Here is a 56,949-nt window from a genome sequence, read left to right on the forward strand (position 1 = left end):
AACCCCGGCCCCCGCCCCCGGCCCCCCCCCCCCCCGCCCCCCCCCCCCCCCGGGGGGGGGGGGGGGCCCCCCCCCCCCCCACGGACCCGCGCTCTCTCACCCGTCCACCGACCAGCGCGTCGGCGTGCCCTCATACATGCCGCGCCGAACCGTGAAGGTGTCATGCATCCCGCCGCGCCCGAACAGGCCCCGCCGTCCCGCCCCCAGCGCACCTCAGGACCGGCCCCGGGAGGTGGAGCCCGGCGCCGCGCCCCGAGCGGTGCCTTCGAACCCGCCCAGCTCGTCAGCTCCTTCCCCGAGGCGCCGCGCAAGCTGCACCCGAGGGTCCTGGTCAAGAAGCCCGTGCTCTTCGTGGTGTCCGTGGGAGCCGCGCTGACCACCCTGTCCGCGCTGCTGCACCCGGCCGTGTTCACCTGGGTCATCAGCGTCTGGCTGTGGCTGACGGTGGTCTTCGCCAACCTCGCCGAGGCCGTCGCGGAGGGCCGGGGCAAGGCGCAGGCCGAGTCGCTGCGCAAGGCACGTACGGACACGGTGGCGCTTCGACTGCTGGACTGGCGATGGGGCACCAACCTGCGCAACGCCCGCACGGAGGCCGTCGCCGCCACCGACCTCAAGCCGCTCGATGTCGTGCTGGTCGAGGCGGGCGAGATGATCCCGACCGACGGCGACGTCATCGACGGCGTGGCGGCCGTGGACGAGTCTGCGGTCACCGGTGAATCCGCGCCGGTCATCCGGGAGTCGGGCGGCGACCGCAGCGGTGTCACCGACGGCACCACGGTTCTGTCCGACCGCATCGTCGTCCGGGTCAGCGCCCGCTCCGGCCACAGCTTCCTGGACCGCATGATCGCCCTCGTGGAGGGCGCGAACCGGCAGAAGACCCCGAACGAGATCGCGCTCAACATCCTGCTGGCCTCGCTGACCATCATCTTCATCCTGGTCGTGGTCAGCCTCCAGCCGATGGCCGAATACGCAGACTCGGCCCAGTCCACGACCGTGCTGGTCGCCCTCCTCGTCACGCTCATCCCGACCACGATCGGCGCCCTGCTGTCCGCGATCGGCATCGCCGGCATGGACCGCCTGGTGCAGCGCAACGTGCTGGCCATGTCCGGCCGAGCGGTCGAAGCGGCCGGCGACGTGGGCACCCTGCTGCTCGACAAGACCGGCACCATCACCCTCGGCAACCGCGAGGCCGCCACCTTCGTCCCAATGCCCGGCATCGACGAGGGACAGTTGGCGGACGCCGCCCAGCTCTCCTCACTGGCCGACGAGACACCCGAGGGCCGCTCCGTCGTCGTCCTCGCCAAGAACCGGTACGGCCTGCGAGTACCCGCCGAGGGCGAGTTGGCGAATGCACGCTGGGTCGCCTTCAGCGCACAGACCCGCATGAGCGGCGTCGACCTGCACTGGGACAACGGAGCGCGCTGCGCGATCCGCAAGGGGGCCGCCCAGCAGGTGATCGAGTGGGTGCAGATGTACGGCGATCAAGTCCCTCCCGAAGCACGGCACTTCGCCGACTCGGTCGCCGCGTCCGGCGGTACACCGCTGCTGGTGGCCGTGCACGACTGGGACGGACCGCGGGTCCTCGGTCTGATTCACCTCAAGGACGTGGTCAAGGACGGCATCCGCGAACGTTTCGCGGAACTGCGCCGGATGGGCATCCGCACCGTGATGATCACCGGCGACAACCCGCTCACCGCCCGCGCCATCGCCCAGGAGGCAGGGGTGGACGACTACTTGGCCGAGGCCACCCCCGAGGACAAGCTGGCGCTGATCACGCGGGAGCAGGTGGGCGGCAAGCTCGTCGCCATGACCGGAGACGGCACGAACGACGCCCCGGCCCTCGCCCAGGCGGACGTCGGCGTCGCGATGAACACCGGCACTTCGGCCGCCAAGGAGGCCGGCAACATGGTCGACCTCGACTCCAACCCGACCAAACTCATCGAGATCGTCGAGATCGGCAAGCAACTCCTCATCACACGAGGTGCGCTGACCACGTTCTCCATCACGAACGACGTCGCGAAGTACTTCGCCATCATCCCGGTGATGTTCGCGGGCGCATACCCGGGGTTGGAGTCCCTGAACGTCATGGGCCTGCACAGCCCGACCTCCGCCATCACCTCGGCGATCATCTTCAACGCCCTGATCATCGTGGCGCTGATCCCACTCGCGTTGCGCGGCGTGCGCTATACGCCCGCGTCGGCACACGACCTGCTGCGCCGCAACCTGCTGTTGTACGGCCTGGGCGGGCTGATCCTGCCGTTCGTGGGCATCAAGCTGATCGACCTGCTGGTCGCGCAGGTGCCCGGCCTCGGCTGAGCCACGGCCGCCCGCCTGGCTCGCTCGTCAAGGACCCGTATGCGCACGTCAGAGCCCCGTCAGAGAAGGCGGTCCAGTCTTGCCCCGGCTGTGCGGTACGGCTTCCATGGAGGACGTGAACAGCGCCTGGCTCCTCTCCGACCGGCCGCCGAGTCCCGTTCGGCCGCCCCGTCGTGCGCCGCGCTGTGCGGAAGCGCCCGCGTCCGTGTCCCGCTGACGCGTTCCGCATCCCCCGGGGCGCCGTGATGCCACACCGCGCCCCGTCTCTTCTCATCACCGCACGTTCGCCGCCGCCCCGTCACCGGGGCCGCTCGACGTGCCCGCACCCTCCGGATTGGATCATGTCTTCCAGCCTTTCTTCCCGTACCGTCCTGGTCACCGGCGCCACCGCCGGCATCGGCTACGAGACCGCCCGGCAGCTCGCCGAGCGCGGCGCCACCGTGCTGCTGCACGGCCGTACCGCCGAGGAGGCCCGCGCCGCCGCCGACAGTCTCATCGCCACCGCCGGCGTCGACGGCGGCCAACTGTGCACGTATGCCGCCGACTTCGCCCGCCTGGACGAAGTCGAGGCCCTCGCCCGCAAGGTGACCACCGAGCACCCGCACCTCGACGTCCTCGTCAACAACGCCGGCATGGCCGCCCCCGAGCGCCACACCGTCACCGCCGACGGCAACGAGATCGCCTTCCAGGTCAACTTCCTCGCCCACTACCTGCTCACCTGCCTGCTCGAGTCGGCGCTGACGAGCGCCCCGGGCGGCCGGGTCGTCAACGTCTCCTCGGCCCTGCACCGCACAGGCTCCATCCAGTGGTCCGACCCCAACCGCGCCCGCCGCTACTCCCGGCTCGCCGCCTACGCCCAGTCCCAGCTGGCACTCACGGTGTTCGCCGCCGATCCGCGCGTCACCGCGGTCTCCGTACACCCGGGGGTATGTGACACAGCACTGCTCCCCCTGTACGGCCACGAGGGCATCTCGCCCGCCGCGGGCGCGGCGAACGTGGTCCGGCTGTGCGACCCGACCGTCGAGATCGTCAACGGCGCCTACTACGACCGCGACACGCGCGTCGAACCCGCCCCGGCCGCGACGGAGGACCGCACCGTCAGGCGCCTGAACAAGCTGGCAGACCTGCTGGTTGGCCACAGCGCTTGAACGCCCTGCACCAGCAGAGGAGTTGACGTACGTGTCGAAGCGCGCCCGGAAGAAGAAGGCCCGCCGCAACAAGAAGGCCAACCACGGCCGCAAGGCCGGCCAGAGCTGATCGAGCACGCCGGCGGCGATCTGCACGGTGGTCTCGTACCGGACAGTGAGTTTTCGTCTGGTGGCCACCGTGCGGTGCCGCTAGCGTGGCTGCCATGTCGAACGACCTGCCCGACCTGCGGGCCTCGCACCAGGACCGCGACCGCGTCGTGGATGTGCTGCGGGTCGCAGCCGGTGACGGCCGACTCGACGCCGAGGAACTCGACATGCGGCTGGAGAGCGCGCTTTCCGCCCGCACACTCGGCGAGTTGGCCGAGCTCACCGCCGACCTGCCGGACGTGCCCTCAGCACAGGGCAAGGACGTACTCCTGGTCGACCAGCACGGCGGCAAGTACGTACGGGAGGGGCGCTGGTCGGTACCCTCGCGCATCGAACTGCGCACGCGAGAGTGCCGTGTCACCTTCGACTTCACCCACGCTCTGGTCACTTCGGAGGTCCTGCGCATCGAGGCGGACATGGTGCACGGCAAACTGTTCTTCGTCGGCGCGAAAGACATCGTGTTCGACACCGACGGGCTCAACCGCACCTACTCCAAGCTCAAGTTCCGCTCCAAGAACACCACCGCCGATCCCCGTCTGCGGGTCGAACTCGTCGGCACACTCCTGCACGCGAAGGTCATCGAGCGGCGGTCGTAGCGTCTGCCGCGGAACGTCGCTCGCGTCAACCCGGCGTCAGAAAACGCTCTCTGCTAGTCAATAAGGCGTCAGCGCGCCCCTGGTCCGCGTGCCCGGCGTCGTAGCGTCGCAACAGGCCCACCGCCCCGGCGAAACCCGCCCGGACGGCGAGGACCTGCACCTCCCCCACCACAGGAGAAGACGCAGAACATGACGACCACTGTGCCCGCCACCCCCATCCTGGCCGGGCCGGACGGCGGTCGGCAGGCCGATGCCCGGGAGAAGGACATCATGCGCAGCGGTTTCCACTCGCCTGCGCGAGGGGCTCATGGCACGCGGCCTCGAGGTCATGGGCGACGTCGTCTGCCCGGTCGTCCCGGTCCTCATCGGGGACACCCCCACCGGCCGCACCGCCTCTGGCCTCATCGCCCGTGCCGGACTCATCGCCCACCTCGTCGAACAGCCGGCCGTCGCCTCCGACGCGGCCCGCTTCCGCCTGCAGGCCATGGCCGACCACGCCGACGATGATGTGGACACGGCGATCGACATCCTCGACACCTGCATACGCGCAGCCCGGCAACCCATCGCCACGACCCGCTGAGCCCTCACACGCACCGGCCGGCGGACGAAGCCCTTCAGCGGTGCTCCGCCTCGCCGCTCTTAACGGAGTCTTGACGCCTCCGGAGCACGCTCCCGGGGGCCCACGCGTCACTCTCTGCTTACGCTGGTGCCGCCGTCCGTGTGATGGCCGGAGCCCCACGCTGAGCCGCACATCAGGAGAGCAAGTCGATGGTCGCCACCGAACACCCGCCTCAGAGCCGACTGCGGACGTGGATGCTGGAGGGCCTGTCCGACATGGGCAAGCAGGGCGGCCACACCGGGCCGCACGCCGAGCCCGAGCCCCCTCACAAAGGCCAGCGCTGGTACCGCGTGATGTGCCTGACGGGCGTCGACTACTTCTCCACCCTCGGCTACCAGCCCGGCATCGCGGCCCTGGCAGCCGGACTGCTCTCCCCGATCGCGACCCTCGTCCTCGTCGTCGTCACCCTGGCGGGCGCCCTTCCGGTGTACCGCCGCGTGGCGGAGGAGAGCCCCCACGGCGAGGGTTCCATCGCGATGCTGGAACGGCTGCTCTCCTTCTGGCAGGGCAAACTCTTCGTCCTGACGCTCCTGGGTTTCGCCGCCACCGACTTCCTGATCACCATCACCCTGTCGGCCGCCGACGCCTCCACCCACCTGATCGAGAACCCGCATCTGGAGAGCACACTCCACGGCCAGCAGATGATCATCACCCTGCTGCTGGTGGCCCTGCTGGGCGCGGTGTTCCTCAAGGGTTTCCTGGAGGCGATCGGCGTCGCGGTGGCCCTGGTCGTGGTCTATCTCGTCCTGAACGCCGTCGTCGTGGCCGTCGGCATGTACCACGTGCTCACCGCCGGGCACGTGGTAACCGACTGGACCAGCGCGCTGACCACCGAGCACGGAAACGTCTTCGCCATGGTCGGCGTGTCCCTGCTGGTCTTCCCGAAGCTGGCCCTGGGTCTGTCCGGCTTCGAGACGGGCGTCGCCGTCATGCCGCACGTGCAGGGCGATCCGGGCGACACGGAGGAGAACCCGCAGGGCCGCATCCGGGACACCAAGAAGCTCCTCACGGCCGCCGCCCTGATCATGAGCGTGTTCCTGATCGCGACCAGCTTCATCACGACGGTGCTCATCCCGGAGAACGAGTTCAAGGACGGTGGCAAGGCCAACGGCCGAGCGCTGGCGTATCTGGCGCACGAGTATCTCGGCGGGGCCTTCGGCACCGTCTACGACGTCTCGACCATCGCCATCCTCTGGTTCGCCGGCGCCTCCGCGATGGCCGGCCTGCTCAACCTGATGCCCCGCTATCTGCCCCGCTACGGCATGGCCCCGCACTGGGCGCGTGCCGTTCGCCCGATGGTGATCGTCTTCACCCTGGTCGGCTTCCTGGTCACCTGGATCTTCGACGCCGACGTCGACGCGCAGGGCGGTGCGTACGCGACCGGCGTACTGGTGCTGATGTCCTCGGCGGCCATCGCGGTGACCATCGCGGCCCGGCGCGCTCAGCAGCGGAACTGGACCATCGGCTTCGCGGCGGTGTCCGCGGTGCTTCTCTATGTCACCGTCGCCAATGTCATCGAGCGCCCGGACGGCGTGAAGATCGGTGCCTGCTTCATCGTCGGCATCATGCTCGTCTCGCTGCTGTCCCGGCTCGCTCGCGCCTTCGAACTGCGCGTCACGCACATCGAGCTGGACGACATGGCGGAACGATTCGTCCGCGACATGTCCCACCGGCGCATCCGCTTCCTCGCGAACGAACCCGGCCGACGCGACAAGGCCGAGTACCGCGACAAGATCGAGCAGATCCGTGCCGACAACGATCTGCCGGAGCAGGAGGACTTCGTCTTCGTCGAGGTCACGGTCACCGACCCGTCCGAGTTCGAGGCGGGCCTGACGGTGCGCGGCGAGGTCCTGCACAACCGCTATCGCGTCCTGACCGTGGAGTCCTCCTCCATCCCCAACGCCCTGGCCGCACTTCTGCTGCACGTCCGCGACAGCACGGGCTGCATCCCGCACATCTACTTCGAGTGGACCGAGGGCGGGCCCTTCGCGAACTTCCTGCGCTTCTTCCTCTTCGGTCAGGGCGAGGTCGCCCCGGTCACCCGAGAGGTCCTGCGCGAAGCGGAACCGGACCGTGCCCGCAGGCCCCGCGTCCACACGGGCTGAGCACGGGGCGACCGCGTCAGGATCCCGTCAAGATTCGCCCGTTTGCGCTAAGGCCCCGTTAGCGACGCTCGTCGCATCGCGCCTCGGCGCCTAGCGTCAGCGCCATGCGACGGAGCGGACCGGCGGGCTCGGCCGGCGACCGCCACTGGCGTGGCAGCGCCCGCCTCGCGCTGTGCTGCGCCTTGGCGTTCGGCGCCATGAGCCTCCTGGTCGACTGGGACGCGGGAAGTCTGACACCCCTGCGGGCCCTGCTCTGGGTCACCCTGTCCGCCGCCGTATGCGCCGTCCTGCTCCCGCCGCGGGTAAGTGCGGGCCCCGGCTGGCTGGCGGTCCGCACCCCCTGGCACCGGCGAGTGATCCACACGGACGCACTGAGCGCCGTACGGCAGTACGACGGCGTCTCCTCCCACCTGGTCCTGCGAGATGTCCACGGACACGCCCTCGAACTCGACCCCCGGGTGCTCGCCGCCAATCCTCTGCTCTGGCACGAGCTCGACACGGGCATACGCCGCTCCCTGGAGCGCGGAACACTGCGCTCCGGAGCGGACGTCATGGAGCGACTGGGACAGCACATCGACGACGACACGGTCCAGGCAGTGCTTCGGGCATCGGGACTTTCCTGACCGTAGAGCAGCACCTCCGGCCATCCCTGCGGCGGCCCTCTCCGCGACCAAGATGACAGAAATAAGTGTCATCTCAGCGATAGGTGCTAGATTGCTGATGTGCCGCAGGACGCCCAGCTGATCTTCGCCGACCACGTCGGCCGCTTCTATGCCCGCCATTACGGCTTCCCGCCGATGGCCGGACGCCTGCTCGGCTATCTGCTCGTCTGCGATCCGGCCCAGCAGACGATCGACGAACTGAGCGACGCGCTGCTGGCGAGCCGAAGCGCGATCACGGGTGCAGTCAAGATGCTGGAAAGCTACGACCTGGCACGACGCACCAGATCGGCCGGCGAACGAATGGACCGGGTGAGCCTGAACCCGACCGGCCGACAGCCGCAGAACTTCGACGCGACCCTCCATCTGGAGCACGCGGCGCTGTTCCGGGAGGGCCTGGACCTGCTCACGGACGCGACGCCTGCGCGCCGGGCCCCGCTCGAAGAGATGGTCGCGCTGGCGGAGTTCCTCGCCGAGCGCCTGCCCGCGCTGCGGGACGAGTGGCACGCGCACCGCGAGGAACTGCGCGCGTCCGGAAAGCTGCCCCGCTCCGACTCATAGCCCCGAAGGCCACGGAGAGTTCCATGACGCCCGAGTCCGACCAGTCCAGCCAGCCCTACCAGTCCGATGTGGCCGCTCTGCGCGAACGCATCGACCGCGGAGAAGCGGACGCCGCCGACGAGTTGATCGAACTGGCCGCGGAATACGGCGACATGGAGGAACTACGGCGCCTCGCGGAGACAGGCAACCCCACCGCGACCGACCAGCTCATCGAACTCGCCGCCGAACAGGAAGACCTCACCGAACTACGACGTCTGGCAGACCAGGGGAACACGACTGCCGCCGAGGTTCTCGACGAACTCGTCGACGAATGACCCGAGTTCCCAGTGTCCCCGAGTCACGCCACGGCCATGAGGTCACGTGCCGGGCAAAGGGCTTGAGCCACGGGAAAGCCTGCGCTCGACGGAGCACTACTGGGCAGCGTCCGCAGGCTGAGCCAGGATCTGTACCGCGGTTCGGACGGGAGGGCCGAAGGGGCTCCGACCGTGGCCGCTCTGCAGCAAGTCCTGTACGTGGCGGAGGCCGCCGCACACGAGCTGACGACCCGCCTCTGGACGAGGCAGGCGCGTCGGGCACGGTTCAGTTGGACGACGATGACGACGTTGGCCGCGAGGACGTGCAGTTCGCATCGGTTATCGGTCGGGCTTCAGTGCTCTGCGCGGTCGAGGGCCACGATCTCGCGTGCGGCCTCGGCGACGGCCCGGAAGTCCTTCTTCAGGATCGCATCGTGGTTGCTGGCGACCTTCGCACCGAGCCGGAGGTTCGGATTGCGCTCGAAGACCTCGTCGAGGCTGGCGCGGATGCGTTCCTGCTCGTCCCCCTTGCTTCCGAGAGACGCACCCGAAGCAAGCACATACCGCACCGGGACGGTGATGTCGTCCAGCACGGGAGCCAGATCGCGTTCGCGGGAGATCTTGCCGAGTTCGATGTTGCACTCCGCCATCTCTTCGGCGGTCATCCGCGGGATGAGGCCGGTCGGACGCACCAGCGGCGCGAACCAGCTCACCCGCCTGAACAGCTTGCGGATCCGCTGCTCCATGGCCTCGTCCAGCCAGTCGTACGGCGCCGCGCCGTCGACCAGGACCGCGCCCAAAGCCCGCTCCGGATTCCGGCTCGCCCAGTGCGCCGCGACGTACGCCCCGTAGGACCAGCCCACCAACAGCGCCCGCTGCACACCCCGAGCGGCGAGAACGGCATCCACGTCCCGGACGGCCGCCTCGAAGGAGTAGTCCGCCGATCGCTTGGACTTCTTGCCGCGGGCCCGTTCGTCGTAGGTGATGTGCCGCCATTGCGGCCCCAGTTCGGCGAGGACTCGCCGCCAGTATCCCTGGGTGGCGAACTGGCCGTTGAGGTAGAGCACGGGGATGCCGGGGCCGCCGGTGTCGGTGACTGCCAGGGCGGTGTCGTCGACCGGCACCATGCCGCTCCACTGCGATCCGGTCGGGGAACCAGCCGGGAAGGTGCTGCTCTTCATGTTCCTGCTCCTTCGGATCAGAGGCTGCGGGCGGTGATGTCGCCGCGGGAGGTGGTGGCGCGGATGTTGAGTTCGGCGGTGCCGTCGTTCTTGAGGGCGTTGCTGACGCGGCCGTGGTCAGTGCCGGCGTCCAGGGCGGCCGAGACACCCTCGGCGGCGGTGACCGAGATGTCGCCTGCCTGGGTGCTGAGCACGACGGTGCCGCGCACGGCCTCGGCGATACGGATGTCGCCCCTTGCGGTGCTGATCTCCGCGCGGCCGTTGAGGCGGCCGACTTCGACGTCGCCGTCGGTCGCGGTGAGCCGGATGCTCGCGGCCTCGTCGATCTTGATCTGGCGGTACGCGCCGTCGAAGGCGACGTCGCCGAGGCGTCCGACGCCCCGGAGTTCGGCGGCGTCCGCCTGGACCTCGATGTGGGAATCGGCGGGCAGCTGGACGGCGACCTCGACGGAACCGGAGGGACCGAAGAGCTTGCCGTCGGGGGCCGAGGCTGTGATCCGCAGGACGCCGTCGGCATAAGCGACGGTGGTCTGCTCCGCCGCCTTCAGGTCCCGGCTCTTCGCAGCGTTGGCGGGCAGGACCTCCACCGTGGTGTCGGCCCGATCGGCCGCGGCGAAGCGGACGCGTCCGGCGGGAATGTCCATGACGGCCGAAATCGGGGCGGGGGTGTCGAACTTCTGCATGGCGCTCTCCTTGAGCTCGCTTTTTCCGATGATGGAAAGCTACGTTGCGTTCATCGATCTGGCAACACATTCATCCCGCCCGATTGCCATAATCCCAGGCAGGAGAAGCAAAATCGTTGCGGTAGGTCAGAAGTTAATGCAACGCCGACTGTTCCATCGTTGCAATGGCGGTGAAATCAAAGCAATGACGGGGACACCAAGGACCACCACATCGGCAACCTCAGCGCCCATCGCATCAACCTGGCTCACCGCGCCACCGAGCGCCGCACCCACCGGCGGCCGTCGTCCCATGAGATCGGTATCGTCCGCCCCAGTGCCCCAGATCTGCAGTTCAGCGGCACAGACGGAGGAGGATCACCATGGCCGACCACCGGCAGGGAACCGCGACGGACGACGGACCCGCATCAGGGGCACCGGAGCCGCCCCGGGCAAGCGCGCACGGCTCGGTGCGCCTCGCGGTGGTCATCGGCGCGCTCGGCGTGGTCTTCGGCGACATCGGGACCAGCCCGATCTACACCCTCCAGACGGTGTTCAACCCGAGCGACCCGCACCCCGTCCCGGTCACCACCGACAACGTGTACGGGGTGGTGTCACTGGTGTTCTGGTCAGTGATGATCATCGTGACGGTCACCTACGTGCTGCTGGCGATGCGCGCCGACAACGACGGTGAGGGCGGCATCATGGCGCTGATCACCCTGCTACGACGGTGGAGTTCACAGCGTGGGCGTCGGGCCGCCGTCGTACTGGCTGCGCTCGGCATCTTCGGTGCGTCGCTGTTCTTCGGTGACAGCATGATCACCCCGGCGATCTCGGTGCTGTCCGCGGTCGAGGGGCTCAAGGTCGTCGAACCGTCACTGGACGAAGCGGTCGTGCCCATCACCGCGGTGATCATCGTGCTGTTGTTCCTGGTGCAGCGCAGGGGAACCGCGGCCGTGGGCCGGGTGTTCGGGCCGGTCATGATCGCCTGGTTCGTGGCCATCGGCGCGTGCGGCGTCGCCGGCATCGCCGACCACCCGGCCATCCTCCGGGCGCTGTCGCCGACGTACGCGCTGGGCTTCCTGTTCGGCCATTGGGGCACCGCCTTCTTCGCCCTTGCCGCGATCGTGCTCGCGGTCACCGGCGCCGAGGCGCTCTACGCCGACATGGGCCACTTCGGCCGCCGGGCCATCACCCGCGCCTGGCTGTTCCTCGTCCTGCCCGCGTGCGTACTGAGCTACTTCGGCCAGGGCGCGCTGATCCTCGACGATCGGAACAACATCAGCAGCCCGTTCTTCCTGCTCGTACCCGACTGGGGGCGGTGGCCGATGATCCTGCTGGCCACGGCGGCCACCGTGATCGCCTCCCAGGCAGTGATCACCGGCGCGTACTCGGTCACCTCCCAGGCCGCCCAGCTCGGCTACCTGCCGAGGCTGCGGATCGCGCACACCTCCGAGTCCACCATCGGCCAGATCTACGTCCCCTGGATCAACTGGCTGCTGATGGTCTCCGTCCTCACCCTGGTCTTCGCCTTCCGCTCATCCGCAGCGCTGGCCTTCGCGTTCGGCATGGCCGTCACCGGCACCATCACCATCACCACCCTGTTGTTCTTCTACGTCGCCCGCGCGAAGTGGGGCACACCCAAGTGGCTCATCGCCATCGGCGCGACCGTATTGCTCTTCGTGGACCTGCTGTTCGTGGCGGCCAACCTGACCAAGCTCGTCCACGGCGCATGGCTGCCACTGCTGATCGGCCTCACTGTGTTCACCGTCATGACGACCTGGCAACGCGGCCGCGAAGTCGTCACCGCGGAACGAGCACGCGAGGAAGGCCCGCTGCCCGAGTTCATCGACCACCTCCGCACGGGCGAGGCGTCCACGCTCACCGTCCCCGGCACAGCCGTCTTCCTCAACCGGGACAAGGAGACCGCACCCCTGGCCATGCGGGCCAACGTCGAGCACAACCACGTGCGGCACGAGCAGGTCGTGATCCTGTCCATCACGACCGAGCCCGTGCCCCGCGTCCCGGCCGAGCAGCGGATCATCATCGACGACCTCGGGTACGCCGACGACGGGATCATCCATGTCACCGCCCGGTTCGGCTACATGGAGACACCGGACGTGCCCGGCACCCTGGCCATGCTCGACCCGGCCCGAACCGAGGGGCCGCTGCAACTCGACGAGGCGTCCTACTTCCTCTCGAAGATCGAACTCCGGCGCGGGAAGGCCCCGACGATGGCGCCCTGGCGCAAGCGACTGTTCATCGCCACCTCCTACATCACAGCCGACGCCGCCGAGTACTTCGGCCTGCCCCGCGACCGCACGGTCATCATGGGCTCGCACATCGAGGTGTAGCCGGGCCGGACGCCAAGGGCGAGTACGGCACGGACGACGCTCACACTCGCACGTGCCTCGGCCGGCCGGGTGTGCCCATTCGGCGTGCGTGGACGGTCAGTTACAGCAGGCGGAGCGAGCGCGCACGGCAGGGTCGCTGAGGTGGGCCGGGTACACGGCAGGCGACGCGTTCGGCGGCGGTCTTCTCTTTCCACCGCCGCGATCGCTGTGGAGGAAGGCCCCGACGCCTCGCAGGGCAAGGGTCAGCGGAGGCCATCCACCCATCGCGGCAGGTCACAACGTCGCCGGTCTCTTCCGACGCATCTCGCCAGTCTCACCGGCAGGAGCCAGCAGCTCTGCGCAAAGCGTCGCCTGCCCTCGACACCCCACCGACACTGGCAACCTTGACCGGACCTGACCTGCCCAACAGGCCACCTGACGCCCCATCAGAACGAGCGTCAAATGAGCGTCAAGATACCTCGGAGAGCGTCATTTCAGCGTCAAGATATCGCCCGTAACGCCCACACCGCACATAATGCGCACGCGCAAAACCGCAGGTCAGGAGCCCTTTGCCACCGGTTCAAGGATGGCAACGCACTCCAAGTGATGCGTCATCGGAAACAGATCGAACGCCCGCAACGTCCGCACCCGGTACCCCCCGTCCCGGAAGTACCCCAGGTCCCGCGCCAGTGCCGCCGGGTCGCAAGCGACGTAGGCGATCCGGCGGGCGCCCAGTGACGACAGGTGGGCGACCGTCTGGCGGCCGGCGCCCGATCGCGGGGGGTCCAGGACGATGAGGTCGACCTCGGTGATCCCGGTGCGCGGCAGTACGGCCTCGACCTTGCCCTGCTCGATCCGCACCCGGTCGAAGTCGGCGAGGTTGTGCCGGGCGTCCTCGACGGCCCGCTTGCCCGACTCGATGCCGAGGACCGCGCCCTTGTCGCCGAGCCGGTCGGCCAGGGCGCCCGCGAACAGGCCCACACCGCAGTACAGGTCGAGCGCCATCTCGCCCTTGCGCGGCAGCAGGCCCTGCATGACCGCGGTCACCAGGGTGTCGGCGGCCTTCGGGTGGACCTGCCAGAAGCCTCCGCTGCCGACCCGGTACGTACGGCCGTCCGCGCGCTCTCGGACGAAGGGACGGCCGTGGACGCGGTGCACCCCGCCGTCCTTCTCGCCGACCCGCATCACGGACACCGGCTTGTCCAGCTCGACGATCGGCAGCCGGGCGCCCGGCTTCGGGGTGAGGATCACCTGGCGGTCCTGCGATCCCGTCGCCGCGATGGCGTCGACCGACGCCATGCCCGCCCAGTCGCGCTTCTCGATGCCCAGCTCACTGACACCCTCGGCCGCGATCATGCAGTGGTCGATCGCCTCGACCTCGTGCGAGCGGTGCCGGCGCAGACCGGCCCGCCCGTCGGCGTCCACCGCGTACTGCACACGCGTCCGCCAGGCAGGCACCTCACCCGCGGGCAGCTTGTCGCCCTCGGCCGGCATCACGGTGCCGTCCCAGCCGGCCTCCTCGGGCGTGAGGCCCGCGAGCCGCTGCAGCTGCTCGGCGAGCACCTCGCCCTTCAGCCGCCGCTGCGCCCCCGGCTTGGCGTGCTGCCAGTCGCAGCCGCCGCAGCGTCCGGGGCCGGCGTAGGGGCAGGGCGCCTCGATGCGGTCCTTGGAGGCCGAGAGGACCTGGACCGCGTCCGCGCGCAGGAAACGGGCCCCCTCCTCGCCCTCCGTGACCCGCGCCACGACCCGCTCACCGGGCAGCGTGTGCCGGACGAACAGCACCTGGCCCTCGGCGGTACGGGCGATGCAGTGCCCGCCGTGGGCGACGGGGCCGATCTCGACCTCGTACTCCTCCCCGACCAGCGACTTCTTCGGTTCTGTCTGCATGGCGGGGTGACTCCACAACATCGAAAGGGGATTGGCGAAAGGAAACAGCCGGACAACAGCCCACCAGTCTACGTGGGTGCCGTCCGGCCGTTGACCGACGTGTGTCAGTTCTGGGAGCCCGAGGGCTGCTTCGGCCGGCCCTCCTGGGCCGGACCGCGCCGCACGGAGCCCGGTGCGTTCCACTCCTGCCGCTTGCGGGCCCTGCTCTTCGCCGCCTCCGAGGACTGCAGCTGGTAGGGCACGGACGTCACCATGATGCCCGGCGTGAACAGCAGCCGGCCCTTGAGCCTGAGCGCGCTCTGGTTGTGCAGCAGATGCTCGTACCAGTGACCGACCACGTACTCGGGGATGATCACGGACACCGCGTCGCGCGGCGACTCCTTGCGCAGGCCCCTGACGTACTCGATGATCGGCCGCGTGATCTCGCGGTACGGCGAGTCGAGCACCTTCAGCGGTACGTCGATGCCGCGCCGCTCCCACTCCTCCTTCAGCGCCTTCGTCTCCGCCGCGTCGACGTTGACGGTGAGCGCCTCCAGGCTGTCGGAGCGCATGAGCTTGGCGTAGGCGAGGGCGCGCAGCGTGGGGCGGTGGATCTTCGAGATCAGGACGACCGAGTGGACGCGGGAGGGCCGTACGCTGTCGTCGCTCGGGCCCTCGGGCGCCGCGATCTCCGCGGCCACGCCGTCGTAGTGCTTACGGATGGCGGTCATCGTCGCGTAGAAGATCACCATGCCGAGCAGGGCGACCCAGGCGCCGTGCGTGAACTTGGTGACCAGGACGACGACCAGCACCAGGCCGGTGAAGAAGGCGCCGAAGGCGTTGATCGCGCGGGAGCGCACCATGTGGCGGCGGGTGGCGAGGTCCTTCTCGACGGCCAGATGGCGGTTCCAGTGCCGCACCATGCCGGTCTGGCTGAGCGTGAAGGACACGAACACGCCGACGATGTACAGCTGGATCAGCCGGGTCGAGTCGGCGCCGTAGCTCACGGTCAGGAGCGTGGCGGCGCCCGCGAGGAGCACGATGCCGTTCGAGAAGGCGAGGCGGTCGCCTCGGGTGTGCAGCTGGCGGGGCAGATAGCGGTCCTGGGCGAGGATCGAGCCGAGCACCGGGAAGCCGTTGTAGGCGGTGTTGGCGGCCAGGAACAGCACCAGGGCGGTGGCCGCGGCGAGCACGATGAACAGGAAGCTGCCCTTGCCGAAGACCGCCTCGGCGACCTGGGTGATCACCGGGTTCTGCACGTAGTCCGCGCCGACCCCGACGCCGTGCTTGAGCAGGTCGGTGGCCGGGTTCTCGGCCATACGGACCTTGGTCGTCAGGGCGAGGACGATGATGCCGCAGAACATGGTGACGGCGAGCAGGCCCATCGCGGCGAGCGTGGTCGCGGCGTTCTTCGACTTGGGCTTGCGGAAGGCGGGGACGCCGTTGGAGATCGCCTCGACACCGGTCAGTGCCGCACAGCCTGAGGAGAAGGCGCGCAGCATCAGGAAGACCAGCGCGAAACCGGCCAGCCCCTGGTGCTCGGCCTTGATCGTGTACTGCGCTGTCGGCGCCCGCATGGTGTCGTCGAGCACCAGCCCGCGGAACGCACCCCACGCGATCATGATGAACACGCCGCCGACGAACACATACGTCGGGATCGCGAAGAGCTTGCCGGACTCCTTCACGCCACGCAGGTTCATCAGCGTCAGCAGCACGATCACGGAGACGGCGCACAGCACCTTGTGCTCGACCACGAACGGGATCGCGGAGCCGAGGTTCTCGATGCCGGACGCGATCGACACGGCGACGGTGAGCACGTAGTCGACGAGCAGGGCACTGGCCACGGTCAGGCCCGCCTTGGCGCCCAGGTTGGTGGTCGCGACCTCGTAGTCGCCGCCGCCGCTGGGGTAGGCATGCACGTTCTGCCGGTAGGAAGCGACCACGGTGAACATCAGCACGACGACCGCGAGGGCGATCCAGGGGCTGAAGTGGTACGCCGACACGCCCGCGATGGACAGGACCAGCAGCACCTCTCCCGGGGCGTAGGCCACGGAGGACAGCGGGTCGGAGGCGAAGACGGGGAGGGCGATGCGCTTCGGCAGGAGCGTTTCGCCCAGCCGGTCACTGCGCAGTGCGCGCCCGATCAGGATCCGTTTGGGCACGTCGGTCAGTTTGGACACAACAGGTAATCGTAGGCGTTCGAACGGGCACCCAACCACCCTCCCCCACCCATCTGCTCTCCGGGTGAAAACAAAGGGGGCTCCGGCGACGGATTCCGCAGGTCGCCGCGCCCTCATGCCTATATGACAATCACCGCCCCAGTTGCCGCCCCTTGGAGGTTCCATGCACGCCACCGCAGAGCTGATCGGCGCCGCGGCGGCCCTCGTCGGCCTCGGAATCCTGACCCTTGCCAGCGTCCGCAGCATCAGCCGTCGCTGAGGTCACAAGGCGTACGGCAACCGTGCACAGGGGTGCCGACGTCCTACCGCGCGTGTGTAGCTTGGGCGTCGGTCTGAGACCCTGATGTGGCTGAGCAGTAACTCTTGACACCGGAAGGACGGTCGTGCACATCGTCATCATGGGCTGCGGAAGAGTGGGTTCCGCGCTTGCCCAGACCCTGGAGCAACAGGGGCACACGGTCGCAGTGATCGACCAGGACCCCACGGCCTTCCGCCGCCTCGGCCCCGGATTCGGCGGCCGCCGCGTCACCGGGATCGGCTTCGACCAGGACACCCTGCGCGAGGCCGGCATCGAGGAGGCCGGCGCCTTCGCCGCCGTGTCCAGCGGAGACAACTCGAACATCATTTCGGCCCGGGTGGCCCGCGAGATGTTCGGCGTGGAGAACGTCGCAGCCCGCATCTACGACCCGCGTCGTGCCGAGGTCTACCAGCGCCTCGGCATCCCCACAGTCGCGACGGTCCGCTGGACGGCCGACCAGATGCTGCGCCGGCTGCTGCCCTCGGGCGCCGAGCCGTTGTGGCGCGACCCCACCGGCGGTGTCCAGCTCGCCGAGGTGCACGCCTCCGCGGCCTGGGTCGGCCACAAGATCAGCAAGTTGCAGGAGGAGACGGGCGTCCGCGTGGCGTTCCTGACCCGGCTCGGCGAGGCGATCCTGCCCAGCTCGCAGACGGTGCTGCAGGAGGGCGACCTGGTGCATGTGATGATGCGCACCGACGAGGTCGACAAGGTCGAGGCGTCCTTCGCCAAGGGTCCCGAAGAGGAGGGCGGTCACTGATGAGGGTCGCCATTGCCGGTGCCGGCGCGGTCGGCCGCTCGATCGCGGGCGAGCTGCTGGAGAACGGCCACGAGGTCCTGCTCGTCGACAAGGCGCCGACGGCCATCTCGGTCGAGCGCGTCCCGCAGGCGGAGTGGCTGCTGGCCGACGCCTGCGAGATCACGTCCCTGGACGAGGCGGCGCTCCAGCGCTGCAACGTCGTGATCGCCGCGACGGGCGACGACAAGGTGAACCTGGTCGTCTCGCTCCTCGCGAAGACGGAGTACGGCGTCCCGCGCGTCGTGGCCCGCGTCAACAACCCCAAGAACGAGTGGCTCTTCAACGAGTCCTGGGGCGTCGACGTGGCGGTCTCGACCCCCCGTCTGATGTCGGCCCTGGTCGAGGAAGCGGTCTCGGTCGGCGACCTGGTCCGCCTGCTGCGCTTCAGCCACGGCGACGCGAACCTGGTGGAGCTGACGCTGCCGGAGGAGTCGGCCCTGGCCGGCACCCAGGTCGGCGACGTCGAATGGCCCGAGGACACGTCCCTGGTCACCATCATCCGCGGCACCCGGGTCCTCACCCCGTCCCACGACGACTCCCTGGAGCCGGGCGACGAACTCCTGTTCGTCGCCGCGCAGGCGCGAGAGGAGCAGCTGGAGGATCTGCTCTCGGTGCGGCGCGAGGATGCGACAGGCTGACCGCCGCGACACCAAAGGGCGCCCCGAAATTCAAGGGGCGCCCTTTGCGTTTCAGCCCGTCCGGCGTTTGAGGACGAGGCCGTCAGGCCAAAGCGGGGGTCTGGGGGCGGCAGCCCCCAGGGTCGGGACGGGAAGGAGCGGCGGGGGCGAAAAACGCCTTCACGCCTCCCGACGGTGCCGTCCACCGCTGGGCTCGGCCCCCGCGGTGGCGGCCCGCTCCTTCTCGGCCTTCTCCTCCGCCTCCATCTCCGCGAACACATCGATCGGCGCGGGCGCCTTCGCCAGGAACACCCAGGTCAGCCACACAGCCAGCAGGAACGGCGGAATCTTCAGCGCGACCAGCACCCAGCCCAACTGCGCCGTGTTCGCCCACCAGTACAGCGGGAAGAGAATCGCGCACTTGGCGAGCAGAATCAGCCCCCAGGCCCAACTGGCCTTGGCATACGCCTTCTTGCGTCCCGGATTGCGCGTCCGCCAGGAGAGGTTCTCCTTGAACACCGGCCCGAGGATCAGCCCCAGCAGCGGCACCCCGCACAGGGTCGTGACGATGTACGCCAGTGCCAGGCCCAGCGTGTAGAGCATGCCGGGGAGGTAGAAGTCCTTGGCGTTGCCCGTCATCATCGCGAAGACGACACCGAAGGCGACCCCGAAGACACCGCTGAAGGCGTGCTTGACGGTGTCCCGCATGACCAGGCGGACCACCACGAGCAGCAGGGACACCGCGAGGGCGGCGATGGCCGACCAGTGCAGGTCCTTGTTGATCGTGAAGATGGTGACGAAGAGGAGGCCGGGCAGCACCGTCTCGACCATGCCCCGCACTCCGCCGAACGCCTCGAACAGGGCGGCCTCGGTCACCGCCCGCGCGTCGTCGGCTTGAGTGTCTTCGGTCGGCTTGTCGAGCGACGTCACCGGCTACTCCCGTCCGAGGGGTCTCAGTTCGTATTTCGGATTGAACAGCACTCGGCGGCCCCGGCTGAGCGAGACGCGGCCCGATGCGATCAGCCTGCGCCCCGGCTCTATGCCCACGATGGAGCGCCTGCCGAGCCACACCACGTCCAGGGCGGCGGAGCCGTCGAACAGCTCGGCCTCCAGGGCCGGGACACCCGCGCGCGGCCGCAGGGTGACCGTGCGCAAGGTACCAGTAACCGTGACGATCTGTCGGTCGTGACAGTCACCGATCCGGGTACATCCGGCGGTCGCGGTGTCCTCCCGCAGCTCCTCGGACTCCAGGTCCTCCTGCGAAGAGGAGAGCCGGTCGAGCATGCGCCGGAACCGGCCCACCGGCTTTTCGGAACGAGGAACAGCACTCATATCTGAAGCGTACCGGGGTGCTCTGACAGCTACGTACCCACGGCCCCGGAGCCCGAACCGACGCCCCTCACCTCTCGAACCGGTACCCCATCCCGGGCTCCGTGATGCTGCATCCCCCGGGGGACAACCCCCGGACCCCCGGCCCGCCGCGTAGCTCACGTCTCGAACCGGTACCCCATCCCGGGCTCCGTGATGAAGTGCTCAGGGTGCGAAGGGTCCGCCTCCAGCTTCCTGCGCAGCTGGGCCATGTACACCCTCAGGTAGTTCGTCTCGGTCCCGTATGACGGACCCCACACTTCCTGGAGGAGCTGCTTCTGGCTCACCAGCCGGCCCGTGTTGCGCACCAGCACCTCCAGGAGATGCCACTCCGTGGGCGTCAGCCGTACGTCCTTCCCGCCCCGGTTGACCTTCTTCGCGGCCAGGTCGACGGTGAACTCCTGGGTCTCCACGGTGGTCACGTCGTCCTCGCCGGCGCCGACCGGCTCGGCGCGGCGGACGGCGGCCCGCAGCCGGGCGAGCAGTTCGTCCATGCCGAAGGGCTTGGTGACGTAGTCGTCGGCGCCCGCGTCGAGGGCCTCGACCTTCTCGTCGGAGGTGTGCCGGGCGGACAGCACCAGGATCGGCACCCGGGTCCAGCCGCGCAGTCCGCGGATCACCTCGACGCCGTCCATGTCGGGCAGGCCCAGGTCCAGGACGACCACGTCGGGGTGGCGGGCGGCGGCGAGCTGGAGGGCGGTGGCGCCGTCGTGGGCCGCGTCGACCTCGTACTTGCGCGCCTTGAGGTTGATCACGAGGGCGCGCACGATCTGCGGCTCGTCATCGATGACCAGCACACGGGTCATGTGGCCTGCCTTTCGGGTTCCGCCGGGTGGAGAAGCTCGGGCGCGCGCGTTCCCGCCGCGCGCAGCGTGAGGACCATGCTGAGACCGCCGCCGGGTGTGTCCTCGGCGTTCAGGGTGCCGCCCATGGCCTCGGCGAAGCCGCGCGCCACGGCGAGGCCGAGGCCCACACCGGCTCCGCGCGGGGCGTCGCCGTAGCGCTGGAAGGGCTCGAAGATGCGCTCCTTGGCGTCGTCGGGAACGCCGGGTCCGCGGTCGACCACGCGCACTTCGACGCGGTCGGCGATGGCGCTGGCGGCGACCAGTACCGCCCGGCCCGGCGGGCTGTACTTGACGGCGTTCTCGACCAGGTTGGCCACCGAGCGCTCCAGCAGGCCCGGGTCGACCTCGACCATGGGCAGCGTCTCCGGCACGTCCAGCTCGACGCTGTCCTCGGGCACTCCGACCAGCGCCATCGGGACGACCTCGTCGAGATCGACCTCGCGGATCAGCGGGGTGACGGTGCCGGTCTGCAGACGGGACATGTCGAGCAGGTTGCCCACCAGGTGGTCGAGCCGGTCGGCGCCCTCCTCGATGCCCTCCAGCAGCTCCGCCTGGTCCTCCTCCGACCAGGCCACGTCGTCCGAGCGCAAGGACGACACGGCCGCCTTGATCCCGGCCAGCGGGGTACGCAGGTCATGGCTCACGGCGGCCAGCAGCGCCGTGCGGATGCGGTTGCCCTCGGCCAGTGTCCGGGCCTGTTCGGCCTCCTCCTGGAGGCGCCGGCGGTCCAGTACGACGGCCGCCTGGGCGGCGAACGCGGCCAGCACCCGGCGGTCCTCGGCGGGCAGCACCCGCCCGGTCAGCGCCAGCGCCATGTGGTCACCGGCCGGCACGTCGACGTCCGCCTCTTCCGGCCGCTGCACCGCGGGGCCGAGGCCCGCGCGGCCCGCGCAGGTCCACGGGGCGTGGTCGTCGGCCCGCTCCAGCAGGGCCGCCGACTCCATGCCGAAGGTCTCGCGGACCCGTTCGAGCAGCTCCTCCAGACCGGTCTCGCCGCGCAGCACATTGCCCGCGAGGAAGGACAGGATCTCCGACTCGGCGCGCAGCCGTGCCGCCTGGTGGGTGCGCCGGGCGGCCAGGTCGACCACGGAGGCCACCGAGACGCCGACGCCCACGAAGATCACGATGGCGACGATGTTCTTCGGGTCGGCGATGGTCCAGCGGTGCAGGGGCGGTGTGTAGAAGTAGTTCAGCAGCAGCGAGCCCAGCGCGGCCGAGGCCAGTGCGGGCAGCAGGCCGCCGAGCAGCGCCGCCGCGACCGTCACCGCCAGGAACAGCAGCATGTCGTTGGCGAGTCCGAGATGGACGGTGTTCAGGAGCACCGCGAGGACCGCGGGGCCGAGCACGCCGACCAGCCAGCCGCCGATGATCCGCGACCGGCCCAGCCGGGCTCCCCGGGCCACCGGCAGCCCGCGCCCCTTGCCCGCCTCGGCGTGTGTGATCAGGTGGACGTCCAGGTCGGGACCCGAGTCGCGGGCGACCGTCGCGCCGACGCCCGGCCCGAAGACGTACTGCCAGCTCTTGCGCCGTGAGACACCGAGCACTATCTGGGTGGCGTTGACCCCGCGTGCGAAGGCGAGCAGCGCCGCCGGTATGTCGTCGCCGACCACGTGGTGGAAGGTGCCGCCGAGGTCCTCCACGAGAGTGCGCTGCACGGCCAGTTCCTTCGGGGAGGCGGCCGTCAGTCCGTCGCTGCTGGCTATGTAGACGGCCAGGACCTCGCCACCCGCGCCCTTCTCGGCGAGGCGCGCGGCCCGCCGGATGAGGGTGCGGCCCTCGGGTCCGCCGGTCAGACCGACCACGATCCGCTCCCGCGAGCCCCATATCCTCGACACCCGGTGGTCGCTGCGGTACTGCTTCAGATACTCGTCGACCCGGTCCGCCACCCACAGCAGGGCCAGCTCCCGCAGGGCGGTCAGGTTGCCGGGCCGGAAGTAGTTCGACAGGGCCGCGTCGACCTTGTCGGGCTGGTAGATGTTGCCGTGCGCCATCCGCCGGCGCAGGGCCTGGGGCGACATGTCGACGAGTTCTATCTGGTCCGCGCGCCGCACCACCTCGTCCGGCACGGTCTCCCGCTGCCGCACCCCGGTGATCGACTCGACCACGTCGCCCAGCGACTCCAGGTGCTGGATGTTGACGGTCGAGACGACGTCGATGCCGGCCGCGAGCAGTTCCTCCACGTCCTGCCAGCGCTTGGCGTTGCGGGAGCCGGGGACGTTGGTGTGGGCGAGTTCGTCCACCAGGGCCACCTGGGGGCCGCGGGCGAGGACGGCGTCGACGTCCATCTCGGTGAAGGCAGTGCCGCGGTACTCCAGCTCCTGGCGCGCCACCTGCTCCAGACCGTGCAGCATCACCTCGGTGCGCGGCCGGCCATGGTGCTCCACGAAGGCCACCACGCAGTCGGTGCCCCGCTCCACCCGCCGGTGCGCCTCGGAGAGCATCGCGTACGTCTTGCCGACGCCCGGTGCCGCACCGAGGTAGATCCGAAGCTTGCCGCGTCCCATGGCCTCATTGTCGTCCGGTCACTGCTGCCCACGCAGCGTCGACCTTACGGCCAGCAATCGCGACAAAAGTTCCCGGGAGCGGCCTCGGTGCCGTCTTTGACGGAACTCTGACGCCGTGCCGATCAGCGCTCGCCGATCGCCCCGTCACGCAGCTCCGGCACCCGGTCGGCGAGGCCCAGCAGGGTCGCGTCGTTGCGGGCTGTTCGGCGGGCGCGCGCGAGGGCGACCCGCTGCTGCCGCGCGGCGCCTCGACACCATGCTCCCGGGGGCCACCGGTCCGTCAGCTCGGATTGTCTCCGTGGGTGAGGGTCTCCCAGGCGACGAAGAGGCTGTTGGTGCCGGCCGGGCGCTGCTGCTCGGTCAGTGCCTGGGTGTTGGCCATCGCGATGCCGAGGCGGTTGTGCAGGGCGTTGTACCCGACCTCGGTGACGGGCCCGAGCCCCAGCTTCAGCGAGCCGCCGCACAGCCGGCTCGGCACGGCGGCACCCAGCTGGTACTTGGCCTGGAACCCGAGCGCCTGCCGCAGCCGTTCGCCGACGTCGGTGCCGTACAGGTCCTGGCCCTGGATCCGGCTGGTCTCGGCGACGTGCGAGATCGCGGAGATGCCGTACCCCGTGTGGGTGAAGTCGCGGCAGGTCTCCTGGGTGAGCCCGGTGACGAAGGTGGACTGCCCCTGCCAGTAGCTCACGATCTTCGCCTTGGTGTCGAGGTTCTGGCCGGGCACCGTCTTCGGCAGATCGCCGTCCGAGGAGAGATAGACGTACGCGGCCGTACGGGTCCGGAACTTCGCCATGGCCTTGTCGTACGACGCCTTGTCCTCGAGGAAGACGGAGATGCCGACCGCGGCCTCCATCATCGACAGCTCCCAATTGCCGTTGGAGTTGGAGCCGTTGATGATCTCGGGGAGGTAGACATTGCGGAGCATGGTCGCGAAGCGGCCGGAGTTCGGCCAGCCGCCGGTGTACGTGTACTTGATGATCTCGGCGGCCTTCGGCCAGGAGGAACCCGCCCAGCCGGTCTGCAGGGGTGCGTTGCTGTTGGTGTGCTCCTTGATCACGGCGGACCAGGCGTCCATCAGCTCGATCGACTTCTTCGCGTACCGGTCGTCGCGGGTGATGTACCAGGCGAGTGCGTCGGTGTACGCGGCTATCGCGTCCTGGCGCTCGTCCGTGCAGCCGTGGTCGGGGTTCGAGTACGAGCCGCACTCGACCGTCGCCCGCGGCTTCGGGGTCCGGTTCAGGTCGGCGTACTTGCTCGCCCTCAGCTGGTCGAAGGCACCCTTCCAGGGCTGGGCGCCTGCATTGACCTGGCTGCGGGTGAAGTCCAACTGCGCCTTGGAGACGGTGACTCCGGGGTGCACGAAGGCGGTGGGGGCGGCGTCGGCACGACGGGCGGCGGGCCAAGCGATCATGCACACGACAAGGGAGGAGGCGGTCGCGAGGAGTGCGGTACGGCGCATGGTGGGGGTCATCCGTTCTCGTATGTGAACGTGAAGCGCCTTTATGAACAGGCGCGTTGAGCGGAGACCGTAGGTACAGACCAATGCGCCGTCAAGAGGTCACGCACGCAAAAGAGCCGCACCCCGGAGGGTGCGGCTCTCGGACGTCGTGTCCTGCGGAGCGTCTAGCGGACCTCGGTGATCTCCGGTCCGCGCTGCAGCTGCCCCATGCCACCGGAGAAGCGCGAGCCCTCCTCCTGCTGGACGCCCTCGGGGACCATCTGGGCGTCGTTCGGCAGCTTCAGGACGATCGGGTCGCGGGGCGCCATCGGGCCCTCGCCGCGGACCACGACCGTGTCCCGGAAGATCTGCTCGAGCAGGCCGGCCGCCTGCGGCTGCACCGCGCCCTGGCCGGAGATCACGCCGCGCAGGAACCAGCGGGGACCGTCCACACCGACGAACCGCACGACCTGGAAGCCGCCCGTGCCGTCCGGCAGCTGGACCGGCACCTGGGCGCGCAGCTCCCAGCCGAGCGGGCCCTCGACCTCGTCGACGATGCCACCCTGCTGGGTGATGCCGGCGCCGATCTCCTCGCGCACCTCGCCCCAGATGCCCTCACGCTTGGGCGCGGCGAAGGCCTGCAGCTGGATGGCGCTGTCGCGCAGCACGACGGTCGCCGCGACGATCGCGTCACCCGCGACCTCGACCCGCAGCTCCATGCCGTCGACGCCGGGCACGAAGAGACCGCCCAGGTCCACACGGCCCTCCGCGGGGTCGCGCACCTCGGAGTCGTCCCAGGGCCCGTCCGGCCGCGGTTCGGGCTCGAGCCTCACGCGCTCGCGCTCCTCTTCGTCCGCCTCAGTGTCGACACTGTCGACGACCTGCTCGGCCTCGCCGGCCGCGTCCTCGGCGGCACCCTTCTTGTTGCGACGTCCGAACACGTCACTGTCCTTCCCGGTCGGATACGACCGAAGCGTATCGATTCCCACCCGTAGTGCCGCCTTCGGCGGCCTGACCGATTGTGCTGCTCGTCCCGGCCACCGCGGCATGACCTCCGGTGGACCCGAAGCCCCCTTCGGCCCGCGCCGAGCCGGGAAGCTCCGCGACCTCCTGGAAGCGGACCCTCTCGACCTGCTGGACGACCAGTTGGGCAATCCGGTCGAAGCGCTCGAACCGAACGGACTCGCGCGGGTCGAGATTCACCACGATCACCTTGATCTCCCCACGGTACCCGGCATCAACCGTCCCCGGGGCATTCACCAGGGCGACACCGCAGCGGGCGGCAAGCCCGGACCGCGGGTGCACGAAGGCCGCGTACCCCTCAGGGAGGGCGATCGACACCCCCGTGGGCAGCACGGCCCGCTCCCCCGGCTTCAGTTCACACGCCTCGGTGGTACGCAGATCGGCGCCCGCGTCACCGGGATGTGCGTACGACGGAAGCGGTACGTCCGGGTCGACGCGCCGGATCAGTACGTTCACGGGGTCACGGCTCACGGGTTCACCTCGAAGGCGCGGGCGCGCCGCCTCTGGTCCGGGTCGTCCATGGCGGCCCGGATCTCCTCCGGGCGGCCGTTGTCGATGAAGTGGTCGACCTTCACCTCGATGAACAGCGCGTCGGCGCGCACGGCCACGGGCCCGTCCGGGCCGCCGATGCGCCCGGTGGCGGAGGAGTAGATCTTGCGGCCCGCCACCGCCGTGACCTCGGCCTCCAGGTACAGCACCGTCCCGACCGGAACGGGCCGCACGAAGTCCGTCTCCAGCCGTCCGGTCACGGCGATCGTCCTGAGCAGCCAGTTCAGCGAGCCGAGGGTCTCGTCCAGGGCGGTGGCCAGCACTCCGCCGTGGGCCAGTCCGGGCGCCCCCTGGTGAGCGGGCTGGACGGTGAACTCCGCGGTGATCGTGACGCCTTCGCCGGCCCGTGCCTCCAGGTGCAGTCCATGGGGCTGCCCGCCACCGCATCCGAAACACTGTTCGTAGTGGGCACCGAGCAGCTCACCGGGTGCGGGAGCATCAGGGTGCCGCACCGGTTTCACCGCGTCGGCGGGAGGCTGAAGAGCTGGGGAAGTACCACTCACAGCCGCAGACCTTACCCGCGCGTCCACCAAATCCGGACACCGTGCCAAGCTGGGGTCCATGCAGCTCTCCGCCACCCCTTACGAAGAACGCCTCACCGCCCCCCGCTCGTGGTGGCTGATCTCCTTCCTGGTGGGCGTCTCCTTCGCCCTGATCCTGCTGCCCTTCGGCACCCTGCCGCTGCTCGGCGGCCTGGTCGGCGGCACGGCGGCGATGGCGGTCGCGGCGAGCGCGTACGGCTCGGTCCGCATCCGGGTGGTGGGCGGCTCGCTGATCGCGGGCGAGGCGAAGATCCCTGTCACGGCGCTGGGCGAGGCGGAGGTCCTGGATCCGGAGGAGGCGCGCGCCTGGCGCACCTACAAGGCCGACACCCGCGCCTTCCTGCTGCTGCGCGCCTACATCCCCACGGCCCTGCGCGTGGAGGTCACCGACCCCGAGGACCCGACGCCGTATCTGTACCTGTCGACGCGGGAGCCGGAGCGCCTGGCTGAGGCGCTGAGGACGGCCAGGGAGGCCGTGGCGTAACCCCCCTCAGCCCGCGTAGCCGTCCCCCAGCTCCAGCGGCCGCTCCGGGGCCTCCAGGGGCGGGAGCTCGGGGAGTGCGTCCCAGGGCACCTGGACCTTTCTCAGGTCCCGCCGGATCCGGGCCGCGAGCTTCTTGGTGTCCCGGCGGTTCATGACCGCGCCCACGGCGGCTCCCACCATGAACGGCATGAGGTTCGGCAGGTCGCGGACCATGCGTTTCATGATCTGCTGGCGCAGTTCGCGCTTCATGGGGCCGTTCAGCGCGGAACTCACGGTCGACGGCTTGGTCACGTCGATCCCGCGCTCTCCCGACCAGGAGTTGAGATACGCGGTGCTGCGCTGCTTGAGGTTGCCGGGCGGGCGTACGCCGTAGACCTCGTGCAGTTCGGCTATCAGTTTCAGCTCGATCGCCGCGACCCCGGTGATCTCGGCGGCAAGTTCCGCCGGCATCGCGGGCGGTACGGGCAGCATCGCCGCCGCTCCGATCCCGGCGCCGACCGTCGAGGTGGCGGCCGCCGCGCCTGCCACCAGCTTGTCCGCGAGCTGCTCGGGTCCCAGGCCCGGGAATTGTCTGCGGAGGGCCGCGAGGTCCCGTACGGGGATCCGCGGGGCGTTCTCGATGATCCGGTCGGCGACATACGCCAGGCCAGCCCTGGCGGCGCTGCCGCCCTTGCGGACGCCTGCCCTGGCCTTGTCACGGATCGCCGCGGCCCGTCTCGCGACGGGCACGGGTGTCCGCGGCGGGGCCGGAAGGTCACCCCGGCCGGTCGCCGGTTCGAGCGAGGCCGATCCTGTGGGCCCTGTCGTACCCGGTGTCGCACCGGATGGGCCCCGCTCGTCGTCACGCGCGCCATGAGGGCCGCCGGGCGGCCCTTCGTCCGCTCCCGGCAGGGGGGAGCGGCGCTTCCAAGGAGGGGTCGAGCCGGTCACGGCCGACCCGGCCTCAGTCGCAGTCGCGGCAGATCGGCTGACCGTTCTTCTCCCGGGCCAGCTGGCTGCGGTGGTGCACCAGGAAGCAGCTCATGCAAGTGAACTCGTCCTGCTGCTTGGGCAGTACCCGGACGGCCAGCTCCTCGTTCGAGAGGTCCGCGCCGGGCAGCTCCAGGCCTTCGGCGGCCTCGAACTCGTCGACGTCCACAGCGGAGGTCGACTTGTCATTACGCCTGGCCTTGAGCTCTTCAAGGCTGTCCGAGTCGACGTCGTCGTCGGTCTTGCGTGGGGTGTCGTAATCCGTTGCCATGTCGCTCTCCCCCTCTGGGTGTCTGCGGTGTCTCCAGCGCACGTAACGCGTGAGAGGCCGGACTTGTGCCCGACCCGAGGCGGAGATTTTGCCTCACATCAAGGTCTGTTACTCAATCGACACCCAACCGGACTCCTCAAGAGTGATCGGCTTGGATGGCGAACGGGACCGTACACGGTCCCCCTACCGCTCTTCAAAGGCGCCTCACCCTGTACTTCCCGTGATCAGGACACCCGAAAACCCGGATTTTCCCGGCTTTACGGCCGTCCTCATGATCACGGAGAGTAGATGGCTGGAAAATCGCCCTTGTGATCGATCACACATGGGGTGCTCCATTCGGCGGCCGGAAAATTCCGCGCAAAGCGAACATCCCCGTGTGTCGGCGACATGATCTCAGATCGGCAGCGCGACGCGCATCACGAGGCCACCCCCCTCACGGGGCTGAGCCGAAATGTGCCCACCATGGGCGCGGGCCACCGACCGGACGATGGAAAGACCGAGACCGACCCCCTTGTCGCTGCCGGTGCGCTCCGTGCGCAGCCGCCGGAAGGGCTCGAAGAGATTGTCGATCTCGTACGCCGGTACCACCGGCCCGGTGTTCGACACGACCAGGACCGCCTGGCCGTGCTGGACCTCGGTGGTGACCTCGACCCAGCCGTCCTCCGGCACGTTGTACCGCACGGCGTTCTGGACCAGGTTCAGCGCGATCCGCTCCAGGAGCACGCCGTTGCCCTGCACGACCGCGGGCTTCTGCTCGCCGCGGATCACCACGCCCTTGGCGTCCGCCTCCGAGCGCACCTGGTCGACGGCCTGCTCGGCGACCTCGGCGAGGTCCACCGGCTTGCGCTCGACGATCTGGTTGTCGCTGCGGGCGAGGAGCAGCAGGCCCTCGACGAGCTGCTCGCTGCGCTCGTTGGTGGCCAGCAGCGTCTTGCCGAGCTGGTGCAGCTCCGCCGGCGCGTTCGGGTCGGACAGGTGTACCTCGAGGAGCGTGCGATTGATCGCGAGGGGTGTGCGCAGCTCGTGCGAGGCGTTGCCGACGAAGCGCTGCTGGGCGGTGAAGGCACGCTGCAGGCGCTCCAGCATGTCGTCGAAGGTGTCGGCCAGTTCCTTGATCTCGTCGTCCGGGCCGTCCAGCTCGATCCGGCGGGACAGGTCCGAGCCGGCCACCGCGCGTGCGGTGCGGAGAATCCGGCCGAGCGGGGAGAGCACCCGGCCGGCCATGGCGTAGCCGAAGGCGAAGGCGATCACGGCGAGACCGAGCAGGGCCAGCAGCGAGCGGCTGAGCAGGTCGTCCAGGGCGCGCTGACGCTGGACGGCGTCGCACTGCTTGAGGATCGTGTTGATCTCGCTCGTCGGCGCCGAGTTCACCGCGGGGCAGGTGGAGCTGGTGATGTCGAGATTGGCGCCGGACACCGAGAAGGACTGCCCACTGCCCTCATGGAGGGCCTGGGCGGCCAGCAGATAGATGATCGACAGCAGCAGGATGCCGGCGATCAGGAACATGCCGCCGTACAGCAGCGTGAGGCGTATGCGGATGGTCGGGCGCAGCCAGGGGAAGGGCGGCTCGGGCTTCCTGGGGTCCCAGGTGGGCTTCGGGGGTGCCGTGGGGAGAGCGGGTGTTGCGGCCATCGCGCATCAGATCCGGTAGCCGGAGCCGGGCACGGTGACGATCACGGGCGGTTCGCCCAGCTTGCGGCGCAAGGTCATGACGGTCACGCGCACGACGTTCGTGAACGGGTCGGTGTTCTCGTCCCAGGCCTTCTCAAGGAGCTGCTCGGCGGAGACGACGGCACCCTCGGAGCGCATCAGCACCTCCAGGACGGCGAACTCCTTGGGCGCGAGCTGGACCTCCTTGCCGTCCCGGAAGACCTCGCGGCGGTTGGGGTCCAGCTTGATGCCCGCGCGCTCCAGCACCGGCGGCAGCGGCACACTGGTACGCCGGCCGAGGGCACGCACGCGTGCGATGAGCTCGCTGAACGCGAAGGGCTTGGGGAGATAGTCGTCGGCGCCGATCTCCAGGCCCTCGACGCGGTCGCTTACGTCGCCGGAGGCGGTGAGCATCAGCACGCGCGTGGGCATGCCGAGCTCCACGATCTTGCGGCAGACGTCGTCGCCGTGGACGAGCGGGAGGTCGCGGTCGAGGACGACCACGTCGTAGTCGTTGACGCCGATGCGCTCGAGGGCGGCCGCACCGTCGTACACGACGTCGACGGCCATGGCCTCCCGGCGCAGTCCGGTGGCCACCGCATCGGCGAGCAGCTGCTCGTCCTCGACGACGAGTACGCGCACGTCGCTTGTCCTTCCTGTGTCCACCCGCGTAGCGCCGACAAGGGCACACGCGGGCAGGGGTCTTCATGGGTGTGTGCCTCCATCCTGCCCTTTTCGGTCGTAAGTCGGCGGTAAGGCGGGGGACGGAGGATGAGGGCAGGATGAAGGACAGGTATGAGACCCGGGAATGCGAGATTTTCTCGCCGGGTTGAGGTTTCCGTGGAAGGGAGCGGGGGGAGGACGGTTCATACCCCGCGATCACGCTCTGCTAGTGCCGCAGCACCATGCGGCACGGCGCAATCCGCTTTCCGCAGAGTGGGCGTGGGTGTCCGGCACCGTCGCCACCCCAGGCGCCCGTGTGCCGGGCACCTGATGGAGACGTGATCGCCCCTTCCCAACGGCACACCCCCGTGCCACCGACCCACGACCCAGGACGAGGGGGCGCAGCATGGACGCATTCACCGCAGGACTTCTGCAGCGCATAAGGACGACCGAGTCCGACCTGACGCGGGCTCGCGACGAGGGCGACGACTTCCTCGTCGAGGTGGAGCAGGGCGAGCTCGACGACCTGCGCCGCCTCGCCGCCGAGCACGGTGTGGAGGTCGGCGCCTAGCGTCTGCGTCTGATCAGCGCGTACGTACGACAGCGGGCCCCCGGCGAATCCAGCGCCGGGGGCCCGCTGCGTTGCCGTACGACGGCGTTCACCACCCGTTGGTCACGATGTCACCCGGCGGTACGGCCCTCAGTCGTGCCAGGCGCCGAAGTCCTCCAGAAGGCGCTGGAGGGGCTCGAAGACGCCCGGGGTGCCGGCGATCGTCAGAGCGTGTGCGGGGCGCTCTCCGGGGCGTCCACCGGTCAGAGCGCCCGCTTCCCGGGCGATGAGGTCGCCGGCCGCGAGGTCCCACGGGTGCAGCCCGCGCTCGTAGTAGCCGTCGAGGCGGCCGGCCGCGAGGTCGCACAGGTCGACGGCTGCCGAGCCGCCGCGCCGGATGTCGCGCAGCAGGGGGATCAGCTTCCGCGCGACCTCGGCCTGGTGGGCGCGGACCTCGGTGACGTAGTTGAAGCCCGTGGAGACCAGGGCCTGGTCGAGGGGCGGCGCCGGGCGGCAGGCCAGCTCGCGCTCGCCCTCCCAGGCGCCCGTGGCACGCGCTCCGCCGCCGCGCACCGCGTGGAACGTCTCACCGCGCATCGGGATCGCGACGACCCCGACGACGGTCTCGCCGTCCTGCTCGGCCGCGATGGAGACGGCCCAAGTGGGCAGCCCGTACAGGTAGTTGACCGTGCCGTCGAGCGGGTCGATCACCCAGCGGATCCCGCTGGTGCCCTCGGTGGAGGCGCCCTCCTCGCCGAGGAAGCCGTCGTCCGGGCGGCGCTCGGAGATCAGGTCGGTGATCAGCTTCTCCGCCGCGATGTCCATCTCGGTGACCACGTCGATCGGGCTCGACTTGGTCGCGGCGACCGCGAGATCGGCCGGACGGCCGTCCCGCAGCAGCGTCCCGGCGCGGCGGGCGGCCTCCTGGGCCAGTGCGAGCAGTTCCTGGTGCAGGGGGTCGGTCACGGGGCTCCTCACGCGTAGGGGCTGTCGGCGCCCGCGGCGGCCGGGCGGGGGGCACGGGCCGGGCAGCAGCCGACCGGGCAGAGGTTGTGGCTCGCGCCAAGGGCGCCCAGGGCGCACGGCGTGACCTCCTCGCCGCGCTCCACGGACGCCCGCTCCAGGACGAGGTCGCGGATCGCGGCGGCGAAGCGCGGATCGGCTCCGACGGTGGCCGAGCGGCGCATCGGCAGGCCCAGCTCCTCGGCCTTGGCCTTCGCCTCCGTGTCGAGGTCGTAGAGGACCTCCATGTGGTCGGAGACGAAACCGATGGGGGCGATGACGACCGCTGGGGCACCGGCCGCGTGCCGCTCCTCCAGGTGGTCGCAGATGTCGGGCTCGAGCCACGGGATGTGCGGGGCTCCGGAGCGTGACTGGTAGACGAGCTGCCAGGGGTGGTCGATGCCGGTGCGCTCGCGGACCGCGTCGGCGATCAGCTGAGCGACCTCCAGGTGCTGCTCGACGTACGCGCCGCCCTCGCCGTGGGCCTCGACCGGGCCGGAGGTGTCCGCGGACGCGGTGGGGATCGAGTGCGTCGAGAACGCGAGGTGCGCGCCGTCCCGGACGTCCTCGGGGAGGTCGGCGAGGGACTGCAGGACGCCCTCGATCATGGGCTCCAGGAAGCCCTCGTGGTTGAAGTAGTGCCGGAGCTTGTCGATCTTCGGCAGCTCCAGGCCCTCGGCCTCCAGCTCGGCGAGCGAGTCGGCGAGGTTCTCGCGGTACTGGCGGCAGCCCGAGTACGAGGCGTAGGCGCTGGTGGTGAGGACCAGGATGCGGCGGTGGCCGGCGGCGACCATCTCGCGCAGGGTGTCCGTCAGATAGGGCGCCCAGTTGCGGTTGCCCCAGTGGATCGGAAGGTCCAGGCCGTGGTCCGCGAAGTCCTTGCGGAGGGCGTCCAGCAGGGCGCGGTTCTGGTCGTTGATGGGGCTGACCCCGCCGAACAGGAAGTAGTGCTGCCCGACTTCCTTCAGGCGTTCCTTGGGGATGCCTCGCCCGCGCGTCACGTTCTCCAGGAACGGGACCACGTCGTCCGGGCCCTCCGGGCCGCCGAACGAGAGCAGGAGCAGGGCGTCGTAGGGGGTGGCATCGAGCGCGTCTGACATGGGTCGATCCTGCCACCCGGCACTGACGGCCGGGAAACGGCGGGGTGACGAGCGGGGGCGGGCCGTATTCCGGACGCGTTCACCGGCCGAAAGACCGGGTGCATTAGGGTGACCCCACTCGTAAGCTGTATCAGCCGTATTCGCACCTTACTGAGCTTCCGCCAGCACTTTTCCGTCGTCAGCACCTTTCTGAGCCGTAGCCATCGGAGACCCCGTGCCCAGCCCCTACCGCGCCCTTTTCGCCACCCCCGGCACCAAGGGGTTCTCCGCCGCGGGCCTTCTCGGCCGGATGCCGCTGTCGATGATGGGCATCGGCGTGGTCACGATGATCTCCCAGCTCACCGGGCGCTACGGGCTCGCGGGCGGCCTGTCGGCGACCATCGCGCTCGCGGCCGCGGCGATCGGGCCGCAGATCTCCCGGCTGGTGGACCAGTACGGGCAGCGCAGGGTGCTGCGGCCCGCGACGCTGGTCGCGCTCGCCTCGGCGGCCGGGCTGCTGCTCGCCGCGCACTTCCGGTGGCCGGACGGGGTGCTGTTCGTGTGCGCCGCCGGCATCGGCTCGGTGCCGAGCCTCGGCGCGATGATCCGCGCCCGCTGGGCTGCCCTGTACCGGGGCACTCCGCAGCTGCACACCGCGTACTCCTTCGAGTCGGTCGTGGACGAGGTGTGCTTCATCTTCGGGCCGATCATCTCCATCGGTCTGTCCACGGCCTGGTTCCCGGAGGCGGGGCCGCTGCTCGCCGCCTGCTTCCTGGCGACCGGCGTCTTCTGGCTGACCGCCCAGCGCGCCACCGAGCCCGAGCCGCACCCCCGGGAGAAGCAGGGCGGCGGTACGGCACTGCGCGCGCGTGGCCTGCAGGTCCTGGTGGCCACCTTCGTGGCGACGGGGACGATCTTCGGTTCCGTCGACGTGGTCACCGTGGCCTTCGCCGACGAGCGGGGGCACAAGGCCGCCGCGAGCGTCGTGCTCGCGCTGTATGCGGCGGGTTCCTGTGCGGCAGGTGTGGTGTTCGGGCTGCTGCATTTCAAGGGGGCGCCCGCACGCCGCTGGCTGCTGGGCATATGCGCGATGGCCGTGAGTATGATCCCCCTCCTACTGGTCGGAAACTTGCCGTTTCTGGCTGTGGCGCTGTTCGTTGCGGGCATGGCCGTCGCTCCCACGATGATCACCACCATGTCCCTGATCGAAGAGCACGTACCACGCGCACAGTTGACCGAGGGCATGACCTGGGTGAGCACCGGCCTCGCGGTCGGTGTCGCGCTCGGCTCCTCGATCGCCGGCTGGGTCATCGACGCGGCCGGCGCACGTGCCGGGTACGGGGTTCCGGCGGTGTCCGGGGCCGTCGCGGTCACGGTCGGTTTCCTGGGGTACCGCCGGCTCAGCAGGCCGGCTCCGCGTCGGGGAGGCACCGTTGAGCAGCACAGCGAGCGGGAAGAACGGCACGTGGCGTAACTGGGGCGGCAACGTCACGGCCCGTCCCGCACGGGAGGTCGAGCCGGCCTCCGTGGAGGAACTGTCGGCGGCCGTACGGCAGGCCGCTCAGGACGGGCTGACGATGAAGGCCGTCGGCACCGGGCACTCCTTCACGTCCATCGCGGCCACCGACGGTGTGTTGATCCGCCCTCAACTGTTGACCGGCATCCGCAAGATTGATCGGGACGCCATGACGGTCACGGTGGAGGCCGGCACCCCGCTCAAGAGGCTCAACATGGCTCTGGCCCGCGAGGGTCTGTCGCTGACCAACATGGGCGACATCATGGAGCAGACGGTCTCCGGCGCCACCAGCACCGGCACGCACGGCACCGGCCGCGAGTCGGCCTCCATAGCCGCCCAGATCAAGGGACTTGAGCTGGTCACGGCCGACGGTTCGGTGCTCACCTGCTCCGAGAAGGAGAACTCGGACGTCTTCGCGGCCGCCCGGATCGGCCTCGGCGCCCTCGGCATCGTCACCGCGATCACCTTCGCCGTGGAGCCGGTCTTCCTCCTCACCGCGCGCGAGGAACCGATGCCGTTCGACAGGGTGCTCGCCGAGTTCGACCAACTGTGGGCCGAGAACGAGCACTTCGAGTTCTACTGGTTCCCGCACACCGGCTCCACCAACACCAAGCGCAACAACCGCAGCGCCGGCCCCGAGAAGCCGGTGAGCCGGATGGCGGGCTGGTTCGAGGACGAGTTCCTCTCCAACGGCGTCTTCCAGGTCGCCCAGTGGGTCGGCCGCGCGGCACCCGCGACCGTCCCGACGATCGCCCAGATCTCCAGCAAGGCGCTGTCCGCACGTACGTACACCGACATTCCGTACAAGGTCTTCACCTCGCCGCGCCGGGTGCGCTTCGTGGAGATGGAGTACGCCGTCCCGCGCGAGGCCCTCACCGAGACACTGCGCGAACTGAAGACGATGGTGGAGCGCTCCGGTCTGCGGATCAGCTTCCCCGTCGAGGTGCGCACGGCGCCCGCCGACGACATCACCCTGTCCACGGCATCGGGCCGCGACAGCGCGTACGTCGCCGTGCACATGTTCCGGGGGACGCCCTATCAGGCGTACTTCACCGCCGCCGAGCGCATCTTCACCGCGCACGAGGGCCGTCCGCACTGGGGCAAGGTGCACACGCGGGACGCCGAGTACTTCTCCGAGGTCTATCCGCGCTTCGGCGAGTTCACCGCGCTGCGGGACCGGCTGGATCCGGACCGGCGCTTCCAGAACGACTACCTGCGGCGGGTGTTGGGGCCGTAGCCATTGGTTCCGTTTCTGCCGATTCCGTGAAGTACGCCACGTTCAAGATCCGGAAAGCGTGCAACGGGCGGCCGGGTCCGGTCCGTTGCCAGAAGTTGGGCGGCGCGCCAATCCACGCACGTGGCCCGAATGGAGTACTGTTGCGAGCCCTGGGTCCGGTCTCCCGCCAGGGCGTCCGCGACCTTCAAGGACCGCCGGGAGGGGGCTAGTTGCACAGGGTGACGGAGTTGGTCACTTAGCGTTGCGAATAGGTAACCGTGCCATAACGGCGATCCAGGGCCCTGGCCCGACACGCCGGGCAACTCGGCAAGGTTGTGGCAGGCTGCACCCGGGCAGGCCACACTCGACTAGCGGAAGCAGCGACGCACGTGACGTCGGCAGGCACCACCCGGGAGGTCCCCATGCCCGAACTGCGTGTCGTGGCCGTCTCGAATGACGGCACACGGCTGGTGCTGAAGGCTGCCGACGCAACGGAGTACACGCTTCCGATCGACGAACGGCTGCGTGCCGCCGTCCGCGGCGACCGGCCCCGCCTCGGCCAGATCGAGATCGAGGTGGAGAGCCATCTCCGCCCCCGTGACATCCAGGCGCGTATACGCGCCGGTGCCTCCGCGGAAGAAGTCGCCCAGCTCGCCGGCATCCCCGTCGACCGCGTACGGCGCTTCGAGGGCCCGGTGCTCGCGGAGCGCGCGTTCATGGCCGAGCGGGCCCGCAAGACGCCCGTCCGGCGGCCCGGTGAGAACGCCGGGCCCCAGCTCGGCGAGGCCGTGCAGGAGAGGCTGCTGCTGCGCGGCGCCGAGAAGGACACCGTGCAGTGGGATTCGTGGCGCCGCGACGACGGCACCTGGGAGGTCCTGCTGGTCTACCGGGTCGCGGGCGAACCGCACTCGGCGAGCTGGACGTACGACCCGCCCCGGCGGCTCGTCCAGGCCGTCGACGAGGAGGCGCGCTCGCTGATCGGCGAGTCCGAGGACCTCGCCGCGCCGGAGCCCAGCTTTCCGTTCGTGCCGCGCATCGCACGGCTGCCGCGTGACCGTCCGCTGGACCGTTCCCTCGACCGGCCGAGCCTGCCGGCGCAGGCCTCCGAGCCCGCCGAGGAGAGCTCGGGTGAACGGGACTCGCTGACCAGCCTGCTGGAAGCGGTGCCGAGCTTCCGCGGCGACCTGGTGGTCCCGGAGCGCCCCGCAGAAGCGTCTCCTCCGCCGCCACCGCCGGAGGAGCCCGCCGCCGCCGAAGCCGAGGAGGAGGAGCCCCCGGCCCCCGCCGCCTCTGCCGGTTCCGCCTACGCGGACGTCCTCATGCCCCGCTCCGTCACCAGCCACCGTGACCGCCTCGTCGGCGCCACCGACCGCCAGGCCGAGGCCGACGGCGTCCGCCCCGGCCGCCGCGCGGCGGTCCCCAGCTGGGACGAGATCGTGTTCGGAACACGACGCAAGAAGCAGGAGTAGTCGGTCGTACGGCCGTGCAGACGGCCGTACGTGCATGGGGGCCGCGCCGACAGCGCGCGGCCCTCACTCATGCACCCTCTACGTAGTCTGCGGCCATGCGTGCCGCCCAGGGCGGCTCCCGACCCAAGGAAAGGCGACAGCCGCCGGTGTCGGCAAGCTCCACTCCCCCACCCCGCGCCGCACCCCAGGGCTACTGAGGATCAGCGCCCACAGCGACAGGGCGAGTCGGGTCCGACGACCACTCCGACCACGAGCCCACGTACAGCGCCGCGTCGATCCCCGCGACCGCCAGCGCCAGCACCTCGTGCGCCCCGGAGACACCCGAACCGCAGTACACACCGACCGGCGAACCGTCGGCCGCGCCAAGCGCCTTGAACCGCTCGGCCAGTTCCTCCGCGGGCAGGAATCGCCCGTCCACCCCCACGTTCTCGTTCGTGGGCGCCGACACCGCCCCGGGAATGTGCCCGCCGACCCGGTCGATCGGCTCCACCTCCCCGCGATACCGCTCCCCCGCCCGCGCGTCGAACAGCACCCCGGCCCGCGCGAGCGCCGCCGCGCCATCGGCGTCCAGCAGCCCCGCACCACCCGCGACCGGCTCGAAGTCACCCTCCGCCGGCGCGGGGGCCGACGTCTCCAGCGGCCCCTCCCACGACGGCAACCCGCCGTCGAGGACCCGCACGTCCGGGTGACCCGTCCAGCGCAGCAGCCACCACGCACGGGCCGCCGCCCAGCCCTGCCCGCCGTCGTACACGATCACCGGCGTCCCGGCCGAGACGCCCGCGCGGCGCATCGCGGCGCCGAAGACCTCGAGGTCGGGCAGCGGGTGGCGGCCGCGTTCGCCGGGCGCGGAGGCGAGCTCCGAGTCCAGGTCGACGTAGACGGCACCGGGGATGTGCCCGGCCGCATAGGCGGCCCGGCCGTCGAAGGGCGGCTCTCCGGCCGCCTTGGCCACACTGAGCTGCCAGCGGACATCGAGCAGGACGGGCGGGCGCGGACCCGCCAGGTCGCTCGCGAGTTCGGACGCGGAGATGATGGCGTTCATGGCCCCCATCCTTGCGCACGGGGTGGCCTCATCGTCCACGTCCGGCTACTCTGCTCGGCCGTACAGGCCCGATCACGAGGCGTACGGGTTCGGGCACATGCTGTACAGCTGATCGACACCCGTCGGCAATCACACAGAAACGGCCGACAAACCGCACACCGGGCATCCTCCAGGCATGCGGCGCGCCCGGAGCGCGCGGTCGCATCTGTGGTGCGAGCATCTGCACGGAGATCCGGAGTGCGGTAGCGACACGGCGACCGCGAGGGGTCGAGGAGAGAGTGACGATGACGGAGGCACGGGGGTCGGCCGGCCCGAACAGCGAGACGCACGCTCGGCACGCGCCCGGCACACCCTGCTGGGTGAGCCTGATGGTGCACGGTCTGGCCGCGACCCAGGACTTCTACGGCGCGCTGTTCGGCTGGGAGTTCCAGCCGAGCCCGCAGCAGCTCGGCCCGTACGCGCGCGCCCTGCTCGACGGCTACGAGGTGGCCGGCATCGGCCAGCTGCCCCCGGACCGCCATCTGCCGATCGCCTGGACGCCCTACCTCGCCTCGGACGACGTGGACCTGACCGCGGAAACGGTACGGCTGTGCGGCGGCACGATCGGGGTGGGGCCCCTGGACGCCGCCGAGGCCGGCCGTCTCGCGATCGGCTCGGACCCCGCGGGTGCCATCTTCGGCATCTGGCAGGCGGCCGGGTACCTCGGCACGGCGCTCACGGGCGTGCCCGGCACCCCGGCCTGGAACGAGCTGCTGACCTTCGAGTCGGCGAGCGTGGCCAAGTTCTACGAGACGGTCTTCGGCTACGAGGAGGAGCCGGTCGTCTCCGCCGACTTCGACTACGTGAGCCTGCACATCGAGGGCCGCCCGGTCGCCGGCATCCACGGCGTGGGCACCGCCCTGCCACGCGACCGGGGCCCGCACTGGATCACGTACTTCGAAGTCGCCGACACGGACGAGGCCGTCGTCCGCCTCGTGGATCTGGGCGGCCATGTCCTCAAGTCCCCCAGGGACAGCGCCCACGGGCGCGTGGCCACGGTCGCCGACCCCGAGGGCGCCCGCTTCTCCCTGATCGAGAGCCCGCGGTAGGGACCGGGCGGTCCTTCTAGCTCTGCGACACCGGCAGCACGTCCGGCGACAGGGCCGCCGAGCCGGACGTCGTCGCCGTCATACGGCGGCGGTGGTGGCGACGGCACAGGACCTCGTAGCCGACGGCCTCCGGCTGGTTGACGTCGCCGACGACGACCTGGGCTCCCTCGACGACCATGGCGCCGCCCACCGTCCGGGCGTTGTGCGTGGCGCGGGCGCCGCACCAGCACAGGGCCTCCACCTGGAGGACCTCGACGCGGTCGGCCAGCTCGACCAGGCGCTGGGAGCCGGGGAAGAGCTTGGTGCGGAAGTCGGTCGTGATGCCGAAGGCGTAGACGTCGAGGCCCAGGTCGTCCACCACGCGCGCGAGTTGGTCTATCTGCTCCGGTGCCAGGAACTGCGCCTCGTCCGCGATGACGTAGTCCGCGCGGCCGCCCTGCGAGAGGTGGTCGACGACATAGGCGTACAGGTCCTGTCCGTCCTCCACCTCGACCGCGTCCGTGACCAGGCCGAGGCGGGAGGAGAGCTTGCCCTCGCCCGCGCGGTCGTCACGGGTGAAGATCATCCCTGCCAGGCCGCGCGCCGAGCGGTTGTGCTCGATCTGCAGAGCCAGCGTGGACTTCCCGCAGTCCATGGTTCCGGAGAAGAACACCAGCTCGGGCATGGGGAGTTGAGCACCTTTCGGTGGAGAGGATCGGAGGGTGGGCCTCAGGAGCGTACTTCGAGGAGGGGAACCAGCTGTTCGGCAGGGGTCATCGAGCCGTGGTTGCCGACCATCGCCGACTCCTTGGGCTCCCGCTCGGAGGCGATGATCAGGACGTCGTCGCGGGCGGCCGCGACCACGTCGCCGATGCGGGCGTAGACACGCTCGTCGATGTGCGGTCCGAACCAGCCCGCCGCGATCGCCTCGTCCCGCGAGGCCACCCAGAACTGCTCGCCGAGCACCTCGCGCCAGACGGTGAGTACGTCGTTCTCGGCGCCCCGGACCGCGTACACATGCCGGGCGCGGCCCTCGCCGCCCAGCAGGGCGACACCGGCGCGCAGTTCCCAGTCCTCGTCGAAGTCGATGCGGTGCTCTTCGTCGAAGGGGATGTCGACCATGCCGTGGTCGGCGGTGACGTACAGCGCGGTGCGCGGCGGGAGTTGCTCGGCGAGGCGCTGGACGAGGCGGTCGACGTGCATGAGCTGGCCGCGCCAGGTGTCCGACTCGACGCCGTAGCGGTGGCCCGCGCCGTCCAGCTCGGCGTAGTACGTGTAGACCAAGGAGCGGTCCCCGGCGGCCAGTTGCCCGGCCGCGAGATCCATGCGGTCCTCACCTGACAGCCGTCCGTGGAACGTTCCGCCACTGAGGGCGACCTGGGTCAGCGGGGTGTTCTCGAAGGTCGGTGAGGTCACCTGTGCCGCGTGCACCCCGGCCTGCTCGGCCAGCTGGAAGACCGTGGGATACGGCTGCCAGGCGCGCGGCGACGTCCACGGCCGCCAGCGCAGCTGGTTCATCAGCTCACCGGTGTCCGGGTTGCGCACGGTGTAGCCGGGCAGACCGTGCGCACCGGGCGGCAGACCGGTGCCGACGGAGGCGAGGGAGGTCGCGGTGGTCGCCGGGTAACCGGCGGTCAGGGGGCGACCGGTGCCGCCGCGCGAACTGCCGAGGAGCGAGGTCATGAAGGGGGCCTCGTCCGGGTGCGCCTTCAGCTGCTCCCAGCCGAGTCCGTCGATCAGGAACACGCAGTTGCGGTCGGCGGCGGTCAGCTCGGTGATCGCGGCGGTCATGCCCGGTACGGCCATGCCGGCGGCCAGTGTGGGCAGCAGGTCGGCGAGGGAGCCGCTGCCGTACTCCGGAGGCGGCGCGGAGTCGACGGCGAGGGGTTCCGGGTGGGTGTCCCAGGGAGCGGACTGCGACATCAGCGGGTGGGGTCCGCGGTGGCCTCGGAGAGCGCCTGGGCGAAGGCGAGCGCCTGGCGGACGGTCTCCGGTCCGTCGCCGGCCTCGCTGACGCGCAGGCTGAGGTCGTCCGCCGTCGAGTTGCCGGTGTACCCGTGGTCGGCCTCGCAGTTGGGGTCGCCGCAGGCGGCCGGCTCGAGGTCGATGCGGGAGACCGCGCCCCAGCCGATGGTGAGGACGACCTCGCGGGGCAGGGTGCCCGGCTGGTACTGCTCCGGGTTGGCGACCACGCGGCTGACCACGACCGAGGAGATCCGGCCCAGCTTCACGGACTCCGTCGACGTCGTGGCGTAGGGCGTCGGGGAGGTGGTGTCCGCGGCCTGCTCGTCGGTGTGGCTGACGATGAAGCGGTTGCCGGTGAGGACGAGCACCGTGACGTGCCTGCGCACCTCGTTCGCGTCGAACGTGGTCTCCTGGTGGACCAGGTACGACCGGATGGGCTCGCCGCCCACGGCGGCCTCCACCGCCTCGGCCACGAGGGCCGGGTAGTAGCCGCTGCGCTCGATCGCCGCGCGCAGCCCCTGGGTCGTCGTACTGGTCTTGGCCATGACGTCCATCCTACGGGGGTGCACTGACTGCGAGGCACCGGTCAGCGCTGTCCTGGCGGACGTCTCAGTAGACGGGAAGGGTGCGCGGCCCGAGGTCGTCGCGGGCCGGTGGCGGCGCGAGGCGGACGGAGGCGCCGAGGACGGTCAGACCACGGGGTGCGACGACGACCGGCTCCAGGGTCACGGCGACGACCTCGGGGTGGTCGTCGACCAGCCTGGACACCCTCAGCAGGAGCTCTTCCAGTGCGGGGGTGTCGACCGGGGTCGAGCCGCGCCAGCCGAACAGGAGCGGCGCCGTCCGGATCGACCGGACCAGCGAGGCCGCCTCCCGGTCGGTGACCGGGACCAGCCGGTGTGCCATGTCGCCGAGCAGCTGGGAGGCGGCTCCGGCGAGCCCGAAGGACAGGACGGCTCCGGCCGCCGGGTCGATGACGGCCCGTACCACCGTGTCCACGCCGCGTGGCGCCATCTCCTGCACGACCGGTCTGAGCTCCTCCGGCTTTCCGAACAGTTCCGTCAACTCGGCATATGCCCGCCGCAGTTGCTCCTCGTCCGCGAGATCCAGGCGTACGCCGCCCAGGTCGGCGCGGTGGCGCAGGTGCGGGGCGGTGGCCTTGAGGGCGACGGGGTAGCCGAGGGTCTCGGCGGCCCGGACGGCGTCGTCCGGGGTGAAGGCGGGCACCGCCCTGCGCACGGGGATGCCGTACTGCCCGAGCAGCTCGCAGGTCTCCTCGGTGCCGAGCGTGAGCCCCTGCCCGCGCGCCAGCATCCCGCCGATGAGCCGGGCGGCCCCCTTCTCGTCGATGTCCTCGAATTCGGGCACCTTGCCGGGGTCGGCGCTGTCGCGGCGCCATTGGGCGTACTTCACGGCTTCACCGAGGGCGCGGACGGCGCGCTCGGCGGCGGGGTAGGCGGGGATGAGGCGGGAGCAGGTGGCGGGGGCCGCGGGTTCCTGGGCCCGTACCGGCGGGGGCAGTTGCTGTGAGGGGCGCAGCCGGCGGGTGGCCGTCGCCCTGGTGTCCGGCTGCGGTGCGGTGCTGGTCGCGGCCGACAGGGCCTCCGCGAGGCCGCCGAGCTCCACGTGCACCACCAGTACCGGCTTGCCCGGAACGGACTCGGCGGCCGATCGCAGCGCCTCCGCCAGCTCGGCGTCCCCCGGTGACTCCTCGCCGATCGCCGGGATCGCGGTCACCACGACCGCATCGCACGAGTCGTCCTCCAGGGCCCGCAGCAGCGCCTGGTGGAAGTCCTCCGCCGAGGCCCCGGTGGTGAGGTCCAGCGGCCTCAGCGGCCTCAGCCCCTCGGAGAGGCAGGCGTCGTACGTCAGCAGCCCGAGGGACTCGGAGTTCCCCAGGATCGCCACCCTTGGGCCGGCCGGCAGGGGCTGGCGTGCGAGCAGCAGGCCCGCGTCGACCAGCTCGGTGATCGTGTCCACGCGGATCAGGCCGGCCTGCCTGAGCAGGGCGGACACCGTCGCGTGCGGCAGCCGTGTGGCCCGTACGGCGTGTCCCTGGGGGGCGGATCCGGCGCCCTGGACCACGACCAGGGGCTTGGCGGCGGCCGTGCGGCGGGCGAGGCGGGTGAACTTGCGCGGGTTGCCGATGGACTCCAGATACATGAGCACGACATCGGTGTCCGGGTCGTCGTACCAGTACTGGATCAGGTCGTTGCCGGAGACGTCCGCGCGGTTGCCGGACGACACGAAGGTGGACACGCCCGTGACCCCGGTGACGCCGCCGCCGCGGCGCTGCAGACGGGACAGCAGCGCGATGCCGATGGCGCCGGACTGGGCGAACAGGCCGATGCGGCCGGGGCGGGGCATCTCGGGGGCGAGGGAGGCGTTCAGCCGCACCTCGGAGGACGTGTTGATGATCCCGAAGGCGTTCGGCCCGATGATCCGCATGCCGTACGTGCGCGCGTGCCGCACGAGTTCCCGCTGGCGCTCGCGCCCCTCGGGCCCGCTCTCGGCGTACCCGGCGGAGACGACGACGAGTCCCTGCACGCCGTGCTCGCCGCACTCGGTGACGGCCTCGGGGACGTGCTCGGCCGGCACGGCGACGACCGCTAGGTCGACGGGTCCGTCGATGTCGCGGACGGAGCGGTGGGCGGGGACGCCGTCGAGTTCCTTGACGTCTTCGGGGAGCGCCTTGTTCACGGCGTACAGCGACCCGGTGAAGCCGGCGTCACGGATGTTGTCGAGGATGCTGCGGCCCACACCCCCGGGGCTGCGGCCCGCGCCGACGACGGCGACGGAGCCGGGCACGAGCAGCCGTCGTACCGAGCGCGCCTCGGCGCGCTGCTCACGCGCGCGCTGGACGGCGAGGGAGCGGTCGGTGGGTTCGAGGTCGAACTCCAGGCGTACGACGCCGTCCTCGAAGCTGCGCTTCTGGGTGTACCCGGCGTCCGTGAACACCTTGATCATTTTGTTGTTGGCGGGCAGCACCTCGGCGGCGAAGCGGCGGATGCCGCGCTCCCGGGCGACCGCGCCGATGTGTTCGAGGAGGGCGGAGGCGACGCCGCGCCCCTGGTGGGCGTCCTGCACGAGGAAGGCGACCTCGGCCTCGTCGGCCGGAGCTGACGCGGGCATGCCGTCGGCACCAATGCGGTCATAGCGTACGGTGGCGATGAACTCGCCGCCGACCGTGGCCGCGAGTCCCACCCGGTCCACAAAGTCGTGGTGCGTGAAGCGGTGGACGTCCTTGGCGGACAGACGAGGGTAGGGCGCGAAGAAGCGGTAGTACTTCGACTCGTCCGAAACCTGCTCGTAGAAGCTGACCAGGCGCTCGGCGTCATCAACGGTGATGGGGCGGATGCGCGCGGTGCCGCCGTCGCGCAGCACCACGTCGGCCTCCCAGTGGGCGGGGTACTCGTGCCGGTCCGGCGAGGTCTGCATGGGCCCCAGAGTACGGCTCGCGTCCGACAACGGCGCGAGGCAGTCTGTGGAGAACACGGCAGTCCGTCGAGGAGAGAACAAGGACGCAAGTCGGGCCGAGGCCGCGGCCCGACCGCCCACCCCGGACGGGGCACAGGACCGCTCCGGAGACGCTTCACGTGTGGGAAACTGGTCTAGACAACCCTGAGACTCTGAAGGGCAGCATCACATGGCTGAGCGCCGCGTCAACGTCGGCTGGGCCGAGGGCCTTCACGCCCGCCCCGCTTCCATCTTCGTCCGGGCCGCCACGGCCGCAGGTATCCCGGTGACGATCGCCAAGGCCGACGGCAACCCCGTCAACGCGGCCTCCATGCTGGCCGTTCTCGGCCTGGGCGCCCAGGGCGGCGAGGAGATCGTCCTCGCCTCCGAGGCCGAGGGTGCCGACGTCGCCCTCGACCGGCTGGCGAAGCTGGTCTCCGAGGGTCTCGAGGAACTCCCCGAGACCGTCTGATCACGGCACCACAGAAGGGCTCGTCCGAATTGCCGGGCGAGCCCTTCGCATTTCCCGCGCCGAGGCGGCGCAATTTCCGGTCGCGGGCAGCAGAAATAATGCCCCGCGAATTGTTCTCTCTTTGTATACGGTGCCCGTGTTAATGCCGCAGGCCCGACATGTTTACGGGATGTTGCGAGTTCCTCACACCGTTCGCCCGCTCCGGGCCGCCGAACCGCAGCCGGTGCGCCGCGCTCGAGCGTTCGGTGTGCAGCGTCGTGACCGCCCGCGCGCGCTCGCTGTCGCCGCGGGCCACGGCGTCGACGATCGCGCCGTGCTCCGCCCAGGACTCCACGGGGTTGGCCGGTGCCTCCACGGCGTACATCCAGGCGATCTTGTGGCGCAGCTGGGTCAGCATCGAGGCCAGCGCGGGGCTGCCGGAGGCCTGGGCGAGCGTCTCGTGGAACCAGCCTCCCAGGGAGCGCAGATCCTCGCTGTTGCCCCTCCTGGCCCGCTCCTGGCCCAGTCTGACCAGGCCGCGCAGCACCTTGAGATGGGCGTCGGTGCGCCGCTGGGCGGCCCGGGAGGCGCCGAGCGGCTCCAGGAGCATGCGCATCTCCAGCAGGTCGGAGGCCTCCTGCTCGGTCGGTTCCGCGACGCACGCGCCCGCGTGCCGCCGGGTCACCACGAAGCCCTCGGCCTCCAGGGTGCGCAGGGCCTCGCGCACGGGGACGCGCGAGACGCCGTAGCGGCGCGCGAGGAGTTCCTCGGTGAGCCGGCTGCCACGCTCGTAGACACCGGCGACGATGTCGTCCCGGATCGCCGTGCACACCGAGTGCGCCGGAATACGCATGACCGACCTCCGACTTAATCCCCGTGAAACGTCGATGATTGACGTGTATCGGTGACTCTATTGCACGGAGCCGGAATTTCCGACGGCGGGCCGGAATCCATGGATATTTTTTGGACAGTGGGGCGGCAGAAACACCGAAAGCCCCGGCTCGGGAGCCGGGGCCTCGAGAGGGGTCTTGCGACCCGTCGTCAGACGTTCACACCGTGCGAGCGCAGGTAGGCGACGGGGTCGATGTCCGAGCCGTACTCGGGGGTCGTACGGGCCTCGAAGTGCAGATGCGGTCCGGTGGTGTTGCCGGTCGCGCCGGAGAGGCCTATCTGCTGGCCCGGGGTGACCGTCTGGCCCACCGAGACGCCGATGGACGACAGATGGCCGTACTGGGTGTACGTGCCGTCCTGCATCTTGATCACGATCTGGTTGCCGTAGGCGCCGCCCCAGCCCGTCTGGACGACGGTGCCGGAGCCCACCGCGTGGACGGTCGTGCCGCTCGCGGCGTGGAAGTCGATGCCGGTGTGGCTGCCGGAGGACCACAGGGAGCTGCTGGCCCGGTAGCCGGTGGAGACGTACGAGTTCGAGATCGGCGCCACGAAGGTGTTGAGGCGCTTGCGCTCGGCTTCGCGGGCGGCGCGCTCCTTGGCCTCGCGCTCCTGCTTGGCCTTGGCGGCGGCCTTCTGGCGTGCCGCCTCCTGGGCCGCCTTCTTGAGCGCGGCCTCCTCGGCGGCCTGCTTCTGGGCGTCGGCCTGGGCGTCGATCCTGTCGGCGATCGTGTCGCCGATGGTGATGACGGGGGTGAGGCCGGTCTGCTCGACGGAGGTGTCGGCGGCGAGCGCGGGGGCCGCCAGGGTGCCGATGACGCCGGTGGTGGCGAGGGCCGCGACCCCGGCGGCGCGGGTGGTGGTGCGGTGCATCCGTGTGGGGCGACGGTGCTTCCCGGTGGCGCGCGTGAACGCCATGTGGTGGCTGGTCCTTTCCTTCCCTCTCGCCTACCGGGTTAGCTGACGGGTTCGGAGCAGGAAGGTCTCCTACGGACCCCCTCGCTGCACGCGCGGGCGTCCGATTCACCCCAGGGACTGCGGTGGGTCCCCGGCTCCCCTGGCTCGCGCCGTACGGGGACTCGGCGATGGCTGTCCGGTGCCGCGGGTGCGGCGCGGTGCCTGACGGACAGCCCGGACGACGCTAAGCGGGAGCACTTTCAATCCCCAAACGGATCACGCCTTTTGTAGCGCATGCCACAGGGCAGACAGGCAACCTCTCCCTCAATCCGGACATTAGGGAGCCCTGGTGACGCATCCGTCACCAGGGCCCCTACGCGCGCGTGCCGCTGAGGCAGCCTCTACTCGGCTGTCACGACGGTGACTTCGCCGATCCCGAGGGCCTCGACGGGCTCCTTGATCTGGGCCGCGTCACCGACGAGAACCGTCACCAGACGGTCCACCGGGAAGGCGTTCACGGCCGCCGCGGTGGCCTCCACGGTGCCGGTCGCGGCGAGCTGCTGGTACAGCGTCGCCTGGTAGTCGTCGGGCAGGTGCTGCTCGACCTGGTCGGCCAGCGTGCTGGCCACGGCCGCCGCGGTCTCGTACTTCAGCGGAGCCACACCGACGAGGTTCTGTACGGCGACGTCGCGCTCGGCGTCGGTGAGGCCGCCCTCGGCGAGCGTGCGCAGCACCGTCCACAGGTCCTGGAGCGCCGGGCCGGTGTTCGGGGTGTCGACGGAGCCGCTGATGGCGAGCATCGCGGCACCGGAGCCGTCCGGGGCGGACCTGAGGACCTGGCCGAACGCGCGCACACCGTAGGTGTAGCCCTTCTCCTCGCGCAGGACGCGGTCCAGACGGGAGGTGAGGGTGCCGCCGAGGCAGTACGTGCCGAGCACCTGGGCGGGCCACACGCGGTCGTGCCGGTCGGCGCCGACGCGGCCGATGAGCAACTGCGTCTGGACGGCGCCCGGACGGTCGACGATGATCACGCGCCCGGTGTCGTCGGCGGTCACCGGCGGCACAGGGCGGGGTTCGGCCTTGCTGCCCGTCCAGACGCCCAGGGTGTCGCCTAGCAGGGCGTCCAGGTCGATGCCGGTGAGGTCGCCGACCACGACGACGGTGGCGGTCGCGGGCCGGACATGGCGGTCGTAGAAGGCGCGTACGGCCGCCGCGTCGATCTTCTCGACCGTCTCCTCGGTGCCCTGGCGCGGGCGCGACATGCGCGAGGTCGCCGGGAACAGCTCCTTGGAGAGCTCCTTGGCGGCACGGCGCGAGGGGTTGGCCAGCTCGTGCGGGATCTCGTCCAGGCGGTTGCGGACCAGCCGCTCGACCTCGCTGTCGGCGAACGCGGGCGCCCTGAGGGCGTCGGCGAGCAGACCGAGCGCCTTCGCGAGACGGGAGGCCGGGACCTCCAGGCTCAGTCGTACGCCCGGGTGGTCGGCGTGCGAGTCGAGGGTGGCTCCGCAGCGCTCCAGCTCGGCGGCGAACTCCTCGGCCGAGTGCTTGTCGGTGCCCTCGGAGAAGGCCCGCGCCATGATCGTGGCGACGCCTTCGAAACCGGCCGGCTCGGCCTCCAGGGGCGCATCGAGGAGCACCTCGACGGCGACGACCTGCTGGCCGGGGCGGTGGCAGCGCAGGACGGTCAGGCCGTTGTCCAGCGCGCCGCGCTCGGGGGACGGGAACGCCCACGGCTTGGCCTCGCCCGCCCGGGGCTGCGGGTGGAACTGCATCGTGGCGAGCTCGGTCACTTGGCCGCCTCCTCGTTCTGGTCGGTGGCTTCCACCGTGGCTTCGGACTCGGGGTCTTCGGGGAAGTCCTCGTCCTGGGTGTGCTCCGCGGACTCGGGCGAGAGCGGCTCGTAGACGAGCACGGCGCGGTTGTCGGGCCGCAGGCGGGCCTTGGCGACCTCCTGGACCTCCTTGGCCGTCACCTCCAGGACGCGCTGGACGGCGGTGAGGGCGAGCTGCGGGTCGCCGAACAGGACGGCGAACCGGCACAGTTCGTCGGCGCGGCCCGCGACCGTGCCGAGCCGGTCCAGCCACTCGCGCTCCAGCTGGGCCTGGGCGCGCTCCATCTCCTCGGCCGTGGGGCCCTCGGCGGCGAACCGGGCGAGTTCCTCGTCGATGGCGGCCTCGATGACCGGCACCTCGACGTCACCGGAGGTCTTCACGTCCAGCCAGCCCAGGGAGGGCGCTCCGGCCAGCCGCAGCAGACCGAATCCGGCCGCGACGGCCGTACGGTCGCGCCGTACCAGCCGGTTGTAGAGGCGGGAGGACTCGCCGCCGCCGAGGACGGTGAGCGCCAGGTCGGCGGCGTCCGCCTCGCGCGTGCCGTCCTGCGGCAGCCGGTAGGCCGCCATCAGGGCGCGCGCCGGGACCTCCTCCTCGATGACCTCGCGCAGCTCCTCACCGATGATCTCGGGCAGCGAGCCGTCGCGGGGCTCCGGCTTCCCGTCGTGCGGGGCGATGGACCCGAAGTACTTCTCGACCCAGGCGAGCGTCTGCTCCGGGTCGATGTCGCCGACGATCGACAGGACGGCGTTGTTGGGCGCGTAGTACGTGCGGAAGAACGCGCGCGCGTCCTCCAGGGTCGCCGCGTCCAGGTCGGCCATCGAGCCGATCGGCGTGTGGTGGTAGGGGTGGCCCTCCGGGTAGGCGAGGGCGGTCAGCCTCTCGAAGGCCGTGCCGTACGGCACGTTGTCGTAGCGCTGCCTGCGCTCGTTCTTGACGACGTCCCGCTGGTTCTCCATGGACTCGTCGTCGAGGGCGGCGAGCAGGGAACCCATCCGGTCGGCCTCCAGCCAGAGGGCGAGCTCCAACTGGTGGGCGGGCATGGTCTCGAAGTAGTTGGTGCGCTCGAAGCTGGTGGTGCCGTTCAGCGAGCCGCCGGCGCCCTGCACCAGCTCGAAGTGGCCGTTGCCCTTGACCTGTCCGGAGCCCTGGAACATCAGGTGCTCGAAAAGGTGAGCCAGGCCGGTACGTCCCTTGACTTCGTGACGCGAGCCGACGTCGTACCAGAGGCACACCGCCGCGACCGGGGTCAGGTGATCCTCCGAGAGCACCACGCGCAGGCCGTTGGCCAGGCGGTGCTCGGTCGCTGTCAGGCCCCCGGTGCCTGCCTGGTCTGTGGCCGTGTGACCCATGGGCATGTACGTCCCTTCGCCTCGCGGATGCGGTGGTTCTAACCGCGGTTTTCCTGCCGGTCCTGCCACTGTATGCAAGCGTGCAGATCGTCGGCGAAGTTCCCGGACCACATACGCCCACAGCGGATCGCGTAGCCTGCGGGCAGCCGCGGCGAGGTCGGCCCCGCCCACCGGCCGGGACCGCCGAGACGGGGTCCTGGACCCGCGTTGTCAGTGCCGCGGTCCACAATGGTCCGCGACAGATACCGTTCACGCTTCAGCATGAGCGAGCCGAAGGGGACGTGAGCGACCCGTAGGCGAGCAGCCAGAAAAGAGGAGCCGGCAGCGATGGCCCGCCGCAGCACGAAGACCCCGCCGCCCGACGACTCGTTCGAGGAGCGCATCCTCGACATCGACGTCGTCGACGAGATGCAGGGCTCCTTCCTCGAGTACGCGTACTCGGTCATCTACTCCCGAGCCCTGCCCGATGCCCGCGACGGCCTCAAGCCGGTCCACCGCCGCATCGTCTACCAGATGAACGAGATGGGGCTGCGCCCCGACCGCGGCTATGTGAAGTGCGCGCGCGTGGTCGGCGAGGTCATGGGCAAGCTGCACCCGCACGGCGACGCATCGATCTACGACGCCCTGGTGCGCATGGCCCAGCCCTTCTCCATGCGCGTTCCGCTCGTCGACGGCCACGGCAACTTCGGCTCGCTGGGCAACGACGACCCGCCGGCCGCGATGCGGTACACCGAGTGCCGCCAGGCCCAGGCGACGAGCCTGATGACGGAGTCGATCGACGAGGACACGGTCGACTTCACGCCCAACTACGACGGCCAGGAGCAGGAGCCGGTCGCCCTTCCCGCGGCCTTCCCGAACCTACTGGTGAACGGCTCGTCGGGCATCGCCGTCGGCATGGCGACCAACATGCCGCCGCACAACCTCGCCGAGGTCATCGCGGCCGCCCGGCATCTGATCCGCTACCCGGGCGCGGACCTCGACGCCCTGATGAAGCACGTCCCCGGCCCCGACCTGCCCACCGGCGGCCGCATCGTGGGCCTCGCCGGCATCCGGGACGCGTACGAGACCGGCCGAGGCACCTTCAAGATCCGTGCCACGGTCGAGATCGAGACCGTCACCGCCCGCCGCAAGGGCCTGGTCGTCACCGAACTGCCGTTCACGGTCGGTCCGGAGAAGGTGATCGCCAAGATCAAGGACCTGGTCGGTTCGAAGAAGATCCAGGGCATCGCCGACGTCAAGGACCTCACCGACCGCGAGCACGGCCTGCGCCTGGTCATCGAGATCAAGAACGGCTTCGTGCCGGAGGCCGTCCTGGAGCAGCTGTACAAGCTGACGCCGATGGAGGAGTCCTTCGGCATCAACAACGTCGCACTGGTGGACGGCCAGCCGCTCACCCTGGGGCTCAAGGAGCTCCTGGAGGTCTACCTCGACCACCGCTTCGAGGTCGTGCGCCGCCGCAGCGAGTTCCGCCGCACCAAGCGCCGCGACCGTCTGCACCTGGTGGAGGGCCTGCTGACCGCCCTCGTCGACATCGACGAGGTCATCCGGCTGATCCGCTCCAGCGAGAACAGCGCGCAGGCGAAGGAACGCCTGATGGAGCGCTTCTCGCTCTCGGAGATCCAGACCCAGTACATCCTCGACACTCCGCTGCGCCGCCTGACCAAGTACGACCGCATCGAGCTGGAGTCGGAGAAGGAGAAGCTGAACGCGGAGATCGCGGAGCTCACCCGGATCCTGGAGTCGGACGCGGAGCTGCGCAAGCTGGTCTCCTCCGAACTGGCCGCGGTGGCCAAGAAGTTCGGCACCGAGCGGCGTACGGTCCTGCTGGAGTCCTCGGGCGCCCCGGCGGCCGCCGTATCGCTGCAGGTCGCGGACGACCCGTGCCGGGTGCTGCTGTCCTCCACGGGTCTGCTGGCCCGCACGTCGAACGGCGAGCCCTTCCCGGAGGACGCCGACGCCCGGCGCACCAAGCACGACGTGATCGTGTCGGCGGTCCCGGCGACGGCACGCGGCGAGATCGGCGCGGTGACCTCCTCCGGCCGCCTCCTGCGGATCAACGTCGTCGACCTTCCCCAGCTGCCGGACACGGCGTCGGCGCCGAACCTGTCGGGCGGGGCGCCCCTGTCGGAGTTCCTCTCCCTGGAGGACGACGAGACGGTGGTCTGTCTGACCACGCTGGACGAGTCCTCCCCCGGCCTGGCCCTCGGCACCGAGCAGGGCGTCGTCAAGCGCGTGGTCCCCGACTACCCGTCCAACAAGGAGGAGTTGGAGGTCATCACGCTGAGGGACGGCGACCGGATCGTCGGCGCGGTCGAGCTGCGCACCGGCGAGGAGGACCTGGTCTTCATCACGGACGACGCGCAGCTGCTGCGCTACCAGGCCTCACAGGTCCGACCCCAGGGCCGTCCGGCGGGCGGTATGGCGGGCATCAAGCTCACCGAGGGCGCGAAGGTCATCTCCTTCACGGCCGTCGACCCGGCGGCGGACGCGGTGGTGTTCACGGTCGCGGGCTCACGCGGCACGCTCGACGACTCGGTCCAGACGACGGCCAAGCTGACGCCGTTCGACCAGTACCCGCGCAAGGGGCGGGCCACCGGCGGGGTGCGCTGCCAGCGGTTCCTGAAGGGCGAGGACTGCCTGTCCCTGGCCTGGGCGGGCGCCGTCCCGGCCAAGGCGGCACAGAAGAACGGCACCCCGGCCGACCTCCCGGAGCTCGACCCGCGCCGCGACGGCTCGGGCGTGTCCCTGGCGAAGACGGTGGCGGTGGTGGCGGGCCCCGTCTAGGCCGGCGGCTCCGCGAGATCCTCTTCCGGATCCTGTACGTAGCGCAGGACGCCCCACATACCGTGCTCGTCGGCGGTGTGCGGGGCGTCGCTCTTGCACGCCTCCAGCTCCTTGCCGAGGGCGGGCGCGTCGATGCCGGAGCCGATGAGAACCAGCTGGGTGAGGCGGGCATCGCCCGGCGCCCAGGGCTCCGGGTAGAACCGGAGGAAGCGCCCGACCGCGTGCACGGCGTAGCGGTTGTGGACGTCGTAGGGCCCGAAGTCGACGTACCCCTTGATCCGGTACAGCCCCTCGGGCCTGCTGTCGAGGAACTCCATCAACCGGCGTGGGTCCAGGGGCACTTCGGAGCTGAAGGACAGGCTGTCGTAGGCCGCGTGCAGATGATCGACGTGGCCGTGCTCGCCGAGTTGCCCGTGTTCGCCGTGTTCGGCGTGTTCGGCGTACTCGTGCAGGTCGTCGAAGGACAGCTGCCCGATGCGCTCCTCGCTCGGCCTGCAGTCGAAGAGGAACTCGGGATCGATGCGGCCGTAGGTGGCCGGGACGACGGCCGCGCGGTCGACGAGGGAGCGGACGAGCCCGAGGACGCGCTCCGCGTCGGGCGCCCGGTCCAGCTTGTTGACGACGACGAGGTCGGCGAGGGCGAGATGCCGGTCGATCTCGGGGTGCTTCGCGCGCGTGTCGTCGAACTCGGCGGCGTCGACGACCTCGACGAGGCCGCCGTACACGATCCCGGGTTGCTCACTGGCGAGCACCATGCGCACCAGTTCCTGGGGTTCGGCGAGGCCGCTGGCCTCGATCACGATGACGTCGATGCCAGCGGAGGGCCGGGCGAGCCGCTCGAGATAGAGGTCGAGCTCGCTGACGTCCACGGCACAGCACAGGCAGCCGTTTCCGAGCGAGACGGTGGAGTCGCCGAGCGCTCCGGCCACGGCCATCGCGTCGATCTCGATGGCCCCGAAGTCATTGACGACGGCACCGATACGGCTGCCACCGCTGCGGTGGAGGAGGTGATTGAGCAGGGTGGTCTTGCCGGAGCCCAGGAATCCGGCGAGTACGACGACCGGGATCTGCCGGAGGCTGTGGCTCGGCTGACTCAACGTGCGACCTCTCTGACACCGACGCGTGCACCGGATCGCGCTCCCGGCGCACAAAAGAGAATTGAATGCCGGACCAGGATACGAGCCGGAATAATCACCGCGAAGTGAACGATTGTTAGCAGCACTTGCGGGGCAGACGTTGGGCAAGGCGCCGGAGCGTGCGACCCTCGCTTCCCTCCGTGCGCCTCCTCTCCGCCTCCCTGCCGATCAGAGCCGCTCGGCACCCTGGGAGACGGCAAGCGCCGCCCACCGCTCGCCGGTCCCCATCAGTCGACCCGCATCCCGACGACCGGCGGACGGCCGCCTGACTCGGGGGTTGACATGGCCACACGGAACTTCGCGATACGAGGGCTCAGCTACGCGGCCGCGGCCGGTATAGGGATGGCCGTCGGCGCACTCGCCACCCTGGCCGCGCAGCATCATGCACTTGACCAGCTGAAGGCACGGCTGGAGCAATTGGAAGAGAACGCGCACACCCAGCGCCAGGCCAACCTCGCCAGCCAGCAGCACCTGCACTGGGAACTGCTGAGCAAGGCCATCGACAACCCCGAACTGGCAGAAGTCCTCGACATCTTCGAGGCCCCCTCGTCTCCGACGAGGCGCGCTCAGTACCTCTTCGCCAACGCTCTCTACACCAACCAAGTCTTCGCGTACAGAGTCGGCAACATCAACCGAGAGGAGTTCTTCGGGTTCATCCGCGGTCTGCTTCAGAACCCCATCGTCAGGGAGTACTGGTACGCGACCCAGCACCAGAGGGCGACCATCGCCGACAACTCCGACGAAGCGGACCTCGGCCGCATCGTCGACGATCTACTACGTCAACTGGAGGAAGCGGACGTGGACGAATGGTGGGTCGTGGGTCAGCCGCCGACGGAGTGACGGGCACAGCCGGATCCCACACCACTGCGAACCGTCAACCTCGGCAGCATCACACCACCACCCAAACGGCTTCGCTCGATCGAGTGATGATAACGAAGCCGTAAAGACCCTGCTTTCCCAGCTGTCACACCAGAAGATGTTGCGGCATCCGCATCACGGTGACCGTCACCAGGTTGACCGCCAGGGAACCCCCCTCCTGTCAGCGAGTTCTCCTGACTGCAGCCGGAGTGCGTCACCCGCTCAACGGCCATGCGCAGGCCTTGAACCAAAGACAAGAGGAAAACAACTGTGAGTCAGATCATCCGTCGCCTCGGTGTCCCTCCACGCGACAGGGGCAGCGCGGGCGGAGGGAACTGCCCGGACATCTTCGAGTTGTCCGACGGACGCTTCGCCATCATCGGCACGGATGTCACCGACTCACTGGATGTCGAGCTGCCCCCCGACGCCTCCCGCGCCGACTACGAGCGCATCGTGGTCATCACTCGCGAAACACTGGTTCGCGCGAAAGCCGATATTCCGGACGCCTGACGCCTCGTCGGCCAAGCGCACCCCCGCCCGTGTCCCGGCACCGCATCCCTGCGGCACCGGGACGCTGCTTTTCACTCCGCCCCCGGCACCGCCACCGGCACCCCCGGCCCCACATACCGTGCCACCGGCCGGATGATCTTCGAGTCCTCCGCCTGTTCGAGGATGTTCGCGCTCCAGCCCACCACCCGCGCCGCCGCGAACGTCGGGGTGAACATCTCGCGGGGCAGACCGCACAGTTCCATGACCACGCCCGCGTAGAACTCGACGTTCGTGTGGAGTTCGCGGCCGGGCTTCAGTTCCGCCAGGATGCTCTCGACGTGCCGCTCCACCTCCACGGCGAACTCCACGCGCGGGCCGCCGAAGCTCTGAGCCACCTCTCGGAGCATCCGGGAACGGGGATCCTCGGTGCGGTACACAGGGTGGCCGAAGCCCATGATGCGGTCGCCGGCGAGGACGCGTTCACGGATCCAGGGGTCGATGCGGTCCGGGGTGCCGATCGCGTCCAGAGTGTCCAGCGCCCGGCTGGGCGCACCACCGTGCAGTGGACCGGAGAGCGCCCCCACGGCTCCGACGAGGCAGGCGGCAACGTCCGCTCCCGTCGACGCGATGACCCGCGCCGTGAAGGTTGACGCATTGAAGCCGTGATCAATGGTTGAGATCAAGTACTGCTCGACCGCCCGGGCCCGCCTGGGCTCCGGCACCGAACCCGTCAGCATGTAGAGGTAGTTGGCCGCATAGGAGAGGTCCTCGCGGGGCTCCACCGGCTCGAGACCCCGGCCCAGCCGGTACAGCGCCGTGAGCAGGGTCGGCACGGCAGCGGCCGCCACGAGGGTGTCCTGACGTCGGTCGGCCGCGGCGATGTCGTACACCGGCCGGAAGCCCTTCGCCGCGCCGAGCAGCGACAGCGCGGAGCGCATACCGGCCAGCGGGCCCGACCGCCCGCTCGCCGCCGCAAGAGCGGGCAGGGCCACCCGCACCTCGTCGGGCAGCAGCCGCAGTGCGGCCGTTTCGGTGATGAACCCCGCACGTTGCGCCTCGTCCGGCAGTTCGCCGTGGACCAGGAGATACCAGACGTCCTCGAAGCCGCGGGTCTGCGCGAGTTCGACGGCCGAGTACTGGCGGTAGTGGTAGAAGCCCTCGAGCCCCCGGACGTCCCCGATCTCGGTGTCGGTGACGACGACGCCTGCGAGCCCCCGCGG

The 56,949-nt window shown here is 70.2% G+C and carries 51 protein-coding genes and 1 riboswitch (1 of these 52 only partly in view); of the genes, 22 read left to right on the forward strand and 29 right to left on the reverse strand.

Annotated elements, in window-relative coordinates; translation table 11 throughout:
• Window positions 1-162: 162 nt before the first annotated feature.
• The 9 genes from kdpB to ABT254_RS42770 all read left to right on the forward strand — a co-directional run bounded on the left by kdpB (window position 163) and on the right by ABT254_RS42770 (window position 8,465).
• A complete protein-coding gene (gene kdpB / locus ABT254_RS42730; RefSeq protein ID WP_351483040.1) occupies window positions 163-2,316 on the forward strand; it encodes a potassium-transporting ATPase subunit KdpB in 2,154 nt (717 codons plus the stop codon).
• Window positions 2,317-2,657: 341 nt separating this feature from the next.
• On the forward strand, window positions 2,658-3,464 hold the full coding sequence (locus ABT254_RS42735) for an SDR family NAD(P)-dependent oxidoreductase (protein ID WP_351483042.1): 807 nt from the start codon (window positions 2,658-2,660) through the stop codon (window positions 3,462-3,464).
• Window positions 3,448-3,573 (forward strand): hypothetical protein, encoded by a 126-nt coding sequence (locus tag ABT254_RS42740; RefSeq protein ID WP_351483044.1) that lies wholly within the window; start codon window positions 3,448-3,450, stop codon window positions 3,571-3,573. The genes ABT254_RS42735 and ABT254_RS42740 overlap by 17 nt, the downstream gene beginning before the upstream one ends.
• A 94-nt stretch (window positions 3,574-3,667) precedes the next feature.
• A complete protein-coding gene (locus ABT254_RS42745) occupies window positions 3,668-4,207 on the forward strand; it encodes a DUF1707 SHOCT-like domain-containing protein (RefSeq protein WP_351483046.1) in 540 nt (179 codons plus the stop codon).
• 307 nt (window positions 4,208-4,514) lie between these two features.
• Window positions 4,515-4,787 carry a hypothetical protein gene (locus tag ABT254_RS42750; RefSeq protein WP_351483048.1) on the forward strand — a complete coding sequence of 91 codons (273 nt, stop codon included), beginning with the start codon at window positions 4,515-4,517 and terminating at the stop codon, window positions 4,785-4,787.
• A 188-nt stretch (window positions 4,788-4,975) separates the two neighbouring features.
• Window positions 4,976-6,931: an APC family permease gene (locus ABT254_RS42755; RefSeq protein ID WP_351483050.1), complete on the forward strand. Its 1,956-nt coding sequence runs from the start codon at window positions 4,976-4,978 to the stop codon at window positions 6,929-6,931.
• Window positions 6,932-7,035: 104 nt separating this feature from the next.
• Complete coding sequence (locus tag ABT254_RS42760; protein ID WP_351483052.1) at window positions 7,036-7,554, forward strand: hypothetical protein; 519 nt, start codon at window positions 7,036-7,038, stop codon at window positions 7,552-7,554.
• A 99-nt stretch (window positions 7,555-7,653) separates the two neighbouring features.
• Window positions 7,654-8,151 (forward strand): GbsR/MarR family transcriptional regulator, encoded by a 498-nt coding sequence (locus tag ABT254_RS42765; protein ID WP_351483054.1) that lies wholly within the window; start codon window positions 7,654-7,656, stop codon window positions 8,149-8,151.
• A 23-nt stretch (window positions 8,152-8,174) separates the two neighbouring features.
• Entirely contained in the window at window positions 8,175-8,465 is a 291-nt protein-coding gene (locus ABT254_RS42770; protein WP_351483056.1) for a hypothetical protein, read from the forward strand.
• Window positions 8,466-8,797: 332 nt separating this feature from the next.
• On the opposite strand, the gene ABT254_RS42775 is transcribed toward ABT254_RS42770, so the two are convergent.
• Together ABT254_RS42775 and ABT254_RS42780 are read right to left on the reverse strand one after the other, a co-directional pair.
• The gene (locus tag ABT254_RS42775; protein ID WP_351483058.1) at window positions 8,798-9,625 is read right to left on the reverse strand and encodes an alpha/beta fold hydrolase; all 828 of its coding nucleotides are present in this window, start codon (window positions 9,623-9,625) and stop codon (window positions 8,798-8,800) included.
• Window positions 9,626-9,642: 17 nt separating this feature from the next.
• The gene (locus ABT254_RS42780) at window positions 9,643-10,308 is read right to left on the reverse strand and encodes a DUF4097 family beta strand repeat-containing protein (RefSeq protein ID WP_351483060.1); all 666 of its coding nucleotides are present in this window, start codon (window positions 10,306-10,308) and stop codon (window positions 9,643-9,645) included.
• 359 nt (window positions 10,309-10,667) lie between these two features.
• Between ABT254_RS42780 and ABT254_RS42785 the strand changes: the two genes are divergently transcribed.
• Window positions 10,668-12,638: a potassium transporter Kup gene (locus tag ABT254_RS42785; protein ID WP_351483062.1), complete on the forward strand. Its 1,971-nt coding sequence runs from the start codon at window positions 10,668-10,670 to the stop codon at window positions 12,636-12,638.
• Between the two features lie 537 nt (window positions 12,639-13,175).
• On the opposite strand, the gene ABT254_RS42790 is transcribed toward ABT254_RS42785, so the two are convergent.
• The gene (locus ABT254_RS42790) at window positions 13,176-14,504 is read right to left on the reverse strand and encodes a class I SAM-dependent RNA methyltransferase (RefSeq protein WP_351483064.1); all 1,329 of its coding nucleotides are present in this window, start codon (window positions 14,502-14,504) and stop codon (window positions 13,176-13,178) included.
• 104 nt (window positions 14,505-14,608) lie between these two features.
• Entirely contained in the window at window positions 14,609-16,663 is a 2,055-nt protein-coding gene (locus tag ABT254_RS42795) for an APC family permease (RefSeq protein ID WP_351483066.1), read from the reverse strand.
• A gap of 383 nt (window positions 16,664-17,046) precedes the next feature.
• Between ABT254_RS42795 and ABT254_RS42800 the strand changes: the two genes are divergently transcribed.
• Both ABT254_RS42800 and ABT254_RS42805 read left to right on the forward strand, forming a co-directional pair.
• The gene (locus ABT254_RS42800; protein ID WP_030939613.1) at window positions 17,047-17,718 is read left to right on the forward strand and encodes a potassium channel family protein; all 672 of its coding nucleotides are present in this window, start codon (window positions 17,047-17,049) and stop codon (window positions 17,716-17,718) included.
• A complete protein-coding gene (locus tag ABT254_RS42805) occupies window positions 17,718-18,395 on the forward strand; it encodes a potassium channel family protein (RefSeq protein WP_351483068.1) in 678 nt (225 codons plus the stop codon). The genes ABT254_RS42800 and ABT254_RS42805 overlap by 1 nt, the downstream gene beginning before the upstream one ends.
• A 159-nt stretch (window positions 18,396-18,554) precedes the next feature.
• On the opposite strand, the gene ABT254_RS42810 is transcribed toward ABT254_RS42805, so the two are convergent.
• The 8 genes from ABT254_RS42810 to ABT254_RS42845 form a co-directional block, all read right to left on the reverse strand.
• On the reverse strand, window positions 18,555-19,304 hold the full coding sequence (locus ABT254_RS42810) for a DUF3159 domain-containing protein (RefSeq protein WP_351483070.1): 750 nt from the start codon (window positions 19,302-19,304) through the stop codon (window positions 18,555-18,557).
• A 3-nt stretch (window positions 19,305-19,307) separates the two neighbouring features.
• Entirely contained in the window at window positions 19,308-19,706 is a 399-nt protein-coding gene (locus ABT254_RS42815; protein WP_099931846.1) for an OB-fold nucleic acid binding domain-containing protein, read from the reverse strand.
• A 155-nt stretch (window positions 19,707-19,861) separates the two neighbouring features.
• On the reverse strand, window positions 19,862-20,548 hold the full coding sequence (locus ABT254_RS42820; RefSeq protein WP_351483072.1) for a response regulator: 687 nt from the start codon (window positions 20,546-20,548) through the stop codon (window positions 19,862-19,864).
• Window positions 20,545-23,091: a DUF4118 domain-containing protein gene (locus tag ABT254_RS42825; protein ID WP_351483074.1), complete on the reverse strand. Its 2,547-nt coding sequence runs from the start codon at window positions 23,089-23,091 to the stop codon at window positions 20,545-20,547. Before ABT254_RS42825 ends, ABT254_RS42820 begins: the two co-directional genes overlap by 4 nt.
• A gap of 280 nt (window positions 23,092-23,371) precedes the next feature.
• Entirely contained in the window at window positions 23,372-24,550 is a 1,179-nt protein-coding gene (locus ABT254_RS42830) for an alginate lyase family protein (protein WP_351483156.1), read from the reverse strand.
• 164 nt (window positions 24,551-24,714) lie between these two features.
• Entirely contained in the window at window positions 24,715-25,470 is a 756-nt protein-coding gene (locus ABT254_RS42835) for a DUF3710 domain-containing protein (protein WP_351483076.1), read from the reverse strand.
• A 1-nt stretch (window position 25,471) separates the two neighbouring features.
• On the reverse strand, window positions 25,472-26,023 hold the full coding sequence (dut, locus tag ABT254_RS42840; RefSeq protein ID WP_351483078.1) for a dUTP diphosphatase: 552 nt from the start codon (window positions 26,021-26,023) through the stop codon (window positions 25,472-25,474).
• On the reverse strand, window positions 26,020-26,604 hold the full coding sequence (locus ABT254_RS42845) for a PaaI family thioesterase (protein ID WP_351483080.1): 585 nt from the start codon (window positions 26,602-26,604) through the stop codon (window positions 26,020-26,022). Before ABT254_RS42845 ends, dut begins: the two co-directional genes overlap by 4 nt.
• Before the next feature lie 58 nt (window positions 26,605-26,662).
• Here ABT254_RS42845 and ABT254_RS42850 point away from each other — a divergent pair, with 58 nt between their 5' ends.
• On the forward strand, window positions 26,663-27,127 hold the full coding sequence (locus ABT254_RS42850; protein WP_351483082.1) for a DUF3093 domain-containing protein: 465 nt from the start codon (window positions 26,663-26,665) through the stop codon (window positions 27,125-27,127).
• A gap of 6 nt (window positions 27,128-27,133) precedes the next feature.
• Here ABT254_RS42850 and ABT254_RS42855 read toward each other — a convergent pair whose 3' ends face one another.
• The 4 genes from ABT254_RS42855 to ABT254_RS42870 form a co-directional block, all read right to left on the reverse strand.
• Window positions 27,134-28,057: a hypothetical protein gene (locus tag ABT254_RS42855; protein ID WP_351483084.1), complete on the reverse strand. Its 924-nt coding sequence runs from the start codon at window positions 28,055-28,057 to the stop codon at window positions 27,134-27,136.
• A gap of 13 nt (window positions 28,058-28,070) precedes the next feature.
• Window positions 28,071-28,367 carry a DUF4193 domain-containing protein gene (locus ABT254_RS42860; protein WP_005481602.1) on the reverse strand — a complete coding sequence of 99 codons (297 nt, stop codon included), beginning with the start codon at window positions 28,365-28,367 and terminating at the stop codon, window positions 28,071-28,073.
• A gap of 393 nt (window positions 28,368-28,760) precedes the next feature.
• On the reverse strand, window positions 28,761-29,999 hold the full coding sequence (locus ABT254_RS42865) for a sensor histidine kinase (RefSeq protein WP_351483086.1): 1,239 nt from the start codon (window positions 29,997-29,999) through the stop codon (window positions 28,761-28,763).
• A 6-nt stretch (window positions 30,000-30,005) separates the two neighbouring features.
• Window positions 30,006-30,659 carry a response regulator transcription factor gene (locus ABT254_RS42870; RefSeq protein ID WP_003993508.1) on the reverse strand — a complete coding sequence of 218 codons (654 nt, stop codon included), beginning with the start codon at window positions 30,657-30,659 and terminating at the stop codon, window positions 30,006-30,008.
• Window positions 30,660-31,086: 427 nt separating this feature from the next.
• Between ABT254_RS42870 and ABT254_RS42875 the strand changes: the two genes are divergently transcribed.
• On the forward strand, window positions 31,087-31,251 hold the full coding sequence (locus tag ABT254_RS42875; protein WP_016432180.1) for a hypothetical protein: 165 nt from the start codon (window positions 31,087-31,089) through the stop codon (window positions 31,249-31,251).
• A gap of 129 nt (window positions 31,252-31,380) precedes the next feature.
• Here the strand turns inward: ABT254_RS42875 and ABT254_RS42880 are convergent, their stop codons facing one another.
• Entirely contained in the window at window positions 31,381-32,196 is an 816-nt protein-coding gene (locus tag ABT254_RS42880) for an inositol monophosphatase family protein (protein ID WP_351483088.1), read from the reverse strand.
• An 8-nt stretch (window positions 32,197-32,204) separates the two neighbouring features.
• Complete coding sequence (locus ABT254_RS42885; protein ID WP_351483089.1) at window positions 32,205-33,332, reverse strand: ferrochelatase; 1,128 nt, start codon at window positions 33,330-33,332, stop codon at window positions 32,205-32,207.
• A 214-nt stretch (window positions 33,333-33,546) separates the two neighbouring features.
• Here ABT254_RS42885 and ABT254_RS42890 point away from each other — a divergent pair, with 214 nt between their 5' ends.
• From ABT254_RS42890 to sepH, 3 genes are all read left to right on the forward strand, one after another.
• The gene (locus ABT254_RS42890) at window positions 33,547-34,785 is read left to right on the forward strand and encodes an MFS transporter (RefSeq protein WP_351483090.1); all 1,239 of its coding nucleotides are present in this window, start codon (window positions 33,547-33,549) and stop codon (window positions 34,783-34,785) included.
• Complete coding sequence (locus tag ABT254_RS42895; RefSeq protein ID WP_351483092.1) at window positions 34,745-36,064, forward strand: D-arabinono-1,4-lactone oxidase; 1,320 nt, start codon at window positions 34,745-34,747, stop codon at window positions 36,062-36,064. Before ABT254_RS42890 ends, ABT254_RS42895 begins: the two co-directional genes overlap by 41 nt.
• A 401-nt stretch (window positions 36,065-36,465) precedes the next feature.
• Window positions 36,466-37,512: a septation protein SepH gene (sepH, locus tag ABT254_RS42900; protein WP_351483094.1), complete on the forward strand. Its 1,047-nt coding sequence runs from the start codon at window positions 36,466-36,468 to the stop codon at window positions 37,510-37,512.
• Between the two features lie 190 nt (window positions 37,513-37,702).
• Here sepH and ABT254_RS42905 read toward each other — a convergent pair whose 3' ends face one another.
• On the reverse strand, window positions 37,703-38,554 hold the full coding sequence (locus ABT254_RS42905; protein ID WP_351483096.1) for a sulfurtransferase: 852 nt from the start codon (window positions 38,552-38,554) through the stop codon (window positions 37,703-37,705).
• Between the two features lie 284 nt (window positions 38,555-38,838).
• Here ABT254_RS42905 and ABT254_RS42910 point away from each other — a divergent pair, with 284 nt between their 5' ends.
• Entirely contained in the window at window positions 38,839-39,642 is an 804-nt protein-coding gene (locus ABT254_RS42910; protein WP_351483098.1) for a VOC family protein, read from the forward strand.
• A 16-nt stretch (window positions 39,643-39,658) separates the two neighbouring features.
• Here the strand turns inward: ABT254_RS42910 and ABT254_RS42915 are convergent, their stop codons facing one another.
• Genes ABT254_RS42915 through ABT254_RS42930 form a run of 4 tightly spaced genes read right to left on the reverse strand, consistent with a single transcriptional unit; the run spans window position 39,659 to window position 45,024 of the window.
• Window positions 39,659-40,306, reverse strand: coding sequence for a thymidine kinase (locus tag ABT254_RS42915; RefSeq protein ID WP_351483100.1), 648 nt, complete (start codon window positions 40,304-40,306; stop codon window positions 39,659-39,661).
• 44 nt (window positions 40,307-40,350) lie between these two features.
• Window positions 40,351-41,544: an alkaline phosphatase family protein gene (locus ABT254_RS42920; RefSeq protein WP_351483102.1), complete on the reverse strand. Its 1,194-nt coding sequence runs from the start codon at window positions 41,542-41,544 to the stop codon at window positions 40,351-40,353.
• Entirely contained in the window at window positions 41,544-42,140 is a 597-nt protein-coding gene (locus tag ABT254_RS42925; RefSeq protein ID WP_351483104.1) for a DUF5998 family protein, read from the reverse strand. The genes ABT254_RS42920 and ABT254_RS42925 overlap by 1 nt, the downstream gene beginning before the upstream one ends.
• Window positions 42,141-42,195: 55 nt before the next feature.
• The gene (locus tag ABT254_RS42930) at window positions 42,196-45,024 is read right to left on the reverse strand and encodes a bifunctional acetate--CoA ligase family protein/GNAT family N-acetyltransferase (RefSeq protein ID WP_351483106.1); all 2,829 of its coding nucleotides are present in this window, start codon (window positions 45,022-45,024) and stop codon (window positions 42,196-42,198) included.
• Between the two features lie 208 nt (window positions 45,025-45,232).
• Between ABT254_RS42930 and ABT254_RS42935 the strand changes: the two genes are divergently transcribed.
• On the forward strand, window positions 45,233-45,514 hold the full coding sequence (locus ABT254_RS42935; RefSeq protein ID WP_030605519.1) for an HPr family phosphocarrier protein: 282 nt from the start codon (window positions 45,233-45,235) through the stop codon (window positions 45,512-45,514).
• 139 nt (window positions 45,515-45,653) lie between these two features.
• Here ABT254_RS42935 and ABT254_RS42940 read toward each other — a convergent pair whose 3' ends face one another.
• The 4 genes from ABT254_RS42940 to ABT254_RS42955 all read right to left on the reverse strand — a co-directional run bounded on the left by ABT254_RS42940 (window position 45,654) and on the right by ABT254_RS42955 (window position 50,462).
• Entirely contained in the window at window positions 45,654-46,346 is a 693-nt protein-coding gene (locus tag ABT254_RS42940) for a GntR family transcriptional regulator (protein WP_351483108.1), read from the reverse strand.
• A 188-nt stretch (window positions 46,347-46,534) separates the two neighbouring features.
• Window positions 46,535-47,299, reverse strand: a complete 765-nt coding sequence (locus ABT254_RS42945; RefSeq protein ID WP_351483110.1) for a M23 family metallopeptidase — start codon at window positions 47,297-47,299, stop codon at window positions 46,535-46,537.
• A gap of 12 nt (window positions 47,300-47,311) precedes the next feature.
• Window positions 47,312-47,476: riboswitch (cyclic di-AMP (ydaO/yuaA leader) on the reverse strand.
• A 203-nt stretch (window positions 47,477-47,679) separates the two neighbouring features.
• Window positions 47,680-49,068, reverse strand: a complete 1,389-nt coding sequence (locus ABT254_RS42950; protein ID WP_351483111.1) for a M16 family metallopeptidase — start codon at window positions 49,066-49,068, stop codon at window positions 47,680-47,682.
• Window positions 49,065-50,462, reverse strand: a complete 1,398-nt coding sequence (locus ABT254_RS42955; RefSeq protein ID WP_351483158.1) for a M16 family metallopeptidase — start codon at window positions 50,460-50,462, stop codon at window positions 49,065-49,067. Before ABT254_RS42955 ends, ABT254_RS42950 begins: the two co-directional genes overlap by 4 nt.
• A gap of 327 nt (window positions 50,463-50,789) precedes the next feature.
• Here ABT254_RS42955 and ABT254_RS42960 point away from each other — a divergent pair, with 327 nt between their 5' ends.
• On the forward strand, window positions 50,790-53,246 hold the full coding sequence (locus ABT254_RS42960; protein WP_351483113.1) for a DNA gyrase/topoisomerase IV subunit A: 2,457 nt from the start codon (window positions 50,790-50,792) through the stop codon (window positions 53,244-53,246).
• Here ABT254_RS42960 and ABT254_RS42965 read toward each other — a convergent pair.
• Window positions 53,243-54,343 carry a CobW family GTP-binding protein gene (locus tag ABT254_RS42965; RefSeq protein ID WP_351483115.1) on the reverse strand — a complete coding sequence of 367 codons (1,101 nt, stop codon included), beginning with the start codon at window positions 54,341-54,343 and terminating at the stop codon, window positions 53,243-53,245. The two genes, ABT254_RS42960 and ABT254_RS42965, sit on opposite strands and share 4 nt — an antisense overlap.
• A gap of 321 nt (window positions 54,344-54,664) precedes the next feature.
• On the opposite strand from ABT254_RS42965, the gene ABT254_RS42970 reads away from it, so the two are divergent.
• Together ABT254_RS42970 and ABT254_RS42975 are read left to right on the forward strand one after the other, a co-directional pair.
• The gene (locus ABT254_RS42970) at window positions 54,665-55,222 is read left to right on the forward strand and encodes a DUF6082 family protein (RefSeq protein WP_351483117.1); all 558 of its coding nucleotides are present in this window, start codon (window positions 54,665-54,667) and stop codon (window positions 55,220-55,222) included.
• Window positions 55,223-55,510: 288 nt separating this feature from the next.
• A complete protein-coding gene (locus tag ABT254_RS42975; RefSeq protein ID WP_351483119.1) occupies window positions 55,511-55,750 on the forward strand; it encodes a hypothetical protein in 240 nt (79 codons plus the stop codon).
• Window positions 55,751-55,821: 71 nt separating this feature from the next.
• Here ABT254_RS42975 and ABT254_RS42980 read toward each other — a convergent pair whose 3' ends face one another.
• Window positions 55,822-56,949 carry the 3' portion of a citrate synthase/methylcitrate synthase gene (locus ABT254_RS42980; protein ID WP_351483121.1) on the reverse strand. 36 nt of this gene lie beyond the right edge of the window, so 1,128 of the gene's 1,164 nt are visible here — the last part of the coding sequence; the start codon falls outside the window, past its right edge; its stop codon occupies window positions 55,822-55,824.

Origin of the sequence: Streptomyces sp. NPDC001137, assembly GCF_040298885.1 — a bacterium.
Lineage (GTDB): Bacteria > Actinomycetota > Actinomycetes > Streptomycetales > Streptomycetaceae > Streptomyces.

What these genes read in the sequence shown, in the direction of transcription:
- kdpB (WP_351483040.1), top strand. Translation starts at nt 163, where the DNA reads ATGCATCCCGCCGCGCCCGAACAGGCCCCGCCGTCCCGCCCCCAGCGC.
- ABT254_RS42735 (WP_351483042.1), top strand. Translation starts at nt 2,658, where the DNA reads ATGTCTTCCAGCCTTTCTTCCCGTACCGTCCTGGTCACCGGCGCCACC.
- ABT254_RS42745 (WP_351483046.1), top strand. Translation starts at nt 3,668, where the DNA reads ATGTCGAACGACCTGCCCGACCTGCGGGCCTCGCACCAGGACCGCGAC.
- ABT254_RS42750 (WP_351483048.1), top strand. Translation starts at nt 4,515, where the DNA reads ATGGCACGCGGCCTCGAGGTCATGGGCGACGTCGTCTGCCCGGTCGTC.
- ABT254_RS42755 (WP_351483050.1), top strand. Translation starts at nt 4,976, where the DNA reads ATGGTCGCCACCGAACACCCGCCTCAGAGCCGACTGCGGACGTGGATG.
- ABT254_RS42760 (WP_351483052.1), top strand. Translation starts at nt 7,036, where the DNA reads ATGCGACGGAGCGGACCGGCGGGCTCGGCCGGCGACCGCCACTGGCGT.
- ABT254_RS42770 (WP_351483056.1), top strand. Translation starts at nt 8,175, where the DNA reads ATGACGCCCGAGTCCGACCAGTCCAGCCAGCCCTACCAGTCCGATGTG.
- ABT254_RS42775 (WP_351483058.1), bottom strand. Translation starts at nt 9,625, where the DNA reads ATGAAGAGCAGCACCTTCCCGGCTGGTTCCCCGACCGGATCGCAGTGG.
- ABT254_RS42780 (WP_351483060.1), bottom strand. Translation starts at nt 10,308, where the DNA reads ATGCAGAAGTTCGACACCCCCGCCCCGATTTCGGCCGTCATGGACATT.
- ABT254_RS42785 (WP_351483062.1), top strand. Translation starts at nt 10,668, where the DNA reads ATGGCCGACCACCGGCAGGGAACCGCGACGGACGACGGACCCGCATCA.
- ABT254_RS42790 (WP_351483064.1), bottom strand. Translation starts at nt 14,504, where the DNA reads ATGCAGACAGAACCGAAGAAGTCGCTGGTCGGGGAGGAGTACGAGGTC.
- ABT254_RS42805 (WP_351483068.1), top strand. Translation starts at nt 17,718, where the DNA reads ATGAGGGTCGCCATTGCCGGTGCCGGCGCGGTCGGCCGCTCGATCGCG.
- ABT254_RS42815 (WP_099931846.1), bottom strand. Translation starts at nt 19,706, where the DNA reads ATGAGTGCTGTTCCTCGTTCCGAAAAGCCGGTGGGCCGGTTCCGGCGC.
- ABT254_RS42820 (WP_351483072.1), bottom strand. Translation starts at nt 20,548, where the DNA reads ATGACCCGTGTGCTGGTCATCGATGACGAGCCGCAGATCGTGCGCGCC.
- ABT254_RS42825 (WP_351483074.1), bottom strand. Translation starts at nt 23,091, where the DNA reads ATGGGACGCGGCAAGCTTCGGATCTACCTCGGTGCGGCACCGGGCGTC.
- ABT254_RS42830 (WP_351483156.1), bottom strand. Translation starts at nt 24,550, where the DNA reads ATGCGCCGTACCGCACTCCTCGCGACCGCCTCCTCCCTTGTCGTGTGC.
- ABT254_RS42850 (WP_351483082.1), top strand. Translation starts at nt 26,663, where the DNA reads ATGCAGCTCTCCGCCACCCCTTACGAAGAACGCCTCACCGCCCCCCGC.
- ABT254_RS42860 (WP_005481602.1), bottom strand. Translation starts at nt 28,367, where the DNA reads ATGGCAACGGATTACGACACCCCACGCAAGACCGACGACGACGTCGAC.
- ABT254_RS42865 (WP_351483086.1), bottom strand. Translation starts at nt 29,999, where the DNA reads ATGGCCGCAACACCCGCTCTCCCCACGGCACCCCCGAAGCCCACCTGG.
- ABT254_RS42875 (WP_016432180.1), top strand. Translation starts at nt 31,087, where the DNA reads ATGGACGCATTCACCGCAGGACTTCTGCAGCGCATAAGGACGACCGAG.
- ABT254_RS42885 (WP_351483089.1), bottom strand. Translation starts at nt 33,332, where the DNA reads ATGTCAGACGCGCTCGATGCCACCCCCTACGACGCCCTGCTCCTGCTC.
- sepH (WP_351483094.1), top strand. Translation starts at nt 36,466, where the DNA reads ATGCCCGAACTGCGTGTCGTGGCCGTCTCGAATGACGGCACACGGCTG.
- ABT254_RS42905 (WP_351483096.1), bottom strand. Translation starts at nt 38,554, where the DNA reads ATGAACGCCATCATCTCCGCGTCCGAACTCGCGAGCGACCTGGCGGGT.
- ABT254_RS42910 (WP_351483098.1), top strand. Translation starts at nt 38,839, where the DNA reads ATGACGGAGGCACGGGGGTCGGCCGGCCCGAACAGCGAGACGCACGCT.
- ABT254_RS42915 (WP_351483100.1), bottom strand. Translation starts at nt 40,306, where the DNA reads ATGCCCGAGCTGGTGTTCTTCTCCGGAACCATGGACTGCGGGAAGTCC.
- ABT254_RS42920 (WP_351483102.1), bottom strand. Translation starts at nt 41,544, where the DNA reads ATGTCGCAGTCCGCTCCCTGGGACACCCACCCGGAACCCCTCGCCGTC.
- ABT254_RS42925 (WP_351483104.1), bottom strand. Translation starts at nt 42,140, where the DNA reads ATGGACGTCATGGCCAAGACCAGTACGACGACCCAGGGGCTGCGCGCG.
- ABT254_RS42930 (WP_351483106.1), bottom strand. Translation starts at nt 45,024, where the DNA reads ATGCAGACCTCGCCGGACCGGCACGAGTACCCCGCCCACTGGGAGGCC.
- ABT254_RS42935 (WP_030605519.1), top strand. Translation starts at nt 45,233, where the DNA reads ATGGCTGAGCGCCGCGTCAACGTCGGCTGGGCCGAGGGCCTTCACGCC.
- ABT254_RS42940 (WP_351483108.1), bottom strand. Translation starts at nt 46,346, where the DNA reads ATGCGTATTCCGGCGCACTCGGTGTGCACGGCGATCCGGGACGACATC.
- ABT254_RS42945 (WP_351483110.1), bottom strand. Translation starts at nt 47,299, where the DNA reads ATGGCGTTCACGCGCGCCACCGGGAAGCACCGTCGCCCCACACGGATG.
- ABT254_RS42955 (WP_351483158.1), bottom strand. Translation starts at nt 50,462, where the DNA reads ATGGGTCACACGGCCACAGACCAGGCAGGCACCGGGGGCCTGACAGCG.
- ABT254_RS42960 (WP_351483113.1), top strand. Translation starts at nt 50,790, where the DNA reads ATGGCCCGCCGCAGCACGAAGACCCCGCCGCCCGACGACTCGTTCGAG.
- ABT254_RS42970 (WP_351483117.1), top strand. Translation starts at nt 54,665, where the DNA reads ATGGCCACACGGAACTTCGCGATACGAGGGCTCAGCTACGCGGCCGCG.